Origin of the sequence: Halomonas faecis, from assembly GCF_010993975.1 — a bacterium.
Lineage (GTDB): Bacteria > Pseudomonadota > Gammaproteobacteria > Pseudomonadales > Halomonadaceae > Halomonas > Halomonas faecis.
Window position 1 is genome coordinate 343884 of sequence record NZ_JAACZO010000011.1, and the last position, 56026, is coordinate 399909.

Here is a 56026-nt window from a genome sequence, read left to right on the forward strand (position 1 = left end):
CTATTCGAACTCGACATGCAAGAGATCTTCGAGAAGGAGTGGCTATTCGCTGGCATGACCTGCGAGATACCCGCCAAGGGCAACTTCATGACGCTCGATGTCGGCAGCAACCCAATCGTCATCGTGCGTGGTAACGAGGGGCAGGTGCATGCCTTCCACAACGTCTGTCGCCATCGCGGTTCGAGGCTGTGCATGAAGGACAAGGGCAAGGTGGCCAAGCTGGTCTGCCCCTACCACCAGTGGACCTACGAGCTGGACGGCCGCCTGCTGTTCGCGGGCAGCGACATGGGCGAGAGCTTCGACCTCGCCGCCTACGGCCTCAAGCCGGTCCATGTGAAGTGTGCCGGGGGCTTCGTTTTCATCAACCTGAGCGAAACCCCACCGGCCGTCGACGACTTCCTGGACACGCTGGAGCACTACCTGGAACCCTACGACATGTCCAACGTCAAGGTGGCCGTAGAGTCCTCCATTGTCGAACAAGCCAACTGGAAGCTGGTCATCGAAAACAACCGCGAGTGCTATCACTGCAACGGCGCCCACCCTGAGCTGCTCAATTCGCTGCAGGAATTCGACGACACCAACGACCCGCGTGCCACCCCGGCCTACAAGGCACTCGTTGCACGCAAGCAGGCCGAGTGGGATGCCCAGCAGGTGCCTTGGCAGCTCAAGCGTTTCGGCAAGCGCAACCGCCTGACCCGTACCCCAATGCTCAACGGCACCGTGTCCATGACCCTGGACGGCAAGCCGGCGTGTCAGAAGCTAATGGGACGCCTCTCGAACCCCGACATGGGGTCGCTGCGCATCCTGCATCTGCCCAACTCCTGGAACCACTTCATGGGCGACCATGCCGTGGTGTTCCGCGTCATGCCGCTGGGCCCGCAGCAGACGGTGGTCACCACCAAGTGGCTGGTACACAAGGATGCCGTGGAGGGCGTGGACTACCATCCCGAGCGGATGCGCCACGTGTGGGATGCCACCAACGATCAGGACCGCCGCCTCGCCGAAGAGAACCAGCGCGGCATCAACTCCAAGGCCTATGAGCCCGGTCCCTACTCCGAGACCTACGAGTTCGGCGTGATCGACTTCATCGACTGGTACTGCGAGCGGCTACAGGAGAACCTCGGTCACGCCTACCCGCAGTTGCAGGTGGCGCAGGGCTGAGCGCAGGCCCCGCCGCCATCGCGGCGTGGCTGCCTTCCTTCACCCGCGCCCGGTCACGGCACGCAGGTCCAGGTCCGGATAGTCAGGGGCGACGAACAGTCGCCCAGTGATGTCCTCGCAGCGCGCGGCACGCCGAATCGCCGGCTGGGCAGCCAGCTCTTCCAGCAAGGCCTCCAGGCGCGGCAGCCGCTCCCAGGGTAGCTCACGACAGGGATCGTCGAGCGGATAGAGCTGCAGCCAGCGCATCAGGCATGCCAGGTAGGGGTCGAGCACGCTCTCGCCCTCGGGCAGTAGCCAGGGTCCCCGGCCGTGGTCGGCCTGGGCCTCGAGCAGCGCCAGGTGCTTCAACAGCCGCGAGTGCACCTGGGCACGCAGCGCCCGGGCCGCGTCCGGTTCGGGCGCAAAGCGCGCGGTGTAGAAGTACAGTCGCAGTTCGGCATGCAGGGTGTTGGAGAGAAAGAACAGCCACGCCAGCAGCGCACTGCGCGCGGCCGGCGTGGACAGGTGCTCGGGGTGGCAACGCTCGCCGAGCGTCAGCAGGATCGCCCCGGTCTCGAACAGCGCGGTGCCCTGGCGCTCGTCCACCAGCACCGGCAACAGGCCCTGGGGGTTGAGCCGGCGGAACGCCGGCTCGTCGAGTCCACCGCCGGCGCGATCGACCCGCACGTCCCGATAGCCTAGCCCGGCACGCTCCAACACCATGCGCACCGGCAGGTTGGCGCTGTCCGGTGAGCCGTAGAGCCGATAGGCGACATCCGCGGCGAACGGCGTCACCGCTTCGCGCCCCCCGCCAGCGCCGGCACCAAGATCTGCTCCAGGGCGTTGCGCACCGAGGGCAGCATCACCTCGCGCCGTGCCTCGAGCTCGGCCACCAGCGCCGCCAGCCCCTCGACCCCTACCTGCTCGTGCATCAGCCGCGCCATGCGCGCGCAGGTCTCGGGGCAGGCGCCGTCGGGAATGCGCACCCCCAGCGCCACCAGCCGCTGGCGAAAGTCGTCACCGTCGATCAGGTCCGCGATCATCATGCCCTTCCCTCCCTCTACCGTTGTTCGCCAGCCTCGCTCAGCTCGGCGGTCGCTGCCCTCGACAACCGTGCCGCCGCGTACTTGAATTCGGGAATCTTGCCGAAAGGGTCCAACGCCGGGTTGGTGAGGACGTTGGCGGCCGCCTCGGCGTAGCAGAACGGCACGAACACCATCCCTTCCGGCATGGCCGGGTCGACGCGCGCCGCCAGGGTGATGCTGCCGCGCCGGGTGGTGATGGTGATCGGCTCGCCGGGTGCCACGTCCAGGTGGCGTGCTTCCGCCGGGGCAAGGCTCGCCACCGCCGCCGGCTCGAGGTCGTCGAGCACGCGGGCGCGGCGCGTCATGGAGCCGGTATGCCAATGCTCCAACTGGCGACCGGTGGTCAGCACCACCGGGTAGTCGGCGTCGACCGGCTCGTCCGGCGGCAGCGGCAGGGTCGGCGAGAACTTCGCCCGGCCGGTGGACGTGTGGAAGGCGTCGCTGAACACGATGTCCTCCCCCGGGGCGTCGTCGGCCGGACAGGGATAGGTCACCGAGTGCTCGCGCTCGAGGCGCTCCCAGGTGATGTGGTCGAGCGAGGGCATGCCGCGCTCCATCTCGGCGAACACCTCGCGGGGGTGCGCATAGCGCCAGTCGAGACCGAAGCGACGGGCGATCTCCTGGATGATCCACCAATCGGGCCGGGCCTGGCCGGGCAGCGGCACGGCGGCCCGACCGAGCTGCACCTGACGATTGGTGTTGGTGACGGTACCCTCCTTCTCCGACCAGCTGGAGGCCGGCAGGATGACGTCGGCAAACTGGGCCGTCTCGGTGACGAAGAGGTCCTGCACCACCAAGTGCTCGAGCTTGCCCAGCGCCGCCCGGGCGTGGTCCAGGTCGGGATCTGACATCGCCGGGTTCTCGCCGAGGATGACCATGCCGCGGATGGTGCCCTCGTGGATGGCATGCACGATCTCCACCACGGTCAAGCCCGGCTGCGCGTCCAGCGGGGCGTTCCACAGCTCCTCGAAGGCGGCGCGCAGCTGGGCGTCGCCCACCGGTTGGTAGTCCGGCAGCACCATGGGGATCAGACCGGCGTCGGAGGCCCCCTGCACGTTGTTCTGGCCGCGCAGCGGGTGCAGCCCGGTGCCGGGCCGACCGGTGTGGCCGCAGGCCAGCGCCAGAGAGATCAAGCAGCGCGCGTTGTCGGTGCCGTGAACATGCTGGGAGATCCCCATGCCCCAGAAGATCATCGCCCGCTCGGCCGTGGCGTAGAGGCGCGCCACTTCGCGGATGGTGGCCGGATCGACGCCGCAGGCCGGCGCCATCGACTCGGGGGTCATCTCGGCCACGTGCGCCTTGAGCGCCTCGAAGCCCTCGGTGTGCTCGGCGATGTAATCCTCGTCGTAGAGCCCCTCGCTAACGATGACGTTGAGCAGCGCGTTGAGCAGCGAGACGTCCGCTCCCGGCGTGAAGCGCACACTGAGATGGGCATAGGCGTCCAGAGCCTGGCCGCGCGGGTCGAGCACGATGAACTTGGTGCCGCGCTTGGCGGCCTGCTTGAAGAAGGTGGCCGCCACCGGGTGGTTCACCGCCGGGTTGCAGCCGGTGAGGATCACCACGTCGGCGTTGGCCGCCTGCATGAACGACGCGGTCACCGCACCGGAGCCGATGCACTCCATGAGCGCCGCCACCGAGCTGGCATGGCACAGCCGCGTGCAGTGATCGACGTTGTTGGAGCCGAAGCCCGTGCGCACCAGCTTCTGGAACAACCAGGCCTCCTCGTTGGAGCACTTGGCGCTGCCGAAGCCGGCCAGCGCCTTGGGCCCATGGGCGGCCTTGAGGTCGACGAGCCCTTGGGCAGCCAGATCCAGCGCCTCGTCCCAGCTCGCCTCGCGGAAGTGGGTCAGCGGCTGGGCCGGATCGAAGTCCGGGTCGAGCCCCTTGGCCACGCCCTCGCGGCGAATCAGCGGGGTGGTCAGGCGCGCCGCATGATTGGGGTAGTCGAAGCCGAAGCGCCCCTTGACGCACAGTCGCCCCTGGTTGGACGGGCCGTCCTTGCCCTCGACGAACAATATGCGGTCGTCTTTCACGTGGTAGGTGAGCTGGCAGCCCACGCCGCAGTAGGGGCAGACGGAGTCGACCTGGCGATCCGCCACGGCGGAATCGCCGTAGCCCTGCGCGTCGACCAGGGTCGCCGGCATCAGCGCCCCGGTGGGACAGGCCTGGACGCACTCGCCGCAGGCCACGCAGGTGCTGTCGCCCATGGGATCGTCGAAGTCGAAGACGACCTTGGACGCCGAGCCGCGATGGGCCAGGCCGATCACGTCGTTGACCTGCACCTCGCGGCAGGCGCGCACGCAGAGGTTGCACTCGATGCAGGCGTCGAGGTTGACGCGCATCGCCGAGTGGCTGCTGTCATGCCCCTGGGCATGGCTCAGGGCACCGTCACGCGCAGCGGCATGGTGCACGGTGGGCGCCCCGCGCTCGCCCTCGCGCGGCAGCCACTCGCGCACCGCCGCGGCATCCACGGCGAGCTGGTCGGCCATGGCCCAGAAGTGGCTCGAGCGATCGGGGCTCACCTCGCGCTCCGGCTGATCGACAGCGAGCAGTTCCAGCACGCCCTCGCGGGCCACCCGGGCACGCTCGGAAGAGTGGCTCTTGACCACCATGTCAGGGCGTGCCTCGCGGATGCAGCTCGCCGCCAGCACCCGCTCGCCCTCGATCTCGACCATGCAGGCACGGCAATTGCCGTCGGCGCGATAGCCGGGGGCGTCCTTGAAGCACAGGTGAGGGATGGTCTCGCCGGCGCGCTTGGCCACCTGCCACAGCGTCTCGCCGGGGCGGGCGCTGACCTCGATGCCGTCGAGGGACAGGGTGAAGCTCGTGTCGCTCATTGTCTCACCCCTTGATGATCAGGTTCTGGGCGGCGAGTTCGCCGCGGAAGTCCTTGAGCAGTCCCCGCACCGGGTTGGGCGCCGCCTGCCCCAGTCCGCAGATGGAGGCATCCATCATCACCTGGGCGAGGCGCTCGAGCGCACCGGCATCCCAGGTATCGCGCTCGAGGAGCGTGAGCATCTTCTCGCTGCCGACCCGGCACGGCGTGCACTGCCCGCACGATTCGTCAGCGAAGAAGGCCAGCAGGTTGGTGGCCACGCCGCGCAGATCGTCCTGGTCCGAGAGAACGATAAGTGCCGCCGAGCCGATGAAGCAGCCTTCCGCCTGCAGGGTGTCGAAGTCCAGCGGCACGTCCGCCTTGCTCTCCGGCAGGATGCCGCCGGAGGCGCCCCCCGGCAGGTAGCCGGCGAGGCGATGGCCCTCGGCCATGCCGCCACAGTATTCTTCGATCAGCTCGTTCAGGGTGATCCCCGCCGGCGCCAGGTGTACGCCAGGGTGCTTCACCCGCCCGGAGACCGAGAAGCTGCGCAGGCCGCTGCGCCCGTGCCGCCCCTGGTCGGCGAACCAGGCCGCGCCGCGCTCGTGGATCACCGGGATCCAGTAGACGGTCTCCACGTTGTTGACCAGCGTCGGACGGTCGAAGAGCCCCTTCTGGGCGACGAACGGCGGACGATGGCGCGGTTTGCCGGGTTTGCCCTCTAGCGACTCGATCAGCGCCGACTCTTCGCCGCAGATGTAGGCGCCGGCACCGCGGCGCAGCACCACGTGCTCCGGCTCGATCAGACCGGCCGCCTCCAGTTCGGCGATCGCTTCGGCGAGCACCCGGTGCAGGCCGGGGTACTCGTCGCGCAGGTAGATGTAGAGCGCCTCGGCCTCCACCGCCCAGGCGCTCACCAGCGCGCCCTCGAGGAAGCGGTGCGGCTCGCGCTCGAGGTAATAGCGATCCTTGAAGGTGCCGGGTTCGCCCTCGTCGGCGTTGATCACGCAGTAGCGAGGCCCCGGCTCCTGGCGCACGAAGGTCCACTTCTTGAAGGTCGGGAAGCCGGCTCCCCCGAGGCCACGCAGGTTGGCCGCCTCCAGCTCGGCCATCAGCGTTTCCACCGTGACGCGCCCGGCGCGGCAAGCGTTCAGCAGCGCGTAGCCGCCGGCAGCGCGATAGGCATCCAAGCGCGGCCAGTCGATCGGCTCGGGATGCAGATCGCCAGCGTCGATCGCCGCTTCGACCGCCAGTGAGGTGGCATGGCCAAGGTGGCGATGGCCCACCTCCACCACCGGTGCCGTCTCGCAGCGTCCCATGCAGGGGGCACGTACCACGCGCACCTCCGACGGGTCGAAGCCGGCTTCGAGCTCGGCCTTGAGGGCGGCCGCGCCGGCCAGCTGGCAGGAGAGCGAATCGCAAACGCGCACGGTGACCGCCGGCGGTGCGGTCTGATCGTCGTGGACCACATCGAAGTGGGCGTAGAAGGTTGCCGTCTCGTAGACCGCCGCCATGGGCAGGCTCATGTAGGCGGCCAGGGCGCGCAGAGCCGCCAGTGGCAGGTGGCCGCGGGCGTCCTGAATGGCGTGGAGGTGTTCGATCAACAGATCGCGCCGGCGCAGCGTCGGCTGCTCGCGCTCGTCGCCGAGCAGCCGACGCAGGGCGTCGAGCTCACCGAGGTCGAGTTCGCGACCACGGGGCTTGCCGCGCAGGCGACGCTTGGGGTTCACGGTCTGGACGGTCATGATGGACTCGTTATCATTGGCTGGCGCCTCGATATCATGTTGGCACCCACCACCTACGGGGACAATGTTCGGTAGACCTCAGGCCGGGCCAGAGATATCCCGATGTCGCTCTGGGAACAGCCCCGGTCGCGACCGGAGCTGTTCAGGGGCATGGGCGGGCGCTGATCGCCGCCCCGATACCTCAGGCAGCGACACTGCCGTGGGGGTCGATGACGAATTTCTTGGCCGCACCGCCGTCGAAGTCGGCGTAGCCCTGCGGGGCGTCATCCAGGGTGATCATCTGCACGTTGACCGCATCGGCGATATTGACCTTGTCGAACAGGATCGCCTGCATCAGCGGGCGATGGTACGCCATTACCGGACACTGGCCGGTGTGGAAGGAGTGGGACTTGGCCCAGCCGAGGCCGAAGCGCATGCTCAGCGCCCCCTGCTTGGCCGCCTCATCCGCTGCACCCGGGTCTTCGGTCACGTACAGGCCCGGGATGCCGATCTGACCGCCGGCGCGGGTCAGCGACATCGCCGAGTTGAGTACGGTGGCCGGCGCTTCCTTGCCGTGGTTGCAACCGCAGGCATGGGCTTCGAAACCGACGCAGTCGACGAAGGCGTCGACTTCTCGCTCGCCGAGGATCGCCTCTATCCTGTCGGCCATGTCGCCGTCCTGGGTCAGGTCGAGGGTTTCGCAACCGAAGCTGCGGGCTTGGGCCAGACGCTCCTCGATCATGTCACCGACGATCACGCACGCCGCCCCCAGCAGATGGGCGGAAACGGCGGCGGCCAGACCCACGGGGCCGGCACCGGCGATATAGACGGTGCTGCCCGGCCCGACGCCGGCGGTGACACAGCCGTGAAAGCCAGTGGGGAAGATATCGGATAGCAGGGTCAGGTCGCGGATCTTCTCCATGGCCTGGTCGGCATCGGGAAATTTCAGCAGGTTGAAGTCGGCATAGGGCACCATGACGTACTCGGTCTGGCCGCCGACCCAGCCGCCCATGTCCACGTAGCCGTAGGCCGCGCCCGGTCGCGCCGGATTGACGTTGAGGCAGATGCCCGTCTTGCCTTCCTTGCAGTTGCGGCAACGGCCGCAGGCGATATTGAACGGCACCGAAACCAAGTCGCCCGGCTGGATGAATTCGACGTCGCGCCCGGCTTCGATGACGAGGCCGGTGATCTCGTGACCCAGCACCAGGCCGGACGGCGCGGTGGTGCGGCCACGCACCATGTGCTGGTCGCTGCCACAGATGTTGGTGGTGACCACCTTCAGGATCACGCCGTGGTCGCACTTGCGATTGCCGAGGGCGAGTTCCGGATAAGGGATGGACTCGACGGCGACTTGACCGGGTCCCTTGTAGACGACTCCGCGGTTGGCTGCACTCATGGCTGGCTTCCTTACGTCTTGTTGTGGGGAGGTGGCGTAGATGCCACCTACAGACCTTAGCGGTACCGCTTCGCGTAACTGTGCCTCCATGAGTCATCGCGATGCCTGATCGCGACATCGCTGCGTCGGATTGGGTCGTCTCCGGGATCTTCAGGCCACGTGACGGGCCCCGATCCGTGACCGGGGCCTTTTCGTCGTGCGAAGCGGCATGCTCGCCTAACGCAGCACGCCCTCGTCCTTGAGAAGCTTGAAAATCGCCGCAGCGCCCTGCTCAGGGGTAACGTCTTCGAGTACCTGACCGCCGCCACCCTCGGCCTTGGCTGCCGCGGCCTTGAAACGGTCGCGGGCCGACGCGGCCTTGACGATCTTGAGTCGCTTGGGGCGCTTACGAGCCCGCTGCACCTGCCAGCCTGCCCAGTCATCGTCGAGGCTGACCGCCCCAGGGACGAACGCCAGCTGGCCACGTCTTGCCGGGCCATAGGCGCTCTGGCGCGGCGCCGGGGCGGCGCCGTCGACGCTGACGATGGCCGGCAGACGCACCTCGAGGCGCCGCCGCTGCCCCCGCGGCAGGGCCTGCAACAGGGTGGCGACGCCCGCCGCGATGCCCTCCACCGCCACCACGCCGCTGACCGTCGGCCAGCCCAGCCGCTCGGCCAGCAGGTAGGGCAGCAAGCCCGACCCCTCGCCGCGTTCGGCGCATTCGCCGGTAATCACCAGTTGGGGAGATGCCTCATCCAGAGTCTCGGCCAGCGCCGGCAGGATGTCGGCGCCCTCGGGCTGCTCGAGCAGGGTCAGTGCATCGAAGCCCATGCCCAAATAGCCACGCAAGGCGGTCTCGCTACCCTCGTTCAGGGTCCCGGCATGCAGCAGTTGAACCTCGGCCTCCGGCAACCCCCGGGCCAGCTCGACGCCCCGAGCGTCCTGGTCGGCACGACGTCCCCGGCCGGTCAGCGGATGGCGCCCCACGGAGACCAGCACGGTAACCTCCAGTGACGGGGTATCGCGGATTTCAGGCCGCATGACGCTTCTCCTCTCGCTCTTGCTCCACCAGCGCGACCAGCGCCTCGAGCACTTGGGCCGAGTCGCCGATCACCGCCAGGTCGGCACGCTTGATCATGTCGCATCCGGAATCCATGTTGATCGCCACCACCTTGTCGCAGCTCTGGATCCCCTGGAGGTGCTGGATGGCGCCACTGATACCCACGGCCACGTAGACCCGGGCGGTGACCCAGATGCCGGTAGCGCCCACCTGGCGGTCCCGCGGCATGAAACCGTCGTCGACCGCCACCCGGGATGCCCCCTCGGTGGCCCCCAGCATCTTGGCGGCCCGATGGAAACCGTCCCAGTCGCGTACGCCATTACCGGCAGAGAGGATGAATTCGGCCTCGGCCAGCGCCACGCCCGCGGGATCCACGGCCACTGGGCCCAGATCCTCGATGCGCGAGAGCTGCGCCGGCAGCGGTTGCGCCAACACCAGTGGTTGGGCGGCATGGCGGGTCTCGCTGACCGGCTCGGCGCACTCGGCGAGCGCCAACACCACCCGCGGTAGGGGCCGCTGGATGTCCAGGGTGTTCGCCGCACCCCGCGCCGTGCAGCGCCAACCGCTACCACCTTCGCCCCGGGCGTCGGCCTCGATCTGCCAGACGCCGGTGGCCGGCCGCTCGCCCAGGCGCACCGCCAGCCGCCGCCCCAGGTCGGCGCCGCCGAGCTTGGAGTCGGGCAGCAGCCAGTGGCGCGGCTCCCAGGCCTCCTCCACCGCCACCAGAGCGCCGACTCGAGCCTCCGGCGCATAGCCGTCCAGTTCCGGCGACTCGAGGTGCAGCAAGCGATCGACGCCGGCATCCGCATAACTGTCCTCCTTGTGGGCGCCGACAACCACGGCCATCACTGCCCCCCGCCGCTCGGGATCGGCGTCGGCCAGTTGGCGGGCCAGGCCCAGCAGGTCGCGATCGTGACTCGAGAGGCGCCCACCGCTCAGGTCCGGCACCACCGCGACCAGGAAGGCCGGGGCCTCGATCTCGACCAGCGGCTTGCTCTGGGCGGTCGACTTGGCGGCCCCGCCGCCGCCGGCGCCCTGCTGGACGCCGCTGCGGTCGATGCGCTTGATACCGTTAGGGCCCATGAAGCCCACGGCGTGCGGGTTACGGCGGACGATGCCCGCGGACCCCATCCACTCGCTGGCCACGCCCTGGCCGAGCTCGGCCAGGACTTCCAGGTGCTGCGGATGCAGGCGGTTACGGGCGATCCACTCCGTGCGGGGATCGCGACGCTTGATCTCGCTCATCACACCACCTCCACGGCCAGGGGCCGCTGTGACTGTGTCTCACCGTCGGCGGGCGTCTCCACCAGGGCGTCGGCGACCAGCTCGGCGATATCGCGCACCTCGGCGGGGCCGTCCACCACGCCCTCGAGCATGGCGGTGCACTGCGGGCAGCCCACGGCCACCAGCTCGGCGCCGGTTTCCTTGACGTCGTTCATGCGCATATCGGGAATCCGCCGCTCGCCGGGAATATCGGTGATCGGCGCCCCGCCACCGCCGCCGCAGCAGCGCGAGCGGAAGCCGGAGCGCGCCATCTCCTTGACCTCGATACCCAGCGCCTTGAGCACGTTGCGCGGTGCGTCGTATTCGCCGTTGTAGCGGCCGAGATAACAGGGATCGTGATAGGTGACGTTGCCGCCCTTCCAGGGTGCGAAGGCCAGCCGGCCGGCATCATACAGTTCGGCGATGAAAGTGCTGTGATGGCACACGTCATACGCGCCACCCAGCTCGCCGTACTCGTTGCCGAGCACGTGGAAGCTGTGCGGGTCGCAGGTGACAATGCGCTGGAAGCGGTACTGGGACAGGGTGGCGATATTGCGCTTGGCCAGCGACTGGAAGGTGGCCTCGTCACCCAAGCGGCGTGCCACGTCGCCGCTGTCGCGCTCCTCGTTGCCGAGCACCGCGAAGTCCACCTCTGCGGCGCGCAGCACCTTGACGAAGGCACGCAGCGTGCGCTGATTGCGCATGTCGAAGGCGCCGTCGCCCAGCCACAGCAGCACGTCGGTCTGCTTGACGTCGGCCATCAGCGGCAGGTTCAGGTCCGCCGCCCAGTGCAGCCGCGAGCCGGGGTCGAAGCCGCCGGGATTGTCGGTGGCGATCAGGTTGTCGAGCACCTCGGCCCCCTTGCCCGGCGTGTTGCCGTGCTCGAGGGTCAGGAAGCGGCGCATGTCGACGATAGCATCGACGTGTTCGATCATCATCGGACACTCTTCCACGCAGGCCCGGCAGGTGGTGCAGGACCACAGGGTGTCGGCGTCTACGAGGGCCTTGCCATCGCGGGCCACGATGGGCCCATGGGGGGTGCCGTGGTGCTCGCCCACTGGCTTGCCCCCAAGCCCTTGTGAAGGGTGGGGCGAGCCGGCATAGCCCGCATCGCTGCCCCCGGCCAGGCCCACCACCATGTCCTGAATCAGCTTCTTGGGGTTGAGCGGCTGGCCGGCGGCGAAGGCCGGGCAGACCGCCTCGCAGCGCCCGCACTGCACGCAGGCGTCGAAACCGAGCAACTGGTTCCAGGTGAAGTCGCTGGGCGTCTCGACGCCGAGCGGGGCCTTGGGGTTGTCCAGGTCCAGCGCCTTGAGGCCGGTGGAACGGTTGCCCTCACCGAAGCGCTCGGGGCGGCGATGGAAGGCCAGGTGCAGGGCGCCGGCGAAGGCGTGCTTCATGGGCCCGCCCCAGGTCATGCCGAAGACCATCTCGCCCAAGCCCCACACCAGCACCGCAACCAGCGCCACGGCCACGACCCAGCTACCGAAATCTTCCGGCAGCAGGCCCACGGCAGGCAGGGTGATGGCGAAAACGCTCAACGAAAACGCCATCAGGCTCTTGGGCAGCCGCATCCACGGCCCCTTGGAAAGCCGCGCCGATGGATTGCGCCGCCTTCTGGCGACGAACAGACTGCCCACGAACATGGCAGCACTGGCCGCCAGCAGCAACCAGCCCAGGACGCCCTCGGCAAGGCCCAGACCATGGACGACGATCGCCAGCCCCATGGCGGCGACGAAGCCGCCCGCAGTGGCCACGTGGGTATTGGACATGACCTTGTCGCGCGCCACCACGTGGTGCAGATCCACCAGGTAGCGGCGCGGCATGGCGGCCAAGCCACGCAGGATGGCAACCTTCGACGGCCGCCCTTGTCGCCACAGGCGAACACGCCGCCAGGCGCCGATCGCCGCCAGGCCCAGGGCGGCGAAGATAAGTATCGGCAGTAAGGTATCGAGCATGGTGGCAACCTCAGTATGCGGGCTTCGAGCTACGGGCCTCGAGCGGCACTCTTGCTCGCGACTCGTGGCCCGCAGCTCGTAGCTGACGCGAAGCGTCTTCAGAAGTCCTTGCAGATCCGCAGAGCGTCATAGATGGCCGCATGCGTATTGCGCGGCGCCGTGCAGTCGCCCAGGCGGAACAGCAGGAAGCCCTCGCCCGCCTCGCTCAGGCAGGGTTGCGGCTTGGCGGCGTAAAGCGCCTCCAGGTCCACTTGCCCGTTGTTGCGCGACTGCGCCTTGAGCGCGTAGTAGAGCGCCTCGTCGGGACGCACGCCGTTTTCCACCACCACCTGGTCGACCACCCGCTCCTCCAGGGCACCGGTGTACTCGTTTTCGAGCACCGCCACCAGACCGCTGCCCTCGCGGTAGACCTTGTGCAGCATCAGGTCGGAGGTCATGATCACCTCCTTCTCGTAGAGGCTGCGGTAGTAGGTGGGGAAGGTGGTGCCACCCACCGCCGCGCCCGGCTTGATGTCGTCGGTGACGATCTCGACCTTGGCGCCCTTGTCGGCCAGGTAGTCCGCCGCCGAGACGCCGGAAAATTCGCAGATGGCATCGTAGATCAATACGTTCTTGCCCGGCGCGACCTTGCCGGAGAGCACGTCCCAGGTACTGACCACCAGGCTCTCCTCGGGATTCTCCGAGTAGCCCCACTCCGGGAACTGGCTGAGGAAGGGCTGGCCGCCGGTGGCCAGCACCACGACGTCCGGGCGCAGGTCGAGCAGGGTCGCCTCGTCGGCGCGGGTTCCCAGGCGCAGGTCGACGTTCAAGCGCGCCAGCTCCAATTGGTACCAGCGGGTGATACCGGCGATCTGATCGCGCTGCGGGGCCTGGGCGGCGATGGTGATCTGCCCGCCCAGGGCCTCGGCGGCCTCGAACAGGGTCACGTCGTGCCCGCGTTCGGCCGCCACCTTGGCCGCCTCCATGCCGCCGGGGCCACCGCCCACCACGACTACCTTGCGCGTGGGCCCTTCGCTCTTCTCGATGAGGTGCGGCAGGCCCAGGTATTCACGCGAGGTGGCGGCGTTCTGGATGCACAGCACGTCCAGGCCCTGGTACTGGCGGTCGATGCAGTAGTTGGCGCCCACGCACTGCTTGATCTGGTCGACCTGGCCCATCTTGATCTTGGCGATCAGGTGCGGGTCGGCGATGTGCGCGCGGGTCATGCCCACCAGGTCGACGTAGCCGCCCTCGAGGATGCGGCTTGCCTGGTTGGGGTCCTTGATGTTCTGGGCATGGATCACCGGGGCGGAGACCACTTCCTTGATGCCCGCCGCCAGGTGCAGGAAGGGCTCCGGCGGGTAGGACATGTTGGGAATGACGTTGGCTAGGGTGTCATGAGTGTCGCAACCCGAGCCGACCACGCCGAAGAAGTCCACCTTGCCGGTAGCGTCGTAGTAGCCGGCAATCTGCTTCATGTCGTCGTGGGAGAGCCCATCCGGATGGAACTCGTCGCCGCAGATGCGCATGCCCACCACAAAGTCGTCGCCGACCTCGGCGCGAACCGCCTTGAGTACCTCCAGGCCAAATTTCATGCGGCCTTCGAAGCTGCCGCCCCACTGGTCAGTACGCTTGTTGACCCGCGGGCTCCAGAACTGGTCGATCAGGTGCTGGTGGACCGCGGACAGCTCGACCCCGTCGAGACCGCCCTCCTTGGCCCGGCGCGCCGCCTGGGCAAAGTCGCCGACGATCCGCCAGATCTCCTCCTCCTCGATGGTCTTGCAAGTGGAGCGGTGCACCGGCTCGCGGATGCCCGACGGCGACAGCAGGGTCGGCCAGTCGAAGCCGTCCCACCGCGAGCGGCGCCCCATGTGGGTGATCTGGATCATGATCTTGCCGCCGTGCTGGTGCACGGCATCGGCGAGATTCTGGAAGTGCGGAATGATCCGGTCGGTAGAGAGGTTCACCGAGCTCCACCAGGCCTGGGGGCTGTCGATGGAGACCACCGAGGAGCCGCCGCAGATGCACAGGCCGCAGCCACCCTTGGCCTTCTCCTCGTAATACTTGACGTAGCGCTCGGTGGTCATGCCGCCGTCGGTGGCGTGCACCTCGGCGTGGGCGGTGCTGACCACGCGATTACGGATGGTCAGCTTGCCGATTTCGATCGGCTGGAAGATCGCGTCGAATGCCATGGTGATTCCCCCCTCAGCCCTGCACGGCACCGCGCAGTGGCTCGACTTCGAAAATGCCCACGTCGCAGCCGGTCTCGGCGGCGCTCTGGGTCTGTGCGGCGACGGTGCGCATCGCGCTTCCACGCGCGGCGAGGATCTGGTCCATGGCGCCGGCGAACCAGCCGGTGAACATGTACTCCACCTTGCGGCCCACCTTGCCCATCTGATAGACGAAAGCGCTGTGCTCCAGACGTACCCGACAGGTGCCGGCGTCGAGGTCGATGGCATCAATGATGAAGTGACCCCAGCCGCGCTGGGAGAGGCGCTTCATGTAGTGCTCGAAGACATTGACGCCGTCGAGACCGTGCAGCTCGGCCTCCTTCTCGCACCAGTGCCAGGCACTCTTGTAGCCGGCGTCGTAGAGGATCTCAGCGTACGTCTCGGCACCCAGCGCCTCTTCCACGGCCACATGGTTGTTGATGAAGAAGTGCCGCGGCACGTAGAGCATCGGCAAGGCGTCGGTGGTCCAGACGCCAGTCTCGACGTCCACTTCGATGGGCAGTTCGGGGGCCATCTTGGTCACAGTCGGATTCCTCGAATCTTGATGATTGTTATTTCTCAGCGGCAAGACCATTGCCTTTGGCGGCACCGCTCGGAGCTGGTCCGGCGACAAGCCTGCGAGGAGGCGCTGTAAATACTTCCCTGTACGCTACCGATTCCCTCCCTGGAATCGGACCTCCTCTTCGGCTTGTCCCCGGCGCTCCTCGCCAAGGAGTCGCCTCAGCCGCCATCGTCAGGCGCCCCAGACATCCTTCAGGACACGCACCCAGTTCTCGCCCATGATCTTGCGCACCTGTGGCTCGCTGAAGCCACGACGCAGCAGGGCTTCGGTCAGGTTGGGAAACTCGCCGATGGTGCGGATGCCCTCGGGATTGATGATCTCGCCGAAGCGGGTCAGGCGGCGGGCGTAGCCCTTGTCATGGGTCAGCCACTCGAAGAAGTCCTGGCCATGGCCCTGGGTGAAGTCGGTGCCGATGCCGATGGCGTCCTCGCCGACGATGTTCATCACGTACTCGATGGCCTCGACGTAGTCGTCGACGGTGGCATCGACGCCGGCGCGCAGGAAGGGGGTGAACATGGTCACGCCGACGAAGCCGCCGTGGTCGGCGATGAACTTCAGCTCCGCGTCGGACTTGTTGCGGGGGTGCTCCTTGAGCCCGGACGGCAGGCAGTGGGAGTAGCAGACCGGCTTTTTCGATTCGAGGATCACCTCCTCGGAGGTGTTGGCGCCGACGTGGGAGAGGTCGCACATGATGCCCACGCGGTTCATCTCGGCGACGATCTCGCGGCCGAAGCCGGAGAGCCCGCCGTCGCGCTCGTAGCAGCCGGTGCCCACCAGGTTCTGGGTGTTGTAGCACAGCTGCACGATGCCCACGCCGAGCTGTTTGAAGATCTCCACGTAGCCGATCTGGTCCTCGAAGGCATGGGCGTTCTGGAAACCGTAGATGATGCCGGTCTTGCCCTCTTCTTTGGCGCGTGTGATGTCAGCGGTGGTGCGCACCGGGCGAACCAGGTCGCTGCACTCGGCCATCAGCTGGTTGGACTTGACGATATTGTCGACGGTGGCCTGGAACCCCTCCCACACCGACACGGTGCAGTTGGCCGCCGTGAGGCCACCGCGGCGCATATCCTCGAGCAGCTCGCGGTTCCATTTGGCGATGATCAATCCATCGATGACGATGGCGTCCTGGTGCAGCTGGTGAGAGGTCATGGCAGGGTCTCCGTAATGGTCGTTGCCTGGCGGCAGCATAGCGCCGGGCCACCGGGAGGACGCCCGCTGGAAACGACGGCGAGGATTCCAAAAACGTCATCGGCTGAGTCGATGCGACGGAGTGAGCGGCCATGCCAGCGTCATGGCAGGCCAGGTGAGAAAAGGAAGAGGCCGCAATTGCGGCCTCGGTGGGAAGTCAGATTGGAATGGGACGCAGCGTTCAGGGTCTCACCGCCACGCTGGCGTAGGTGGGTTCGCCACGCGCCTGGTCGAGGGCCACGATGGCGCTGGAAACCGGCTCCTCGGGCACGGCCTGGAAGGCAGCCTGACGGAACAGTGCCTCGGCTTCCCTTTGCTCGAGCCGCACCGGCGGGTTGAGATGGCCGATGCGCTCGTCGCGCGGCGGGATACCGAAAAACTCCCGATAGCACTTGGAGAAGTGCGGCGTGGAGACGAAGCCGCAAGCCGAGGCGACCTCGATGATCGACATCGCCGTCTGCTTGAGCAGTTGGCGGGCGCGAGTCAAGCGCAGCTTGAGGTAGTAGCGCGACGGCGAGCAGTGCAGATTCTTCTGGAACAGTCGCTCGAGCTGACGCCGCGAGACACCGACGTAGCTGGCCAGTTCATCGAGGCCGATGGGCTCTTCGAGGTTGGACTCCATCAGCGCCACGATCTCCAGCAGTTTGGGTTGGTTGGTGCCCAGTACATGGCGCAGAGGGATGCGCTGCAGATCCTGATCACTGCGCACGCGTTCGCAAATGAACATCTCGGAGATGCCTGCCGCAAGCTCGCGACCATGATCACACTTGATCAACGTGAGCATCATATCGAGCGGCGCCGTACCACCGGAGCAGGTCGCCCTGTCACGGTCGATCGAAAACACACGCGTGGTCAGCCCGACGCGCGGAAACGCCTCGCGCATCGCCGCCATGCACTCCCAGTGCGTGCTCACCTCGTAGTCGTCGAGTAGGCCCGCTTTGGCCAGTGCCCAACTGCCGGTGCAGATGGCGCCGAGGCGGCGTGATAAGCGCGCCTGGCCCTGCAGCCAAGTGACGTGCTCGCGCTGCACGCTGCGGTGGGGACCCACGCCACCACACACGATGACCATGTCGAGACTGAGCGGCGTACGGACCGACACATCGGGCGTCACCCTCAGGCCATCGCTGGCGCTGACCGGCTCGCCATCCACCGTGAGCGTGTACCAGCGATACAGTTCGCTGCCGGCGAGCTGGTTGGCCATGCGCAGTGGTTCGATGGCCGACGCCAGCGAGATCAGGGTGAAATTTTCCAGCAACAGGAAGCCTATGCTCAATGCCTTCTTGGCAGGAACCGGAGCGCCGGACGGGGTTGCGTGCGATGACATCGACATGATCTTTCTCTCCCACATGCACATGGCCAGGCCCGTCAGGGTGGGCCGCAGCCGCCATTGTTCTTGTCTGCCTTCGGTGACCGTCGATCGTGCAATCACGACAGGCGTGTCGCTTTCAGGCATGCGCGAGCGCAGAATATCGGATGTGGACGTAGCGAGCTTATCGTTTTTTTCTTCGCCGATAGTCAGTTCCAATTACCTTTGACAATCGCCGAGCTGACGTCCGCCCGCCACTGAATAGCTGTCGACATGCGCATGAAACGCTATCATGGCCTGTCGTATTGGACCGGAAGTCGCCATGCCCGCCACCCTGCCCTTGCCGTTGTCGACCCCCAGCCGCAACCTGGTTCGCCTGACCATCGTACGCGGCATCACCTGGACCGGGTTCCTGGTCGCCATCATCATCGGCATCGAACTGCTCCACTTCGACCTTCAGGTGGAAGCGGTGATCGGCGTGGTCGTCGCCATGGGGTTGATCAACCTCCTGACCTGGTGGCGGCTGGGACGCCACTGGGCCGTCACCCACCCGGAAAATCTTCTCCACCTGCTGGCCGACCTGGTCGGACTGACTCTGCTGTTCTACTTCACGGGCGGTTCCACCAACCCTTTCATCACCTACTACCTGGTCCCGGTGACCATCGCCGCTGCCACCCTGCCCTGGCACTGCGCCTGGATCATTGCCGCCGTGGCATTGCTCGCCTACACCCTGCTGCTGTTCGCCTATCACCCAGTACCGCAGCTCACTCAGCACTACGGTGGAGAAACGCTCAACCTGCACGTACTGGGGATGTGGCTGAACTTCGCGCTGTCGGCCGGCCTGGTCTCCTTCTTCATCTACAAGATGGCACATGCCCTACGACACCGAGACCAGGCCCTCTCGCACACCCGCGAAGCGGCGCTGCGCAGCGAGCAGGTGCTCGCGGTCGCCACCCAGGCAGCCGGCACGGCCCATGAGTTGGGCACGCCGCTATCGACCATGGCGGTGCTGTTGAGCGACATGCGCAAGGATGCCGAAGCCAACGAGCCGCTGCGTCAGGACATCGACCTGCTACGCCAGCAGGTCGAGCTGTGCAAGTCGCGGCTCCGCCATCTGGTGGAGAGTGCCGATAGGCGCCGAATGGCAGTGCCCGAGCACCGCGACGCTCGCGACTGGCTGACCGGCGTGGTACAGCGCTGGCTGGTGCTGCGCCCCGACGTGAGCCACCGTCTGGCCATCGCCGACCAGCGCGGCACGCCCTGGCTGACCGTCGACGCCACTCTCGACCAGGCGCTTACCAACCTGCTCAACAATGCCGCCGATGCCAGTCCCGACGACATTCACATCTCGCTGGAGTGGACTGCCGACGACGTGGTGATCGACATACGCGACCGTGGTCCCGGGGTGGCCATGGACATCGCCGATCAACTCGGCGAAACCTTCGTATCGACCAAGAGCAAGGGCCTGGGCATCGGTCTGTTCTTGACTCATGCCACCATCAATCGCTTCGGCGGCGGTGTAAGCCTGTACAATCATCCTGAGGGGGGCACGCTGACCGAAGTGATCCTGCCTCGTAGCCACGCCTGAACCACCCACACGACGAGGACGCCATGCAAGACACCGACTCCCGCCTGCTGATCATCGATGACGACGAGATGTTCTGCCACGTGCTGTCACGCGCCCTGACGCGACGCGGTTTCGAGGTGTTGGTGGCGCACGATGCCGACCAGGCACTGAGCTTCGCGAGGCAGCACCAGCCCCAAATCGCCACCCTGGATCTCAAGCTCGAACACAGTTCCGGCCTCAAACTGCTGCCGGAGTTGCTCGACATCGTACCCAACTGCCGCGTCGTGGTACTGACGGGCTATTCCAGCATCGCCACAGCCGTGGAGGCCATCAAACTCGGCGCGGTGAACTACCTGTGCAAACCCGCCGATGCCGATGAGATCCTCACCGCCCTGGACCGGGAGACGGGCGATCCGGATGCCGAGGTGGCCGACAGCCCACCCTCCATCAACCGGGTCGCCTGGGAGCACATCCAGAAGGTGCTGCAGGAGCACGACGGCAACATCTCCGCCACCGCACGGGCTCTGGGCATGCACCGGCGCACCCTGCAGCGCAAGCTGCAGAAGCGGCCGGTGAGGCGCTGACGCCCTCTATTGCGCCGTCCACCCCAGGTCGATGTTCCAGCTCGACCCGGTCACTGCGCCAGCGGCATCGGAGGCGAGATAGGCGACCATCTGCGCCACCTCGGAGGGTTCGATCAAGCGCTTGATGGCGGCATTCTTGAGCATTACCTGCTCGACCACCGCCTGCTCGTCCATGCCGTGCAGCTTGGCCTGATCGGCGATCTGGTTGTCCACCAGCGGGGTCTTGACGTAGGCGGGACAGATGGCATTCGCCGTGATGCCCTGGCTACCGCCCTCGAGGGCCGCTGTCTTAGTGAGTCCGATCAGGCCGTGCTTGGCGCTGATGTAAGCCGCCTTGCCGGGAGACGCCACCTGGGCGTGCACCGAGGCGATGTTGACGATCCGCCCCCAGCCGTTGTCGCGCATGGATGGCCAGCAGGCCTGGCTGAGCAGAAAGGGTGCCGTGAGCATCAGGTCGACGATCTGGCGCCACTTCGTCTCGGGAAAGTCCTCGATGGAGGAGACGTGCTGAATGCCGGCATTGTTGACCAGAATGTCCACCCGCCCGAAGCGCTTGATGGCCTCATCCACGGCCGCCCGGCAAGCGTCGCCATCGGTCAGGTCGGCCTGGAAGAATACCGCTCCCACCGCTTCGGCCTTCTCGGCTGCCTGCGCATTGAAATCCACGGCGAGAACCTGATGCCCGAGCTCTCTAAAGTGGTCGACAACGGCTTCGCCGATACCGCTGGCGGTACCGGTGACCAGGGCCACGCGCGGGGTAGTCGTCGCTTGCGTCATGGGAGAAGCTCCTCTCGGTGAATCGAAGGGTCGTGGGAATGCGGCAGCGCAAAACACCCAGCATAAGCATCCCGCCGCGTTGACGCCAGCCTCACGCTTCGGGCGTCATCACACGCTCCATCAGTCGCTGGGCCAGGCGGCTGGCCTCCTCGGCCGCATCCAGGTCGGAAAGATCGTCGAGCAGTTCGCAGCGCCACAACCAGGTACCATCGGAGAGGCATTCCGCGGTGAACGGATAACGTCCCGACGGAAAGCGAAAGGCCTGCCGCTGTCCCGGTTGCGGGGCAGCAGTCGCTGACTCGGCCGCTACCAGCACCAACGACAGCGAGAGCGGAGTGATCAGAGCCCCGGCGAGATAGGCCTCCTCGGGCCCCTGCTCCGGCCAGGGGGCGAACGCCTGAAAGCACAGCGTATCGACCGACAGGCGCGGATTGGCATGCGCTGCCGTGGCCAATTCCTCTTGCCTGTCCTGCTCCCAGGTCGCCGCCAGTCGGCGCAGCCGTTCATACTGATCGAGGCTCAAGCTCTGCATGGCATCTCCTTCATCGGCCAAGTCCACGTTCGGCATGCAACGATACGCCTGCTATTCTGGCAGCTCACCCTGCCACGAGGAACGACAATGCGTCCGCAACAGCGCCTCGAGCTGGCCGAAACCATCGCCCGGGAGGCGGGCGAACGTATCATCGATGCCCGCCGGGAGCATCGTTTCAGCCATCACTACAAAGACGGCCATGAACTGGTCACCGATGTCGATGTGGCCATCGACACCCTGATCAGCGAGCGTCTGGCCGCCAAGTTACCCGACGACGAGCGCCTCAGCGAGGAGCTGGCTCCGGAGCGCGACCGGCTCGGCGAAGCCGACGCCCTATGGGTGGTGGACCCGATCGACGGCACGGTGAATTTCGCACACGGCCTGCATCATGTCGCCGTTTCCATTGCCTGGGCAAGCCGAGGCGAAGTGTGCCTGGGCGTGGTCCATGCCCCATTCCTGGGCGAGACCTTCACCGCACTGAAAGGCCAGGGTGCCTTGTGCAACGGCAAGCCGATTCGCACCAGTCACGTCATCGACCTCGACCGTTGCCTGGTAGGCACGGGCTTCCCCTACCGTCGCGACGGCCGCCCCCCTCTCATGCGCCGATTGCAAGCCGTGCTCACCCACTGCCGAGACGTTCGGCGCAACGGCTCCGCGGCACTCGACCTGTGCGACGTAGCGTGCGGGCGGCTCGACGCCTATTACGAGAGCGTCTCCCCTTGGGATTTCGCCGCCGGGCGTTTGATTGCCCGCGAAGCCGGTGCCCGCACCGGCCACCTGTACCCCTGCCCCGAAGGCATTCCCCGGGACCTCTACGGCGAAAACCTGCTGGTAGCGAGCCCCGAAGTTCACGAGGAGCTCGCCGAACTGCTTCGCGCCGCGGACGACGAGCGACTCGACTGACAGGCCCGATAGCAGCCGGCAATGACATGGCTAGTGGCGCACTATTGGCGACGAGCGCGATGCTCCGGCAGAATGGCGTCGACCAACGAGGAGGTTGAATATGTTCGTCGTCATTTACGGTCGTCCCGGCTGCCCCTTTTGCACTCGCGCCCAGGCACTGGCCGAGCGGCTCGAAGCCGCCGGAACCCTTCAGGGACAGCGCTACGTGAACATCTGGGCCGAGGGCATCAGCAAGGCCGACCTCGCCGAGCGCATCGGCAAGCCGGTCCACACCGTACCGCAGATCTTCGTCGACCAACGGCATGTCGGCGGATTCACCGAGTTCGATCAGTTCGTCCGTGAACACGGCCTACTGGCGCCCAGCCAGAGCGCCTGAGCCGGAGTGACGCCGCGTCGGCCTGCGTGCTTATCCCGTTGAAAGCTCATCGTTGCCCACGACCTATACTGACGTCGTTTGACGGCGCATCAGGACAGAGGGAACGGCGCGATGCAACGGGAAGAATTCGTCCAGCAGCTTTGGCTCGACTACATCCACCGACATCCAGACATCGGTGCTCTGCGCCTGTGGCCAACCGACGCTCCAGCCGAATACCTGACTCTGCTGACGCTCAACCACGGCCCCTTTGCCGCCCGCGAGCTCACGCCCTCGCTGGCGCGACTGGGCTACAGGCCCATGCAACGCTATGCCATGGCCGACCGTGGTCTGCTGGTAACGCTTCTGGCTCCGGCAGACGACGGCGCCTGGCTGGTACTGGCCGAACTCCAGCTGGGCACGCTGTCGCGCGCTCCACGCGATAGCCTGACCCAACTCATCGAACACGCCCATCCGCGAGACTCCCGCGGTCAGGATCTGCTCTGTCGTGGGCGCCCCTGGCCCATGCCCGACTGGCAAACCTACCGGATGCTGCACGGCGCCCACCCGTTGGCTGGTTGGTTGGCCGTGATGGGCCCGAGCATGCATCATGCAGGCTATGACTGCGAGCGTCTGGACAGCGACATGGTCACGCTGAACGCCGCCATGGAGCAGGCCGGCCTATCCGGCAGCGCAGACCGTCACCATGGGGTCCTCCCCATTTCGCCGCTGCTCGAATACCGCTTCTATCCCACCGGCTCACGGCGCCTGGCCTTCGCCGATGGCGATGAGCATCGCATCGACCCGGGCGGCCTGGCGCTGGTCCAAAAATGCCTCAGCGACGATCATGAGCGTGCCGTGGAGCTGCTACTCCCCCACCACACGCGGTGCGAAGTCAGTTGATCGTCCGTTATCCACAAAAACTGTGGATAACGCTGTGCAAGGCGAACGACACCCAAGCGCCGATCAGCATGGCCATGGCATCTGGCTCGATGTGGTCAGATTTTCGACAAAGGCCCGAGCCGGTCGGCTCGGGCCTTCGTTGGGCTCGGCGTCACGTCGCGCCTCAAGCGTCGAACGTCATCTCCGGCACGTGATCCGGCACGCTCAGCTTGCCTGCCGTCTTCTCGACGATTTCCTCGACACTCACCCCCGGCGCACGCTCCTTGAGTACGAAGGTGCCATTCTCGATCTCCAGATAGGCCAGGTCGGTCAGCACACGATTGATGCAGCCGGCACCGGTCAACGGCAGAGTGCACTTCTCGAGCAGTTTGGACTCGCCGTGCTTGGAAGCATGGGTCATGGTGCAGATGATGTTCTCGGCCCCGGCCACTAGGTCCATGGCACCGCCCATGCCCTTGATCAGCTTGCCCGGAATCATCCAGGAAGCGATGTTGCCCTCCTGATCGACTTCGAAGGCCCCGAGAACGGTCAGATCGACATGACCGCCGCGGATCATGCCGAAGGACTCCGCCGAGTCGAAGATCGCTGCGCCCGGGCGGGCCGTCACGGTCTGCTTACCGGCATTGATCATGTCCGGGTCGACCTCTTCCTCGGTGGGAAAGCGCCCCATGCCGAGCAACCCATTTTCCGAGTGCAGCATCACGTCGATACCCTCGGGCACGTAGTTGGCCACCAGAGTGGGAATGCCAATCCCCAGGTTGACGTAGAAGCCATCCTTCAGTTCCTGCGCCACGCGCTGCGCCATCTGTTCACGAGTCAGTGCCATGGTATTTGCCTCTTGTGTTCGGTAGAGAAGCGTGTGGCCAGTCTCGTCGGCCACCTGCCGTAAAACGTGCGACCGCGATCAGCCCTCGCGCACGGTGCGCTTCTCGATGCGCTTCTCGAAGGTGCCCTGAATGATGCGGTCGACGTAGATCCCCGGCGTATGGATCTGATCCGGCTTGAGCTCGCCCGGCTCGACGACTTCCTCGACCTCGACCACGGTGACCTTGCCGCAGGTGGCCGCCAGCGGATTGAAATTCTGGGCCGTGTCGCGATACATGACGTTGCCGTAGCGGTCGGCCTTCCAGCCCTTGACGATGGCGAAGTCGGCGTGAAACGCCTCCTCGAGAATGTAGTGGCGGCCGTTGAACTCGCGCACCTCCTTGCCCTCGCCGATCGGGGTGCCGTAACCGGTTGCGGTGTAGAAGGCCGGAATGCCCGCGCCGCCGGCGCGCATCTTCTCGGCCAGAGTGCCCTGGGGCGTCAACACGACCTCGATCTCATCGTTGAGCATCTGCTGCTCGAACATGGCGTTCTCGCCCACGTAGGAGGCAAAGATCTTCTTGATCTGCTTGTCCTCGAGCAGCAATCCCAGGCCGAAACCATCGACCCCGCAGTTGTTGGAGAGCACGGTGAGGTCCTTGACGCCACGACGTTTGACCTCGGCGATCAGGTTTTCGGGGATGCCGCACAGGCCGAAGCCCCCGGCCGCTACGGTCATGCCGCTCTCGATACCTTCCATTGCCTCTTCGAAGGAGTACACGCGCTTGTCGAATCCGGCCATCGCGAAGCCTCGTCTTGTTGTGGGGTGAGTGAAAAACGGTACTCGATCAGTGTTGACTCGGCCAATATATTTGTTAAGTTTGTTTTTTTTATGGATTAATCCATTTAATAAATAAAACGATGACCATGACCGTCAAGCAGCTTCGCGCCTTCCAGGCAGTGGCCCAGACCCTGAGCTTCACCCAGGCCTGCGAACACCTACACCTGTCGCAGCCGGCATTGAGCCTGGCCATCAAGGGGCTGGAGGAAACCCTGGGCGGCCCGCTGCTGATTCGCAGCACGCGCAGCGTGCGTCTCACACCGGAAGGCGAGACGCTGCTTCCGCTGGCCAAGCGCATGCTCGCCGACTGGGACAACACCGAAGAACTACTGCGCCAGCGCTTTACCCTGCAGCTCGGCCGAGTGGCCGTGGCGGCCATGCCCTCCTTCGCCTGCAACCGCCTGCCACCGGCACTGCGGGTCTTTCGCGAACGCTTTCCCCGCGTCAACGTCACCGTGCACGACGTCATCAACGAGCAGGTGATCGACATGGTCCATCAGCGGCAGGTCGAGCTTGGCGTCGCCTTCGAGCCTCAGTCCCACGAGGGAATCGATTTCCTGCCCCTCTTCGAGGACGCCTTCGTTGCCGTGGTGCCTCCCGACTCACCGCTGGCCGATGCCGAACGCATCGACTGGAATGCGCTGCTGACCCACGACTTCATCACTCTGCAGCGACCATCGATGGTGCGCATCCTGCTCGAGCGCACGCTGGCTCGCCGGGGCACCGAGCTGCCGGTGGCCTTCGAAAGCCATCAACTGGCCACCGTGGGACGCATGGTGGCCAGCGGGCTCGGAGTGAGTGCCGTCCCGGCTCTGTGCCAGGAGCAGATGCAGGAGCTCGGGGCGTGCTGCCGTCCGCTTCACGACCCGCCCATCCAACGCACCGTCGGCATCGTGGTCAGCGCCGGCCAGGAGCTGTCGGTGGCGGCCCGGGCACTTTGCGAGGTGCTGCAAAAGACCCTGGCCATTGCTACCCCACGAACGTGAGTCGCGTCACTGGGCAGCCCATAGCCGATCCATTAGCATGTGCAGCTATCGTCATCACCTGCAAGGAGCGTGGCATGTCGACCCTCAAGGGGCTGGTCAGCGTGCTGCTACTGGTCATCACCACACTGGGCTGGGGCGTTCCGCTCGTTCTCCTCACGGCCATCAAGCTGATCACCCCGGGGCGACCTCTGCGGCGCCTGGTGGTCCGAGGGCTGAGCGGCGTTGCCCTCAACTGGGTAGGCTGCAACCTGTGGTGGATGCGCCACTGGCTGAAACCTCAACTGAGCATGGAACTACCCGACGGGCTGTCCTCGGAGCGCTGGTGGCTGGTCCTCTCCAATCATCGCTGCTGGACGGATATCTTCCTGCTCTTCTTCGCGCTTCACCGCCGCCTGCCGATGCCGCACTTCTTCGTCAAACGCCAACTGATCTGGGTACCCATCGTCGGCCTGGCCTTCTGGGCACTGGAATTTCCCATGCTACGGCGTCTGACACGCGAACAGCGCGAGCGCCACCCTCACTTGGCACGCCGCGACCGCGAAGCCACCGAACGCATGTGCCGTCATGCTCGAGAACGCCCCATCGCCATTTACAACTTCGTCGAAGGCACCCGATTCACCCCCGCCAAGCAGGCTGCCCAAGCTTCGCCATACCGCCACCTGCTACGCCCGCGAGCCGGCGGCATCGCCCAGGTCGTCAGCCTGCTCGGAGACCGCTTGGGCGGTATCCTCGATGTCACGCTCCGCTACGCCAACCCCAACCCCACTTTCTGGGGGTTTCTGTGCGGTCGCGAAGGACCGGTAACGCTCAGCGCCCAACGATTGGCGGTGCCCACTTGGATGGCTCAGGGCAGCTATCATGACGACCCGGATTACAAGGAACGCTTCCATTCATGGCTGAATGCCCTGTGGCAGGAAAAGGACGCGGCACTCGACTCGCGATAGCGCTGTTGGCAATGCTGCTGCTCGGCGCCTGTGCCGGGCGAGGCGGTGACGTTCAGCGAGCCGGCGACCCCGGCATCGCCGGACGTTGGGTCACCGTTCAGCGCGGCGACACGCTGGGCGCCATCGCACGACGCGCCGACGTTCCCCTCGAGCGGCTAACCCGATTCAACCCCGGGGTGGATGCCCGGCACCTGGCCGTGGGTCAGCGGTTGCTGGTTCCCACCCAGCGCGAAAGGGCACCGTCCGGAGGACCTTACCGCTATCAGATTCGCCCGGGAGACACTTATGCCGGCATCGCCCGACGCTTCGGGACCACGCCCGGGCGCATTCAGAATGCCAACCCGGGCACCGACCCGCGCGGCTTGCGCATCGGGCAAATCGTCCAGGTACCGCTCGCCGGGGGTGCCGCACCCAAGACCGCCGCCTCGAACCAGGCGGCCTCGCAGCGCGCCAGCAGCAAGAAGAGCACGACCAGCACCGCTGCCAAGCCAAGCGGATCGCTGCCCGCCTCGGCCAGCGGCTGGCCCTGGCCACTCGATGACTACCGCATCGTCCGTCGCTACGGCACCGACAGTCACGGCACCCTGCAACCCATGCTGCTCGCCACGCAGCGAGGCGCCAAAGCCAAGGCAGTTGCCGATGGCGACGTTCGATTTTCCGGTAGCATGCGCCAGCTCGGCCGGGTCGTCATCGTCCACCATGACGGCAATCTGCAGAGCGTGTATGCCCTGTGCGATAGCCTGAGCGTGGAGGAAGGCACCCGGGTTTCGCAAGGCACTCCAGTTTGCGAAGTGGGTTACAGCAATGCCACCGAACGCCACGACTTGCTGTTCGACCTGCGCCATGGCGGCAAGCCCATCGACCCGCAGCGCGTGCTACGCTGACGCCATGCCTCACGCCACTGTCAGGAATACGACACGACTTCTCGAGTCGCCGCCACTGGTGCGCTACGACGGCCTGCTGGGAGAGACCGCGGCAAGCGTGGCACTCGAGCGTCTCGACCGTGAGCTGGCCTGGCAGCGGCCGCAGCTTCGCCTCTACGGCAAGCTGCACTCGATACCTCGACAGCAGGTATGGATGGGAGACGCCGATGCCCGCTATCGCTACTCCGGCAGCGATTTCGCCCCCGAGCCATGGCACCCCCTGGTCGCCGAGATTCGCGAGTCCGTGACGGCTCGTCTCGCCGAGGCAGGCGTGCCGGCAGCCTTCAACAGCGTACTGCTCAACCGCTACGCCGGCGGCGAGGAGCGCATGGGCTGGCACAGCGACGACGAGTCGGAGCTGGGCAGCGACCCACTGATCGCCGCGGTGTCGCTGGGCGCCGAACGCCCGCTGCGCTTCCGCTGGCGACACGGAGAAGGCACGCCCTTCAACGTCTGGCTACCCCACGACAGCCTGCTGTTGATGGGCAGCGGCGTGCAACGTCGGCTCCAGCACGCGCTGCTTCCCCGCAAACGCCTCGGGCGGCGCATCAGCCTGACCTTTCGCTGGATTCACAGCGATCCTCACTCCTGACGCAACGACGCCTCGTCCCGGCCGGGACGAGGCGTCGTTGAGGTCACCCTGATAGATAACGGTATAAAATCAGCCGCGATAGTAACCGGGCGTGACGAACGGCATCTTGGTCACGGTCATCGGCAAGCGTTTGCCGCGCACTTCAGCGTAGACGGTGGTCTCCGGAGCAGCCTGGTCGATGGCGACATAACCCATGGCGACGGGCTTGCCGACACTGGGCCCGAAGCCGCCGGAGGTCACGTGGCCGATATGGTGATCGTCCGCATCGTAGAGATCGGCGCCCTCGCGTACCGGAGCGCGCCCCTCGCCCAACAGCCCGACGCGCTTGCGCTGATGGTCCTTGGCATCGACCTGGTGCAATATCAGGTCGGCCCCGGGAAAGCCGCCGGGACGCTCGCCGCCGCGGCGGCGCGGTTTGCCGATCGCCCAGATCAGCCCGGCCTCCACCGGTGTGGTCTGGGTATCGATGTCGTGGCCGTAGAGGCACAGGCCCGCTTCGAGCCGCAGCGAGTCACGCGCACCAAGGCCGATCGGCTCCACTTCCGGTTCGGCCAGCAAACACCTGGCCAGCGCTTCGCTCTGCTCGGCCGGCACCGAGATCTCGAAGCCATCCTCGCCGGTGTAGCCGCTGCGGCTGATCCACACCGGAATGCCTTCGATGGCAAAGTGGCCGTGCTGCATGAACACCATCTCGCAGGCCTCGGGACACAGCCGCTGCATGACCTTGGCGGCATCAGGCCCTTGCAGCGCCAGCAGGCCCCGATCCAGCACTTCCACGCGGTGCGCATCGTCCAGGCCGGTCTGCAACAAGGCGATGTCCTGATCCTTGCACGCCGCGTTGACCACCAGATACAGATGATCGCCGGCATTGACCACCATCAGGTCGTCGAGAATGCCGCCATCCTGGGACGTGAACAGCGCATAGCGCTGCATGCCCTCGACCAGCCCCACGAGGTCCGCCGGCACCAGCGTTTCCAGCGCTTCGGCCGGGCGCGGCCCACGCAACGACACCTGCCCCATGTGCGATACATCGAAGAGACCGCAAGCCGTGCGGGTATGTTCATGCTCCTTCTTCACGCCCAACGGGTACTGCACCGGCATGGCATAACCCGCGAAAGGCACCATCTTTCCTCCCAGCTCCTCGTGGAGGCCATGAAGCGGGGTACGTTTGAGTTCGCTCATCGGGAAATCCTCTGCGAAAGCGGGGTGATTCAGGCCCATACGCAAGGAGGTGCCGCTCGGGGCACCTCCCAGGCCTGACGAAATGGCTAGGCATGCACCATCAGGACTTGTCGTGGTCCAGCTCTTCGCCCGGCAGCACGTCCTTGCCGTCGAAGTAGTCCTTGGTGACTTTGAAGACCACCGGCGACAGCAGCGCCAGAGCGATCAGGTTGGGAATCGCCATCATGGCGTTGAACGTATCGGCCATCAGCCAGATGAAGCCCAGGTTGGCCATGGCACCCAGCGGAATCGCCAACACGAACAGCACGCGATAGAGCATGATCGAGCGAGTACCGAACAGGAACTGGAAGCACTTCTCGCCGTAGAAGGACCAGCCGAGAATGGTAGTGAAGGCGAAGATCGCCAGCGCCAGCGAAACCACCTGGTTGCCGACCCCCGGCAGGGCCGAGTCGAAGGAGAGCGCGGTCAGGGAAGCCCCCGCCTCGCCGGTCTCCCATACCGTAGCGGTGAGAATGACCAGTGCGGTGATGGTGCACACGACGATGGTGTCGATAAAGGTGCCCAGCATGGCGATCAGCCCCTGCCGAACGGGGTTCTTGGTCTTGGCCGCAGCATGGGCGATGGGTGCGCTGCCCAGGCCGGCTTCGTTGGAGAAGATACCGCGTGCCACACCGAAACGAATGGCCGCCATTACCGCCGCACCTGCGAAACCGCCAACGGCGGCATGGGGGTTGAAGGCGTAGTAGAAGATCATGCTCAAGGCTTCGCCGAGCTGGCTGGCGTTCACGGCGAGCACGATGACACCCGCTACGACATAGGCAATGCCCATGATCGGCACCAGCTTACCCGCCACTTTGGCGATACGTTTGATGCCGCCCAGAATCACCGCCGCGGCCAGCACCATGATGACCACGCCGGTCACCCAGTGCGGCAGCCCGAAGGTGGAGTCGAGCGCATCGGCCACGGAGTTGGACTGCACGGTATTGCCGATACCGAATGCCGCCACGGCACCGAAGAACGCAAAGGCGCCCCCCAGCCACAGCCACTTACGCCCCAGGCCGTTCTTGATGTAGAACATGGGCCCGCCGACGTGATAGCCGGTGCTGTCGGTTTCACGGAAACGCACCGCCAACACGGCCTCGGCGAACTTGGTTGCCATGCCCACCAGCGCGGTGATCCACATCCAGAACACGGCACCCGGCCCCCCCAGGGCGATGGCCGTCGCCACACCAGCGATGTTGCCGGTGCCGATGGTGGCGGAAAGGGCCGTCATCAGGGCATTGAACGGCGAAATCTCACCGTCGTCTTCACCTTTGGTTTCGCCTTCGGGGGTACGCTTGTCATCACGCCCCTGCCACATGAGTTTGAAGCCCATGCCCAACTTGCGAATGGGCATCAGCTTCAGGCCGAGCTGCAGATAGATCCCGACCCCGAGCAGCAGGATCAGCATCAACGGCCCCCAGACCACGCCGTTGATGGCAGTGAAGATGGAGTTCAAGGTTTCCACGGAACGTCTCCCTTTAGAGTTGTTGCACTTATTGTCGAGCCGCCACCGGACATGGCGGACCATCTTAATGCTGGAATGCCTCGGTCGAACGCATTCGACATGGCTAACCGGCGTACGATAGCGGAATCTGTCGACATTATGCCACCCTGACGAAAACTGGCCTGGCGTCTCGGATGGCAGAGCGAGCGTACCGCGGGTTTCGTATCGGAAACAATGATTCCTGGTGCGACAATGCCCGCTCGCGCCACCGGCCCACCGGAGCCACGAACCCACACTCAGCCTAGTGAGCGGCCCCACCGCTGTCGAGCCGTACGCCACGCCCGACTACCTCGGCACGGCACGGACTGGACGGCGACGATCGTTCAGGCCACCCTGAAGGAGTCGAGCGGGTGACCGCAACGCCACCGCCCCGCGACGTCAGGCTCGCCAAAAGCCGCCAATGGCGTTAGCATTCACCCCATCAGAAAACCTTTTTCGTATAGGAAAACAGCATGAGCACGATTCCTGCCAACCTGCGCTACAACGACAGCCATGAGTGGGTGCTGGATAATGGCGACGGCACCGCCACCATCGGCATCACCGACCACGCTCAGGAAGCCTTGGGTGACGTGGTGTTCGTGGAACTACCCGACGTGGGACGAACGCTGGCGAAGGGCGACGAGTTCGGGGTGGTCGAATCGGTGAAAGCGGCGTCCGATCTCTACGCCCCGGTGGCCGGCGATATCGTCGAGGTGAACGAAGCGCTGGAAGACGCACCGGAGACCGTCAACGAAACTCCCTACGAGGACGGCTGGATCATGAAGGTGCGCCTGGCCGATGCCAGCGACATCGATGCGCTACTCGACGCCGACGCCTACCAGGCGCTGGTCGACGCCGAGGGCTGAGACCGACTCCGTCGCGGCCCCCACCCAGGGGGCCTGCCCGTCACAGCCGACATGCCCCCATTCGTTAGCCGCCAACTGCCTACAGGTTGCTTCATGGTTCATGACACCCGCCGCCTGGCCGACCTGGCCGATCACGATGCCTTCATCCGCCGTCACAACGGCCCCGACGCCGACGACGTGGCCGCCATGCTGGCAACACTGGACATCGACAGTCTCGACGCGTTAATGGCGCGCACGGTACCCGACGACATCCGTTTGGAACGGGAACTCCATCTCGATCCACCGCGCACCGAGCCCGAAGCGCTCGATTACCTGCAGCGCCTGGCGCGCCAGAACAAGGTCTTCAAGACCTACATCGGCCAGGGGTATCACGACACGCACGTGCCGGCGGTCATCCAGCGCAACGTGCTGGAGAACCCCGGCTGGTACACGGCCTACACGCCCTACCAGCCGGAGATCGCCCAGGGCCGTCTCGAGGGGCTGCTCAATTTCCAGCAGATGGTCATGGACCTGACCGGCATGCAGCTGGCCAATGCGTCACTGCTGGACGAGGCCACCGCCGCCGCGGAGGCCATGGCGCTGTGCAAACGGGCCAACAAGAAGGCCAAGAGCAACGCCTTCTTCGTCGCCGATGACGTACTGCCGCAGACCCTGGACGTAGTGCGCACCCGCGCCCACTACTTCGACTACGAGCTGATCGTCGCACCGGCCGATGAAATCGGCGCACATGACGTCTTCGGTGCCCTGCTGCAGTATCCGGGCCAGAGCGGCGAAGTCCGCGACCTGACCCCGCTACTGGCCAGCGCCCGCGAAAAAGGCATCATGACCTGCGTGGCCGCCGACATCATGAGCCTGGTGCTGCTCGCCGAGCCGGGGGCACTGGGTGCCGACATCGTGGTCGGCAACACCCAACGCTTCGGCGTGCCCATGGGGTTCGGCGGCCCCCATGCCGCTTATTTCGCCACCACTGACAAGCTCAAGCGATCGATTCCGGGGCGCATCATCGGCGTCTCCCAGGACAGCCGCGGCCACACCGCCCTGCGCATGGCCATGCAGACTCGCGAGCAACACATTCGCCGCGAGAAAGCCACTTCCAACATCTGTACCGCCCAGGCGCTACTGGCCAACATTGCCGGTTTCTATGCCGTCTACCACGGCGCCGAGGGGCTGACCACCATCGCCACGCGCATCCACCGGCTGACCACCATCCTCGCCGAGGGGCTCACCCGTAACGGCGTGCGCCTGGCCCACGACACCTGGTTCGATACCCTGCGCCTGACCGGCGTGGATGCCAGCAAGATCCATGGCCGGGCGATGACCCACGAGATCAACCTGCGCTATTTCGCAGGCGGCGACATCGGCGTCTCCCTCGACGAGACCACCACCGCCCACGACCTGGATGCGCTCTTCGACGTGCTGCTCGGCGAAGAGCACGACCTGTCGGTCGCCGCGCTGGACGAAGCGGTAGTGAGCGCCGGCAAGAGCGGGATTCCCGCGGGCTGCGAGCGCAAGTCGCCCTTCCTCCAGCACCCCACCTTCCAGCACTATCGCAGCGAGACGGAAATGCTGCGCTACCTGAAGCGGCTCGAGAACCGTGACCTGTCGCTCACCCACGCCATGATCCCGCTGGGCTCGTGCACCATGAAGCTCAACGCCACCAGCGAGATGGTCCCCATCACCTGGCCGGAATTCGCACGCATTCACCCCTTCGCTCCCAAGGAGCAGGTGGCCGGCTACCGGCAGATGATCAATGAGCTGGCCGCTTTCCTGGTGGAGGTGACCGGCTACGATCACATCTCCATGCAGCCCAACTCCGGCGCCCAGGGCGAATACGCCGGGCTGGTGGCCATTCGCCGCTACCAGGCGGCCCAGGGTGAGGAACAGCGCGACGTCTGCCTGATCCCCAGCTCTGCCCACGGCACCAACCCCGCCTCCGCCGCCATGGCCCACATGAAGGTCGTGGTCGTGGAGTGCGATAGCGACGGCAACATCGATCTCGCCGATCTGCGTGACAAGGCCGAGCAGCATAGCGAACGTCTCTCGGCGATCATGCTCACCTATCCCTCCACCCACGGGGTCTTCGAAGCGGGCGTGCGCGAGGCGTGCCGTATCGTCCACGACCACGGCGGCCAGGTCTACATCGACGGCGCCAACATGAATGCCCAGGTCGGCCTGACCCGCCCCGGCGATTTCGGCGGCGACGTCAGCCACCTCAACCTGCACAAGACGTTCTGCATTCCCCACGGCGGCGGCGGCCCCGGCATGGGACCCATCGGCGTCAAGGCGCACTTGGCACCCTTTGTGCCCAACCACGTGGTGACGCCCCTCGACGGGGTCAACGCCGAATGCGGTGCCGTCTCGGCAGCGGCCTTCGGCAGCGCCTCGATCCTTCCCATCTCCTGGGCCTACATCAAGATGATGGGCGCGCGCGGACTACGCCAGGCCACCGAGCTGGCCATCCTCAACGCCAACTACATCGCCAAGCGGCTCGAAACGCACTACCCGATACTCTACCGCGGCAACGGCGGCACCGTAGCCCACGAGTGCATCGTCGACGTCCGCCCCCTGAAGGCGGCTTCCGGCATCACCGAGGAGGACATTGCCAAGCGCCTGATGGACTACGGCTTCCACGCCCCCACCATGTCCTTCCCGGTACCGGGCACGCTGATGGTGGAGCCTACCGAGTCGGAATCGCGCTTCGAGATGGACCGCTTCGGCGATGCCATGATCGCCATCCGCGAGGAGATCGCGAAGGTGGAAAATGGCGAGTGGCCGGCCGACGACAACCCACTGGTCCGCGCTCCGCATACCATGGCCGACCTGATGGATGAAGCCTGGCAGCGCCCCTACTCCCGTGAGCTGGGCGCGTTTCCGTCCGCCGCGGTCAAGGCTGCCAAAGTGTGGCCGGCCGTCAACCGCGTCGACAACGTGCTGGGCGACCGCCAACTGATCTGCTCCTGCCCGAGCATCGACGAGTATCGCGACTAGCGAGGGGCAGGCATCCCCTGTCAGGCCAGATCCACCGGCTGTTCGCCGTGGCCGTAGAGCTCCTGCAGACGCTGCTCGCGGAAACCCTCGAGCAGCCGTACGTAGCGACGCGGCATCTGCGTGCCGGCGCGGATCACCAAGTGCAGTGTTTCGTACTCCGGTCGTGACAGCGCCAGCTCCTTGACCTGACGCTGCCACGGCGAGGTTTCCAGCACCAGACGCGACACGACGGTGAAGCCGAGTCCACGGGCCACGGCATCCAGCACCATGCTCACCTCGTTGGTGAAGCCCTGTCGCCGAAACTGGTCCATCGAGCGAAACTCCTCGGGGAAGTTGCTGCGCAGCAGGCTGCGGGCGTGATTGACGCCGTCGGAGTAATTGATGAAACCGATCCCCATCAGCTCGGCGAGGCCGGTGCCGGCGAAGTCGGCCGGCACCACCAGGCACAGGGCCTCCTGGTGCCACGGCACGCAATCCAGATCGGGGTGGCGCACCGGTTCGGTCACGATCCCCAGATCGTAGCGACCGGCGAGCACGTCGCCGACGATTTCATGACTGAAAGCGAAGCTGTAGTTCACCGTGAGCCCGGCATGCATCTGCTGCTGGCCGAGAATGTACGGGTAGAGCATCAGCCCTACGCTTCCCGGTGAAGCGATGCGACATTCACCGCTGTCCAGGGCATCGTCATCCAGCGAATGGCGGAACTGCTCATGCTCGGCGAACAGACGCAACCCGTAGTCATAGGCTCGGCGGCCCGCCTCGGTCAGCGTGAAACGCCGACCCTGGCGATCCAGCAATGACTTGTCGAGGTAGCGCTCCAACTTGCGCACGTGCTGACTGACGCCGGGCTGAGTCATCTCCAGGCGCTGAGCCGTACGGGTGAAGCTGCCGGTCTCGACCAGGGTGACGAAGGTGCGGAAGTATTGAGCATTGAACATGGGGTTCGCAGGACGCCTCGACGGCTGTCGGAAAGCCTCATTCTAGCAGGCCCCATCGGCCTACGCAGCGCTGCGCCCACCCGAGCGGCGTGGTAGCATCGACACACGAACCATTCCCGATTCCGATGCGTGAACCGGCGAGCCATCGCTGCGATATCGAGACGGCTGCCGACCCGCCGCACGCAGTGCGGCCGCCAACGACGCATCGGAACGACGCGCGACAAGGACGCTCCATGCCCGACACTCTCTCCAGCACCGTTTCACCGCTACGCAGCCTCGAGGTGCTATCCCAGCACGAGGTGAATCGCCTGCGCGACACCTCCAAGAAGGGCCTCCATGACCTGCTGCGACGCTGCGCCCTCGCCGTGCTCAGCTCCGGCAACATGACCGATGACAGCCTGGCACTGATGGAGACCTACCGCGATTTCGACATCGAGGTGCTCCAGCAGGACCGTGGCATCCGCCTCAAGCTCAGCAACGCGCCCGCCGAAGCCTTCGTCGACGGCAAGATGATCCGCGGCATTCGCGAGCACCTGTCCTCGGTGCTGCGCGACATCGTCTACGTCTACAACGAAATCCAGACCCACCAACGCTTCGATCTCTCCACCGGCGAGGGCACCACCAACGCGGTCTTCCACATTCTGCGCAAGGCGGCCATTCTCCAGCCCGGTCGCGACCCCAGCATGGTGGTGTGCTGGGGTGGCCATTCGATCTCGCGGGAAGAGTACGACTACACCAAGAACGTGGGCTATCAGCTGGGACTGCGCGACCTCGACATCTGCACCGGCTGCGGCCCGGGCGCCATGAAGGGCCCGATGAAGGGGGCCAACGTCGCTCACGCCAAGCAGCGGCGCAGTGAAGGCCGCTATCTGGGGATTTCGGAGCCCGGCATCATCGCTGCCGAGGCACCCAACCCACTGGTCAACGAGCTGGTAGTGATGCCCGACATCGAGAAGCGTCTGGAAGCCTTCGTCCGCGTGGGACATGGCATGGTGGTATTCCCTGGCGGCGTCGGCACTGCCGAGGAGATTCTCTACCTGCTGGGAATTCTGCTGCATCCCGACAACGTCGACATGGCCATGCCGGTGATCTTCACCGGCCCGGCCAGCGCCGCCGACTACTTCCGCCGCATCGACGAATTCCTCGGCTACACCCTCGGCGACGCCGTGCGCGACAAGTATCGCATCATCGTCGACGATCCCGTCGAAGTGGCTCGTGCGCTGCGCAAGGGTGTCGACGAGGTCACCGACTTTCGCCTCACTCACCAGGATGCTTTCCACTTCAACTGGCGATTGACCATCGCCCGTGACTTCCAGGCACCTTTCGAGCCGACCCACCAGGCGATGGCCAGCCTGGCACTGCACCGCGAACAGCCGGTCCACGAGCTGGCAGCCAATCTGCGCCGTGCCTTTTCGGGCATCGTGGCCGGCAACGTCAAGGAACAGGGCCTGCGAGCGATCGAGGCCCATGGCCCCTTTCAGCTCCATGCCGAGCCCGAGCTGATGCGCCACCTCGACGAGCTGCTGGGCTCGTTCGTCGCCCAGGGCCGCATGAAGTTGCCTGGCAAGGCCTACGAGCCCTGCTATACGCTGAAGTGACAGCGAGTGCTACGCTTTGTCTGAAAACTGCCTGCGCTCGGTCATACGTCGTTAAAAATCGGCTCAAAGTACTCATTTACACCACGTAAACTCCGTCTTTTCACCGATTTTTGCCTTGTCTGTCCATCGCTCGACGACTTTTCGGACAAAGCTTAGACGCTGGAGGCCCTGCCCCACAGCCACAACGCATGCAGCAGCAGCCCCAGCGTCGCGCCGTGAGCCAGCAGCAGTTGCCAGCTGAGCCAATCGCTCATCACGGCGTGCCACAGCGCCATGCCGACCGCACCAGCCACCAGACACAGTCCCAATCGCTTGAGCAGCGCCGGCAGCCGACGGCGCTGCTCCGCTACCAAAAGCCGCCAGTTCAGCGTCGTGACCACGGCTACCACGACCAGTGCCATGAGAATCAGCGACAGCCGGGTGTCATGGCCGCCGGCCAGGTAGCGTGGCACGGTGGCGACCATCAGCACGAGCAGCCCCAGCATGAGGCTGAACCGCTCCGCGGTCGGTTGCGCCATCATCAGGCCACCTTGAGCTGCTGATCCTCTATCCACTCCTCTACCCAGGGCAAGGCAGCGTCATCGGCCATGAAGGTCTCCATGGCATCGACCTCCAGGCGCTCGCCCAGGCGGCTGGCGCCCAAACCGGCGAGCATTTCGTCGAGACGTCGGCCGGCGCCGCAGAACGTCTCGCCATAGGAACTATCGCCCAAAGCGATCAATCCGTAGCGCAGCCAGGTCAGAGAAGGACTCCGCTCGTCGAGCGCGCGGGCAAAGGGCACGAAGTTGCCGGGGAAATCCCCGCTGCCGGTGGTGGAAACGCAAAACAACGCCAGCTCCGGCGAAGTGTCGACCAGATCTTCGAGGGTCGGCTGCTCGAGAATGACGACCTCGTAACCAGCCGCCTCGAACAGCGGGCTGACTTGTTCGGCAACATCGAGGGCGCCGCCATACATGGTTCCAACGAAGATTTTCAGCATCGGCATGTCGTGGGGATACCTGAGTGTTTTTAATCGGAAAATGACGTGACGCGCACCGCTGGCGCATCATCATGCACTCGCAATCAAGTCCGAGTACAATGCTCGGACTTCGTTCACGGGAGGCAGCATGACAGCAACCTTCGAAGCCTGGATCACTCCGATCATGATCGGTGGCTTGATCCTGTTCATGGGCTTCATCATCTGGGATCTGGCAAAACAATCCCAAGCCGGACGCTTCGGCACCCTGATGCTGTTCGTGGTGCTTGGCGCCGGCATGCTGGGCTACATTCTCAAGGTCGTCATCACCTGGCTGATCGAGCGCGGCGGCGGCATATGACAGCCGTCGTCATTGCGGTGCCGGCCCTTCGTAGCCCTCCACCTGACTCTTGAGTTTCTGTCCGGGGCGGAAGGTCACCACCCGCCGCGCAGAAATGGGAATCTCCTCCCCGGTCTTGGGGTTGCGCCCCGGCCGCTCGCGCTTGTCGCGCAGATCGAAGTTACCGAAACCGGACAGCTTGACCTGCTCGTTCTCGCGCAGACAGGCACGGATCTCCTCGAAAAAGGTCTCCACCATCGCCTTGGACTCCCGTTTGGTGAGCCCCAGTTCCGCGTGGAGATGCTCGGCCAACTCAGCCTTGGTCAACGCACCCATGTCGTCTCCCTCATGGTGGGCGGTCCACCCCGTCGCCGGTGCGACGAACAGGGCGCCACCGAAAACGGTCGCGCCCTTGCGTCATCCGCCATGGCGGAACTCGTCAACCGCGTAGTTCGGCACCCAGGTGCTGCTGCGATTCGGCGACGATGGCATCGACCAACTGATTGATTTCCTCGTCATTCAGCGTGCGCGAAGGATGCTGCCAGGTCAAGCCCAAGGCCACGCTCTTGCGGCCCTGGGGTACGCCCTTGCCCCGATAGACATCGAACAGCCGGCTTTCGGTGAGCCACTCACCGGCATGGGTGCGCAGCGTATCCAGCAGCGCCTGGACCGGCAGGCTCTCATCGACCAGGAACGCCAGGTCGCGGCGCACCTCCGGGTAGCGCGACAAGGGGCTGAAGGCGGCAATGCGGCCTTGAGTCAGCGCCTCCTGGCGTACCTCGAACAGCAGCGCATCGCTGCGCAGGCCCAGCCGGGCTCTTACACCAGGGTGCAAGGTACCAATCCAGCCTACCGCCTCGCCGCGATGGAGGATGCGCGCGCTTTGACCGGGGTGCAACGCAGGATGCCCGGCGGGCTCGAAACGCCAGGACTCGGGCTCGCCGCCCAGACCGATCAGGCTCTCCAGGTCGCCCTTGAGGTCGAAGAAATCGACTCTCTCCCGGCCCCCGGCCCAGCCTTCCGGCTCGCGCGGCCCGCTCACCAAGGCTCCCAGCATGGGCGTTTGCTCGAGGGCATCCAGCTCCCCACGAAACACCAGGCCAGCCTCGAAGAGGCGCACCCGATTCTGCTGGCGATTGAGATTGTATTCGAGCGCTCGCACCAGCCCCGGAAACAGGCTCGCGCGCATCACCGACAGGTCGCTGGAAATCGGGTTGGCCAGCCGCGGCGACACGGCATCGGGGAGCAGCACCGCTTGCAGCTCGGGCGCTACGAAGCTGTAGGTCACGGCTTCCTGGTAGCCGCGGGCCACCATCTGTCGACGCAGGCGGGAGAGCGGCACGCGGGCTTCATGGTCGGCGCGCAACCCCAGGCGGGCCTTGGGACGCCGTACCGGCAGGCGATTGTAGCCGTGGATGCGCGCCACCTCCTCGATGAGGTCCTCTTCGATGGCGATGTCGAAACGCCAGCTCGGCACGCGGATTTGCCAGCCATCGGCCGAGGCGGTGACCGCCATGCCCAACCGCTCGAGAATGTCGGCGACCTCCTCCGCCGGCAGCCCCTTGCCGAGAGCCTGCTCGAGGCGTGCCGCACGCAACCGCACCTCACGCTCACCGGGCAGGTGGTCATCGTTGCGCGCCTCCACCAGCGGGCCGGGCTTCCCACCCGCGATATCGACGAGCAACCATGTGGCCCGCTCCACTGCCTCGCTGGTCAACCGAGGGTCGACGCCGCGCTCGAATCGGTGCGAGGCATCGGTGTGCAGGCCGTAGGTACGTGCTTGGCCGGCTACCGCCAAGGCCGAGAAGAACGCCGACTCGAGAAAGATGTCGCTCGTGGCTGCGTTCACGCCGGAATGCTCGCCCCCCATGACCCCAGCAATGGCCAGCGGGCCGCGCTCGTCGGCGATCACCAGGGTGTCATTGCGCAGGGCGACGGTCTGACCGTCGAGCAGCACCAACTGCTCGCCCTCGCGAGCCAGGCGCACGATGACGGTACCCTGGAGGTTGGCACGGTCGAAGGCGTGCAGCGGCTGGCCGAGCTCGAGCATCACGTAGTTGGTGACATCGACCACCGCATCGATCGAGCGCAGACCGCTGCGACGCAGCCGCTCGACCATCCACAACGGCGTTTCGGCGGTCACGTCGACCCCCTTGATCAGCCGGCCGATGTAGCGCGGGCAGCGCTCGGCATCCTCGACGCGCACCGCAAAGGTCTCATCATGGCAAGAGGCCACCGGTTCAGTGCTCGGCCCCTCCACTGCCAGGCGATTGAGCACCCCCACTTCGCGAGCCAAGCCCTTGATGCTCAGGCAATCGCCGCGGTTGGGAGTGAGGTCGACCTCGACGCAGTGATCGTCGAGGCCCATCCAGGCCCGAAAGTCCTCGCCCACCGGCGCATCGGCCGGCAGCTCGAGAATCCCGCTCGACGTCTCCTCGGCCATGCCCAGCTCGGAAGCGGAACAGATCATGCCGCGCGACTCGACGCCGCGCAGCTTGGCCTTCTTGATGGTGAAGTCGCCAGGCAATACGGCGCCGACCCGAGCGAAGGGCACCTTCTGCCCCGCCGCTACGTTGGGCGCCCCGCATACCACCTGCGCCAGCTCGCCGCTGCCGTCCTCGACCTGGCAAAGCGACAGCTTATCGGCATTGGGATGGGGCTCCTTGCTCACCACCTCGCCCACCACAACGCCCGAGAAAAGCGCGGCCGCCGGCTCGATGGCATCGACTTCCAAGCCGGCCATGGTAATCTGGTCGGCCAACCCCTGGACATCCAGCTGCGGCGACACCCACTCGCGCAGCCACTGTTCGGAAAATTTCATGACGAACCCCGTGTACTGTGTAGTGAAGTCGGCTCAGGCGAATTGGCGCAGGAAGCGCAGATCGTTGTCGAAGAACAGGCGCAAGTCGTTCACCCCATACCTCAACATGGCCAGGCGTTCGGCACCCATGCCGAAAGCGAAGCCCTGGTAGCGCTCCGCATCGATGCCCGAATGCCGGAACACTTCGGGATGCACCATGCCGCAGCCCATCACTTCCAACCAGCCGCTGTGACCGCACACCCGGCAGCCATCGCCGGAGCACATCACGCACTGAATATCGACCTCGGCCGAGGGTTCGGTAAAAGGGAAGTAAGAAGGCCGGAAGCGCACCGACAGATCGTCACGCTCGAAGAAGGCGTGCAGGAAATCCTCGATGGTGCCCTTGAGGTCGGCGAAGCTGACGTCTTCATCGACCAGCAGCCCCTCGACCTGGTGGAACATCGGCGTATGGGTCAGGTCGGAATCGCTGCGATAGACTCGCCCCGGACAGACGATGCGGATCGGCGGCGCCTGCTCCTTCATGGTGCGCACCTGAACCGGCGAGGTATGGGTACGCAGCAGGCGGGTGGCATCGAAGTAGAAGGTGTCCGCCATGCCGCGGGCCGGATGGTGAGCGGGGATGTTGAGCGCTTCGAAGTTATGATAGTCGTCTTCGATCTCCGGCCCCACCGCCACATCGTACCCAACACGGGTGAACAGCCCCTCGATGCGCTCCAGGGTCATGGTCACCGGATGCAGCCCACCGCTGGCCTGGCCTCGCCCTGGCAGGGTCACGTCGAGGCGCTCGTCAGCCAGACGCGCCTCGAGTTCGGCCTTCTCCAGCGCCTGGCGACGTACGTCGAGCTCCTCGGCGAGCGCCTGCTTGGCCTGGTTGATGCGTTCCCCCGCCACCGGGCGTTCGGCAGCAGGCAGAGCACCGAGGCCCTTGAGCAGAGCGGTGATCTCACCCTTCTTGCCCAGGTAGTGCACACGTAACTCGTCGAGTGCCGAAATGCTCCCGGCAGCCTGAATCGCCTCGCGGGCCTCGGCAACCAGTGTGGGAAGATGATCCATCCGTTATGCTCCGAATCTGATAAAAAAACAGGGGAAGAGCGGCTGCTCTTCCCCTGTGACGGATCGGCGTCAGTTCGGGTCGGCCAGCGCCGACCCGGCACCCTCGGTCGACACCACTTACTGGGCAGCCTTGGCCTTCTCGACGATGGCGGCAAACGCTGCCTTCTCGTGAACGGCCAGGTCGGCCAGCACCTTGCGGTCGATCTCGATGCCGGCCTTTTTCAAACCGCCCACGAACCGACTGTAGGACAGGCCATGCTGGCGTGCACCGGCATTGATACGCTGGATCCACAGGGCGCGGAACTGACGCTTGCGCTGACGACGGTCGCGATAGGCATACTGGCCGGCCTTGATGACCGCCTGCTTGGCCACGCGAAAGACGCGCGAACGGGCACCATAATAGCCCTTGGCCTGCTTGAGAATCTTCTTGTGACGACGACGAGCGACGACACCACGCTTGACACGAGTCATGTTTCACTCCTGACGTTGAAAGGGTCTACCAAGGTTCAGAGGTTGGGCAGCATGCGCTGAACGAGCTGCTTGTCGGCGTCGTGGATCTGCTTCATACCACGCAGCTGACGCTTCCGCTTGGTGGACTTCTTGGTCAGGATGTGGCTCCGAAACGACTGCTTGTGCTTGAAGCCGTTGGCCGTCTTCTTGAAGCGCTTGGCAGCGCCACTGTTGCTCTTGATTTTCGGCATGAGATGAACTCCGCTCGAGAATTTTTCAGAAAATCCGGGGCCGATGGCCGACGCAAGCGCCGACCACCCGTTTGACGGGCCTTCGGATCACTTCTTCTTGGGGGCAAGAATCATGATCATCTGGCGCCCTTCCATCTTGGGGAAGGATTCCACGGTACCGATCTCTTCGAGATCGGCCGCCACCCGCTCCATCAGCCGACGGCCGATGTCCTGGTGTGCCATTTCACGACCGCGGAAACGCAGCGTGACCTTACCCTTGTCACCACTTTCGAGGAAACGCGTCAGGTTCTTCAGCTTGACCTGATAGTCACCCTCGTCCGTGTTAGGCCGGAATTTGACTTCCTTGACCTGAATCTGCTTGGTCTTCTTCTTTTGAGCCGCCTTCTGCTTCTTCTGCTCGAAGACGAACTTGCCGTAATCCATGATCTTGCAGACGATCGGATCGGCATTGGAAATCTGGACGAGGTCCATACCGGCGGCTTCGGCACGCTCCAGCGCCTCGCTGGTGGGCACGATGCCCAACTGCTCGCCGTCGCTGTCGATCAGGCGAACCTGATCCTCGGTAATGCGCTCGTTCATTGGGGGGCGCTTGTCTTGTACACGCCCTCTAGGGTTGCTTCGCTTGATCGTTCCGTCTCCGTTCCGGTAATTGACGATGCCGTTGCCAACTCTGTCTTTACCAACCTTCGGCACGCAGCCGATCGATGAGACCATCGACGGGCATGGTACCGAGGTTCTCGCCACTGCGTGTCCGCACGGCGACCGAGTCGGCCTCGACCTCCTTATCTCCTACCACCAGGAGATAGGGAACTTTCTGCAACGTATGCTCGCGGATTTTAAAGCCGATCTTCTCGTTCCTCAAGTCCGCCTTGACGCGCAGGCCGATTTTCTGCAGGCGTTGCTCGAGATCCTGGGCATAATCGCGCTGAGCGTCGGTGATGGTCATCACCACCGCCTGCTCGGGCGCCAGCCAAAGCGGCATGGCACCGGCATAATGCTCGATCAGAATGCCGATGAAGCGCTCGAACGACCCCAGGATGGCCCGGTGCAGCATGACCGGCGTCTTGCGTTCGCCGTCCTCGTCGACGTACTGCGCCCCTAAACGCCCCGGCAGATTGAAATCGAGCTGTAGGGTACCACACTGCCAGACACGATTGAGACAGTCGCGCAGGGAAAACTCGATCTTGGGGCCATAGAAGGCGCCCTCCCCCGGCTGCAGCTCCCAATCGAGTCCGGTGGCATTCAGCGCCGCCTCCAACCCGGCTTCCGCACGATCCCAGAGCTCGGGTTCGCCCAGGAAGTCGTCTTCGGGACGCGTCGAGAGCTTGAGCTCGACGTCCTCGAAGCCCAGCTCGCGATACACCTTCAGAGTCAACGCGATGAAGGCCTCGGCCTCGGCCTGTATCTGGCCTTCGGTACAGAAGATGTGAGCGTCATCCTGAGTGAAGGCCCGTACCCGCATCAGACCATGCAGGGAGCCGGAAGGCTCGTTGCGGTGACAGCTGCCGAATTCGGCCAGGCGCAAGGGAAGATCCCGATAGCTCTTCAGCCCCTGGTTGAAGACCTGCACGTGACAGGGACAATTCATCGGCTTGACGGCGTATTCGCGCTTTTCCGACTCGGTGGTGAACATCAGCTCACTGTAGTGGCCCCAATGACCGGATTTCTTCCACAACGAGAGATCCACCACCTGAGGCGTCTTGATCTCCTGATAGCCGTGCTCGATCTGCACGCGGCGCATGTATTGCTCGAGCGCCTGGTAGAGGGTCCAGCCGTTGGGATGCCAGAACACCATGCCCGGCGCCTCTTCCTGGAGATGGAAGAGATTCATGCGCTTGGCCAGTTTGCGGTGGTCGCGCTTCTCCGCCTCTTCGAGGCGCTTTAGGTAGGCCTTGAGCTGCTTCTTGTCGGCCCAGGCCGTGCCGTAGATGCGCGTCAGCATCGGCTTCTCGGCATCGCCGCGCCAGTAGGCGCCAGCCAGCTTGGTCAGCTTGAAGGCCTTGAGGTGGCGCGTATTGGGCACGTGCGGCCCACGGCACATATCGACGTATTCCTCATGGTGGTAGAGACGGATGGTCTCCCCCTCGGGAATCTCGCGCACGATCTCCTGCTTGTAGGGTTCGTCGCGATGCAGGAAGGTCAGCATCGCCTGGTCGCGATCGGCGTACTCGCGCACCACGTCGTACTCGTGGTCGATCAGTGCTTTCATGCGCGTTTCTATCGTCGCCAGGTCGTCAGGCGTGACAGACTGGCCGAAGTCGATGTCGTAATAGAAGCCGTCTTCGATCACCGGTCCGATGGCCATCTTGGCCTCGGGGTAGAGCTGCTTGACGGCATGGCCGATCAGGTGGGCGCAGGAGTGGCGAATGATCTCGAGCCCCTCGGCATCCTTGGCGGTGATGATCGACACCTCGGCATCGTGGTCGATGACATCGGCAGCATCGACCGGCTCACCGTCGATCTTGCCGGCCACGCATGCCTTGGCGAGGCCAGGGCCGATGGACTCGGCCAACTGCATCACGGTCAGGGATTCGGAGAAGGTTTTCTGACTGCCGTCGGGCAGGGTCACGATGGGCATGCAAGCATCCTTTGCGCAGTGGTGATCCATACCAAGGATCACATGTCGCGGTTCATGGCGTGTGAAACGGCGCCAAGGCACACGGCCCACCCACTACTTTGGGCAAAAGAGGGTCGGTTTCCACCGCCCCGCCGCGCGCCGCGCCAAGCGCGTATCTTAGCAGAGCCCCATACTGCCGTGCCACGGCCAAACAGACATCGGGGGTGCCCGAAGGCACCCCCGATTGACGGGCCATTGGTCCGTCTTGGCATCACCTTGGCACGCCTGAACGTGCCTGGGTGTTAGTTGCTGATCTCGACCCGACGGTTCTGGGCGCGACCCGCGTCGGTCTCATTGGTGGCAACCGGACGCTCTTCCCCGTAGCCCATGGTACGCATGCGGCTGGCGTCGATGCCCTGGGAAACCAGGTAGTCCTTGACGGAGTCCGCGCGACGCTGCGAGAGATCGCGGTTGTACTCGGCGCTACCGATGGAGTCGGTATGGCCGGCGATGTTGACGTTGATCTCGGTGTTCTCGTACAGCGTCTCCGCCACCTCATCCAGCGTGACCTCCGCAGCGGGGCGCAACTCGGCCGAATCGAAAGCGAAGTTGACGTCACTGGAGAGCGTGACCGTCTCGAACTCGGGTTCCGGTTCGGGTTCCGGTGCCGGCTCAGGCATGGGTTCCGGTTCGGGTTCCGGCTCCGGGGTACGATCCGCGCAGAGGAGTCCGCCAATGGCGGCAGCCGTGGTAAAGCCGATGGCCGTGCCCGCTTCTTCGTCGGACTCGCCGCTGGTGGCATGGCCGATACCGCCACCCACCAAACCGGCGGCAATGCCGCAAACGACCGGCTGCTGGTACCAGGCGCGCTTGCTGGAGGTATCGCTGGAAGCGCTTGAGGCCCCGCCGTCGATCGTGGTGGCACAGCCCGAAAGGCCGACAACCAGTGCAGACCCCAGCAGCAATCCTGTCGTTGATGTCTTCATTCAAGACTCCTTCTCATCGTCTATCCGTAACGCTCGTCGTGAGCAACGGACGTACAGGGGAAATACGTGACCCGGCGCTTACCAGTCTAGATCTTTCGTCACCAGACAATTACCAGTGTAGAGGTTAAAACGGGTGACTCAAGCCGCTGGCGAAGAGTCGCTCATCCAGGCCGCTCACGATCCATGCGCCTGCAGGCAGGGCATGGGCGAGAGACTGCCGCAGCCTCGGCAGCGATGCAAACGATATTTCGGGCAGTTTACACTTGTGCAACACGCATCTGTCGTCAGTGCAGGCTCGCCGGCCAATCGCGGCGAAAGACCAGCACGGCCTGGGCAGCCTCCAGCACCGGTTCGCGCAGCTCATTCTCCACCGCCAGGCGCTCCTTGTCTTCTCGCATCCGGTCGCGCGGAGCCAGCGCCTGGCGTGCCGAGTGAGTGTGGAGGTGGCTGGTGCGGGCATAGAGCTCGCCGAACACCCGGAAATCGTCCCGCTCGATCAATCGAGGGTCGAGTATTTCCAGCAGTACCTTGCAGCGCCAGGCACCTTCGGTGATGTCGACCTGTTCCTGAAGCAGAGCCGAAGCGACCATTTCCAGGTTTTCCAGGCAATTCTGGTGTGCCTGTCGCTGCTCATCTCGATGAAAGGCCCGGCGGCGGCGAACCTCACGCCATAGCGTTACGGCATAGGCGCCGAGCCCGGCGATGATCGCCAGCCCCAGCGCCAGCAGGATCAGGGCAGTGGTGGTCGTCATGGGATATCCACGCAGTAAGAATGTGGGCGACGCATTGTATCGCATCACGCCGCCACATCAGACCCTGGGAAAACGCTACCCCCAGGCCCACCCGGTCGCATAGTGATCCAGCAACAGCACGCCGAAAACGCCAAGGATGTAACGGATCGAAAACCAGAATGCCGCCAGCGGCGCACGGGGATCCTCCCCCCGCCACACCCGCCAGTTCCAGACCATGAAGCGGGCGTTGAGCGCCATCACGCCCAGCAGGTAGAGCGCGCCGCTCATGCCGATGACGAACGGCAACAGCGTCACTGCCACGGTCAGCCAGCCATACAGCCACACCTGCAGCCGGGTGAACGCTTCGCCATGGGTGACCGGCAGCATGGGCACGCCCGCCCTGGCGTACTCATCGCGCTTGTGAATCGCCAACGCCCAGAAATGGGGCGGCGTCCAGGCGAAGACGATCAACACCAGCAGCAGCGGTTCCGGCCCCAGCTGACCGGACACCGCCGTCCACCCGAGCAGCGGAGGCGCCGCGCCAGCCAGCCCGCCAATGACGATGTTCTGTGGCGTGGCCCGCTTGAGAAAGGTCGTGTAGATCAGCGCATAGCCAAGCAGTGAACCTAGAGTGAGCCAGGCCGTCAGCGCGTTCACCTGCCACAGCAATAACCCGATCCCTGCCACCGACAGCAGCGTTGCCCAAGCCAGCGCCACCGGCGTGGGCATACGTTGGGTAGCCAAGGGGCGCCGCGAGGTACGCAGCATCATGGCATCCAGGCGACGGTCGACCACGTGATTGAATGCCGCCGCACCACCGGCCGACAGAGCGATCCCCACGAGCCCGAACGCCACTGCCTGTGGCGAGGGCAGCGTAGGCGATGCCAGCGCCATGCCCACCAGGGCGCAGACCAGCATCACCACCACCACGCGGGGCTTGCACAAAGTGACCAGGTCGCGCCACGACCAGTTCGTCTGGTCCATGGCGACGAGCGGGCCCTTCAAGATGCCCCGGATGCTTTGGCGCTTGATTGCCGCATTAGCCATGCGTCCACTCCTTGCCCGTTCATTGTTCGTTCATCACGTGGTGCGCCTCGGAAAAGCGCCATCGCCACACGGCCAGCACCAGACCGATCACCAGCGCCACGGCACCGGCCGTGTGCAGCAGCGCCAGCCACAGCGGCAGCCACAGCAGCACATTGGCCACGCCCAGGCCCAATTGGCCCCCATAGACTGCCAGCAACCCACCCAGCCAAGGCCGCATGGCAACCATGCGCCAGTGGCGAACGGCCAGCAGCACGATCACCCCGCCCAGCAGCATGGCCCCGAGCCGGTGCCCGTGATGAATGGCCACCCGGGCCTCGGCATGCAACTGGCCATGCAGGTAGTTGGGCCCCACGGTCTGGGTGAGATGGAACCCTTCGCTCCAATCCATGCTCGGCCACCACTGGCCGTTGCAGGTGGGAAAGCCCTGACAGGCGATGCCCGCGTAGTTGCTGGATACCCAGCCGCCCAACGCCAGTTGCAGGACCAGCAAAGCAATCGCTGCGCCCCACAGCGGCGTCAGGCGGCGCGGCACGGGGACGACGTCGGGACGTCGAGCGAACCGACGCAGGCGAAGATGCAGCCACAGGAAGAGCGTGAGCACCGTCAGCCCGCCCAGCAAGTGCAGGGTGACCACCTGCGGCCATAACTGGAGCGTCACGGTGAAAGCTCCGAACGCCCCCTGCACGAGGATGGCGACCAGCAGCGCCAAGTTGACCCGCCAGGGATAGCCGGGGCGGCGGCGCAGCCCGATGCCGAGAGCCAGCAATGCAATTACCATCAGCCCCAGCAGCGATGCGATATAGCGATGCACCATCTCGACCCAGGCCTTGAAGGACTCGAGCGGGGCATGGGGGGAATGCAGCAGCGCTCGTTCCGCATCCGGCACCACCAACGCACCGTAGCAGCCCGGCCAATCGGGACAGCCCAGCCCCGCATCCACCAAGCGCGTCCAGGCGCCCACCAGAACCACTACGGCCGTAAAAGCCACGCCCGCAAGGCTCAGCACCTTGAGCCAGCGCAAACGCACGGCATCGGGCGATGCCGTCCGCCCTTTCGGCAATCCCTGGGTTAACGAGTCGCTCACCGTGCCTCGCTCCTTGTCAACGTCATCTCCTCACAACGCGCGCCACTACGGCTCGGGGTTCATGCTCAGCAGGCGCTCGACATCGTCGAGCACGTCGCTGGGATCCACCTGTGCCGAATAGCCCAACACCGCACGACCTTGCGGGTCGAGAACCCACAGCCGGCCCGGTGTCTGCCACTGGGGCACCGACGCCCACTGCACGGCACTCTCGCCCGGCAACGGCTCGCCCTCACCGCCGACTCGCAGACGGCTCACCCGCGGCGCTTCGCGGCCCAGCGCCCGATGCAGACGCCACCACTGATCGGCCAAGCGCTCGCAGTCATCGGAGCAGTCGTAGGCCAACAGCCAATCGTCGTCGTCATGGCTCGCTCTCTCGGTCAGCGGCCACTGCGCAAGCGCAGGAATGTCGGGATCCAGCTCCCCGTGAGCGGTGCGCTCTTCGGGAATGCCCACGCGCCACTCCACCATCCCCCACGCCACCACCATCGGTGCTGCGAAGATGGCAATCAACGCCAGCAACTTGAAGCGCTGACGGCGCGGATTCAACGACTGTGCCATGCGCTCTCTCCCTCCTTCTCTGAACCGCGCCCCATCACCTCCGGATCGCGCCGGCGACCGCGGCGTCTGCGCCGGCCGCCCACGACCATCACTACCAGGGCCGCCAAAGCCAGCCCCCACCACTGCACGGCATAGCCGAGGTGGCGGCTGGGGGGCATCACGCTGGGCTGCCACCACTCGGGGTAGGCGCCATCCCCCCGAGTCACGTGCAGCCATCCCTCGTAGGCGAAACTCTCCAGGTCGGGCCACGCGTTCAGGTCGATGCGCTGCACGCGCCGCCCTTCCCGGTTGGGGCCATACACCGGCGCCGACTCTCCCGCCGATTGCCAACGCCCTTCGACGCTGACACGCCCCGACGGCGTCTCCGCCTCCGGCGTTTCACGACTCGGTCCGGTGGCCAGGAAGCCACGCTGCACCAGCCACAGGCGACCGGCGCCGTCGCGCAACGGGGTGAGCACGGCAACGCCCAGCTGCCCGTCTCGAGTCCGGTTGTCGAGGAACAAAGTATGGTCGGCCAGATACTCGCCTTTCAGGGTGACTCGAGCGCCCTCGGGCGGCGTCGACGCAGGCGATTCCAGATGCGGCGCCGAATCCAGGCGCTCGAGGTAGGCACGCTTGTCGGCGGCACGCTCCCACTGCCATAGTCCCAGCAGAAGCCCGAGCACGACCACCAGCAACCAGAACCCGTACCATAGCCACCGGTAGACACCGCCGTGACGGATAACCAACGCCTCCCCCTCCCTCGACCCGCGCATGGAGAATGACATGCTGTTGAAAACCCTGATTGCCGCTGCCTTCATTGCCATCGTCGCCAGCATCGCCGCCGGTGCCGGCTTTCTGCTGACCGACGACACGCGTTCCCGGCGGCTGCTGGTATCGCTCAAGGTGAGAATCGTCCTGACCCTCGTCCTGCTGGCCCTGCTGCTGTATGGCTTTCTGCTCGGCGACCTGGGTTAGAAAACGTAGACGAACAGAAACAAGCCGATCCACACCACATCCACGAAGTGCCAGTACCAGGCGGACGCCTCGAAGCCGAAATGGTGATCGGGCGAAAAGTGCTGGCGATGGATGCGCGCCAGCATCGTCGCCAGAATCACCGTACCGATGATGACGTGCAGGCCGTGGAAGCCGGTGAGAATGAAGAAGGTCGCACCATAGATACCCGCCTCCAGGGTGATGCCGTAGTGGGCATAGGCCTCGTAGTACTCGACCCCCTGAATGACGATGAAGCACAGCCCCAGCAGCACCGTACCCGCGAGCCAGTTGCGGCAGGTCGCGCGATAGCCCTCCTTGAGCGCTTCGTGCGCCACGGTGAGGGTGATGCTGGAAGAAACCAGTATCAGGGTATTGACCAGCGGTAGCTGCCAGGGGCTGAGTACCTCACGCGGGCCGGCAACGTCGCCCGGCGGATTCAGCAACGGCCAATGTGCGGTGAACTCCGGCCATAGCAATGCCGCCACGCCCTTCTCACCCTCGCCGCCCAGCCACGGCACGGCAAAGGTACGCACGTAGAACAGCGCGCCGAAGAAAGCCGCGAAGAACATCACTTCAGAGAAGATGAACCAACCCATGCCCCAGCGGAACGAGCGATCCATCTGGGCGTCGTAGAGCCCTTGGCGGGACTCGCGCACCACGTCGCGAAACCATAGCGCCATGACGGCCAGCACGCCGGCCAGACCGATGGCCATGATGGGACTGCCCGAACCGTGCACCAGTAGCATGCCGGCGCCTACCATCATCACGCCCACCGCCAATGACCCAAGCGCCGGCCACTTGCTGGACGCGGGTACGTAGTAACTGCCACTCATGATTGTTCTCCTTCCAGGCTCTGTGCACTCGCCTGCTGCGGCGCGTCGCGATCCTCCACCGGGTAGAGGGTGTAAACCAGGGTGACGGTGTTGACGTCATCGGGAAGATCACGCGACAGCTGGAACACCAGCGGAATCTCCCGCCGCTCACCGGCCCCTAGCCGCTGCTCCTGGAAGCAGAAGCAGCTGATCTTGCGTAGATGCAGTGAGGCCTTGGAGGGCGACACGCTGGGTACCGCTCGCCCCCAGCTTTCACCGTCACCATGATTGTCGAAGGTGAAGCTCACCTCGGTGGGCTGACCGGGGTGCACCCGTATCTGGCGTGTCTCCACGTCCAACCCCCAGTTCAGCCCCGAACCGCTTCGCGTAATGAACTGCACGGTGACCAAGCGGGACTCGTCCACACCATCGTGCATCACCGCCTGGGCCGTGTTGTTGGTCTTGCCGTTCAGGCCGGTGACCTCGCAAAAGACGTCGTAAAGCGGCACCAGAGCGAAGGCGAAGGCGAACATGCCTGCCAATGCCGCCACGCTACGCCACACCGTACGGCGCACGCCCTCGCGCGGATCGTCAGATGATTGCGGAGTCGTCATGGCTCATCCTCCACGCCCTTTCAATGCGACGAACGCTCGAACTTGGGTGGCGTATCGAAGGTGTGCAAGGGCGCCGGACTGGGCACGCTCCACTCGAGATCCTCGGCGTGCTCCCAGGCCCGTCCCGGCGCCTTACGGCCGCCACGCACGCACAGCACCACCACGGCCACGAAGAGCAGTTGAGACGCGCCGAACATGAAGGCCCCTAGGCTCGCGACCAGATTGAAGTCGGCGAACTGCAGCGCGTAGTCGGGAATGCGACGCGGCATGCCGGCCAGCCCCGAGAAGTGCATGGGGAAGAAGGTCAGGTTGACCCCGATCACCGACAACCAGAAATGCCACTGCGCCAGCCGCTCGTTGGGATAGTGGCCGGTCCACTTGGGCAGCCAGTAGTAGACGCCGGCCATGATGGCGAACACCGCCCCCGGCACCAGCACATAGTGGAAGTGCGCCACCACGAAGTAGGTGTCGTGATACTGGAAATCCGCCGGCGCGATGGCCAGCATCAGCCCCGAGAAACCGCCAATGGTGAACAGCACCACGAAGGCCAGGGCGAAGAGCATCGGCGGCTCGAAGCTGATCGAGCCGCGAAACAGCGTGGTGATCCAGTTGAACACCTTCACCCCGGTGGGCACGGCGATCAGCATGGTGCAGTACATGAAGAACAGCTCGGCGACCAACGGCAGCCCCACCACGAACATGTGGTGCGCCCAGACCAGGAAGGACAGAATGGCGATGGCCGCGGTGGCATACACCATGGAGGCGTAGCCGAACAGGCGCTTGCGGGCGAAGGTGGGAATGATCGCCGACACGATCCCGAATGCCGGCAGGATCATGATGTACACCTCCGGGTGCCCGAAGAACCAGAACAGATGCTGGAAGAGCACCGGATCGCCGCCGCCAGCGGCATCGAAGAAGCTGGTACCGAAGTTGATGTCCATCAGCATCATGGTGATCACCCCCGCCAGCACCGGCATGACGGCGATGAGCAGGAAGGCGGTGATCAGCCAGGTCCACACGAACAGCGGCATGTCCATCATGCGCATGCCCGGTGCGCGCATGTTGAGGATGGTGGCGATGATGTTGATCGCCCCCAGGATCGAACTAATGCCGGCGATATGCAGCGACAGGATGAAGAAGGTAGTGGACGGCGGCCCATAGGTGGTGGAAAGCGGCGCGTAGAAGGTCCAGCCGAAGTTCGGGGCACCGCCCGGCATGAACAGCGTCGACAGCAGCAGCGCGAAGGCCACCGGCAACAGCCAGAAACTGAAGTTGTTGAGCCGCGGCAGCGCCATGTCCGGCGCGCCGATCTGCAGCGGAATCATCCAGTTGGCCAGCCCAGTGAAGGCCGGCATGACGGCTGCGAACACCATGATCAGACCGTGCATGGTGGTCATCTGGTTGAAGAACTCGGGCTGCACCAGTTGCAGGCCCGGCTGGAACAGCTCGGCGCGAACCACCATCGCGAAGATGCCGCCGATGAAAAACATCGTCAGCGAGAAGATCAGGTACAGCGTGCCGATCTCCTTGTGGTTGGTGGTCAACAGCCAACGCATCAGGCCCTTGGGAGGAGCCTCATGGGCATGGCCGTGTCCGGCCGCTGCCGTCGTGCTCTGCTCCAGGGTGGGCTGGGGAGGTACCTTGGGCGCCATCGGGAAACTCCTGATTGTTCTGTCGCGTTAGGGAAACGTGAGGCCCGTGCTCAATCGGACATTAGCTCGGCGATTTCCGACGGTTGCACGGTATCGCCACTATCGTTGCCCCAGGCGTTGCGTTCGTAAGTGATGACGGCAGCGATCTCCACGGGGTTCAGCGTACCGCTGAACGCCGGCATGGCAGCGCCGGAGACCCCATTGACCACGGTATCGATATGCCAGTCGCGGTCGTCGAGCATCGCCTGGTTGCCGGCCAGCGCCGGGAAGGCCGGCTCGTTTCCTCCGCCGTCATCCTGGTGGCAAGACGCGCAGACCGATCCGTAGACCTGTTCGCCGCGCTCCATCAGCTCGTCCATTTCCCACTCGCGGTCGATGCCCATGGCTTCCTGCTCGGCCGCCTCGCGGCGGTCGACGAGCCATGTCTCGAACTCATCCTCTTCCATGGCGTGCACCACGATGGGCATGAAGGCATGGTCGACGCCGCACAACTCGGCGCACTGACCGCGGTAAATGCCGGGCTCTTCGATGCGCACCCAATTCTCGTTGATGAAGCCCGGTATCGTATCTTGCTTGATGGCCAGCTCAGGCACCCACCAGGAGTGGATCACGTCGTCGGAAGTGAATAGGAAACGCACCTTCTGGCCGACCGGAAGCACCAGAGGTTCGTCGACTTCCAGCAGGTAGTTGGCACTCTCATCGATAGGCTCTTCACCACGGATCTGCGTGCGGGGAGTGGCCAGATTGGAGGTCATGGCCACGTCTTCGCCGAGGTATTCGTAGCGCCAGCGCCACTGCTGACCGGTGATCATGACATCGAGATCGGCGTCGGAGGCGTCGTACATCTTCTTCAGGGTCGCCGTGGCGGGCACCGCCATGCCAATGAGGATGAGCAGTGGAATCGCCGTCCACACCACCTCGACCAACGTATGCTCGTGAAAGTTGGCCGCCTTGGCCCCCTTGGAGTGGCGGTAGCGGAAGAGCGAATAGAACATCACCCCGAACACGACCACACCGATCGCCACGCAGATCCAGAAGATGATCATGTGTAGGGAATAGATGTCACCGCTGAGTTCGGTAACACCCACCGGCATGTTCCAGCCGTTGGCCAGAGCCGTCTGGAGTGAGCCGGCAAAGAGTCCTCCCCCTGCCAGCCAGACGAGCAGAGTGCGCATCGACGCCTCCCGATCATGTCATTGTCGTTGTCAGTGGCCCCGAGTGTCAGGGAACGGGGCTTCCCCGAATGTGGGGAAACATTAGCCACTGCTTTATCGAGTATAGAAGGGGAATGCGGACCGGCCGTCAACCCTCGGCACGCTGACCAACGGGCTCATCAACGATCGAGCCCCGGCATGCGGCGGCTCAACGCGCGACCAACGTGGCGACCAGTGCCACCAGCCCAACGAGCAGCGCCGCCATGACCAATCCCACGGCGATGAAAAGCCCCGGCCGCCCCTGCTCGAAATCCTCGCGCCGCTGGCTATCCTTCTGAACGCCGAAAAAGGCGGCCAGCACCGACTTGATCACATCCCACATGGGCCACTGCCCCCTTCACGGTCATACTGCGACAGCATGCCACAGGGAAACCCAAACCACGACACCCCCTCGCCTTTCGTCGCACCCGCACCGTTTCACCGCGGGCACGACAG

At 65.0% G+C, this 56026-nt stretch carries 54 protein-coding genes (1 of these 54 running past the window's edge); 15 read left to right on the forward strand and 39 right to left on the reverse strand.

Annotated elements, in window-relative coordinates; all coding sequences use genetic code 11:
• Nucleotides 1-1161, forward strand: the 3' portion of a protein-coding gene (locus GFD32_RS07055) for an aromatic ring-hydroxylating oxygenase subunit alpha (RefSeq protein WP_163575848.1). It extends 126 nt beyond the left edge of the window; 1161 of the gene's 1287 nt are visible here — the last part of the coding sequence; its start codon lies off the left edge, out of view; it ends in the stop codon at nt 1159-1161.
• A gap of 39 nt (nt 1162-1200) precedes the next feature.
• Here the strand turns inward: GFD32_RS07055 and GFD32_RS07060 are convergent, their stop codons facing one another.
• From GFD32_RS07060 to gbdR, 12 genes are all read right to left on the reverse strand, one after another.
• Nucleotides 1201-1935 (reverse strand): glutathione S-transferase family protein, encoded by a 735-nt coding sequence (locus tag GFD32_RS07060; protein WP_163575849.1) that lies wholly within the window; start codon nt 1933-1935, stop codon nt 1201-1203.
• Complete coding sequence (locus tag GFD32_RS07065) at nt 1932-2186, reverse strand: hypothetical protein (RefSeq protein ID WP_163575850.1); 255 nt, start codon at nt 2184-2186, stop codon at nt 1932-1934. Before GFD32_RS07065 ends, GFD32_RS07060 begins: the two co-directional genes overlap by 4 nt.
• A gap of 14 nt (nt 2187-2200) precedes the next feature.
• Entirely contained in the window at nt 2201-5062 is a 2862-nt protein-coding gene (fdhF, locus tag GFD32_RS07070; protein WP_163575851.1) for a formate dehydrogenase subunit alpha, read from the reverse strand.
• A gap of 4 nt (nt 5063-5066) precedes the next feature.
• Nucleotides 5067-6785 (reverse strand): NADH-ubiquinone oxidoreductase-F iron-sulfur binding region domain-containing protein, encoded by a 1719-nt coding sequence (locus GFD32_RS07075; protein ID WP_163575852.1) that lies wholly within the window; start codon nt 6783-6785, stop codon nt 5067-5069.
• Nucleotides 6786-6966: 181 nt separating this feature from the next.
• On the reverse strand, nt 6967-8160 hold the full coding sequence (fdhA, locus tag GFD32_RS07080; RefSeq protein WP_163575853.1) for a formaldehyde dehydrogenase, glutathione-independent: 1194 nt from the start codon (nt 8158-8160) through the stop codon (nt 6967-6969).
• A 216-nt stretch (nt 8161-8376) separates the two neighbouring features.
• Entirely contained in the window at nt 8377-9180 is an 804-nt protein-coding gene (gene etfB, locus GFD32_RS07085; RefSeq protein ID WP_163575854.1) for an electron transfer flavoprotein subunit beta, read from the reverse strand.
• Nucleotides 9170-10444 (reverse strand): electron transfer flavoprotein subunit alpha, encoded by a 1275-nt coding sequence (gene etfA / locus GFD32_RS07090; RefSeq protein WP_163575855.1) that lies wholly within the window; start codon nt 10442-10444, stop codon nt 9170-9172. The genes etfB and etfA overlap by 11 nt, the downstream gene beginning before the upstream one ends.
• Nucleotides 10444-12420 carry a (Fe-S)-binding protein gene (locus tag GFD32_RS07095; RefSeq protein ID WP_163575856.1) on the reverse strand — a complete coding sequence of 659 codons (1977 nt, stop codon included), beginning with the start codon at nt 12418-12420 and terminating at the stop codon, nt 10444-10446. The genes etfA and GFD32_RS07095 overlap by 1 nt, the downstream gene beginning before the upstream one ends.
• Nucleotides 12421-12518: 98 nt before the next feature.
• A complete protein-coding gene (dgcA, locus tag GFD32_RS07100) occupies nt 12519-14591 on the reverse strand; it encodes a dimethylglycine demethylation protein DgcA (RefSeq protein ID WP_163575857.1) in 2073 nt (690 codons plus the stop codon).
• A gap of 13 nt (nt 14592-14604) precedes the next feature.
• Nucleotides 14605-15153: a DUF5943 domain-containing protein gene (locus GFD32_RS07105; protein WP_163575858.1), complete on the reverse strand. Its 549-nt coding sequence runs from the start codon at nt 15151-15153 to the stop codon at nt 14605-14607.
• Nucleotides 15154-15363: 210 nt separating this feature from the next.
• Nucleotides 15364-16341: a dipeptidase gene (locus GFD32_RS07110; protein WP_163575859.1), complete on the reverse strand. Its 978-nt coding sequence runs from the start codon at nt 16339-16341 to the stop codon at nt 15364-15366.
• A 220-nt stretch (nt 16342-16561) separates the two neighbouring features.
• Entirely contained in the window at nt 16562-17704 is a 1143-nt protein-coding gene (gene gbdR / locus GFD32_RS07115) for a choline metabolism transcriptional regulator GbdR (RefSeq protein ID WP_163576069.1), read from the reverse strand.
• A 304-nt stretch (nt 17705-18008) separates the two neighbouring features.
• Here gbdR and GFD32_RS07120 point away from each other — a divergent pair, with 304 nt between their 5' ends.
• Together GFD32_RS07120 and GFD32_RS07125 are read left to right on the forward strand one after the other, a co-directional pair.
• Nucleotides 18009-19274, forward strand: coding sequence for an ATP-binding protein (locus tag GFD32_RS07120; RefSeq protein ID WP_163576070.1), 1266 nt, complete (start codon nt 18009-18011; stop codon nt 19272-19274).
• A 23-nt stretch (nt 19275-19297) separates the two neighbouring features.
• Nucleotides 19298-19837, forward strand: a complete 540-nt coding sequence (locus GFD32_RS07125) for a response regulator transcription factor (protein WP_163575860.1) — start codon at nt 19298-19300, stop codon at nt 19835-19837.
• Nucleotides 19838-19843: 6 nt separating this feature from the next.
• Here the strand turns inward: GFD32_RS07125 and GFD32_RS07130 are convergent, their stop codons facing one another.
• Together GFD32_RS07130 and hybE are read right to left on the reverse strand one after the other, a co-directional pair.
• Entirely contained in the window at nt 19844-20614 is a 771-nt protein-coding gene (locus tag GFD32_RS07130; RefSeq protein WP_163575861.1) for a 3-hydroxybutyrate dehydrogenase, read from the reverse strand.
• Between the two features lie 91 nt (nt 20615-20705).
• Nucleotides 20706-21146: a [NiFe]-hydrogenase assembly chaperone HybE gene (gene hybE, locus GFD32_RS07135; RefSeq protein ID WP_163575862.1), complete on the reverse strand. Its 441-nt coding sequence runs from the start codon at nt 21144-21146 to the stop codon at nt 20706-20708.
• A gap of 87 nt (nt 21147-21233) precedes the next feature.
• Between hybE and GFD32_RS07140 the strand changes: the two genes are divergently transcribed.
• The 3 genes from GFD32_RS07140 to GFD32_RS07150 all read left to right on the forward strand — a co-directional run bounded on the left by GFD32_RS07140 (nt 21234) and on the right by GFD32_RS07150 (nt 23304).
• Nucleotides 21234-22049: an inositol monophosphatase family protein gene (locus GFD32_RS07140; RefSeq protein ID WP_163575863.1), complete on the forward strand. Its 816-nt coding sequence runs from the start codon at nt 21234-21236 to the stop codon at nt 22047-22049.
• A gap of 100 nt (nt 22050-22149) precedes the next feature.
• Complete coding sequence (locus tag GFD32_RS07145; RefSeq protein WP_163575864.1) at nt 22150-22425, forward strand: GrxA family glutaredoxin; 276 nt, start codon at nt 22150-22152, stop codon at nt 22423-22425.
• A 111-nt stretch (nt 22426-22536) separates the two neighbouring features.
• On the forward strand, nt 22537-23304 hold the full coding sequence (locus GFD32_RS07150) for a VOC family protein (protein WP_163575865.1): 768 nt from the start codon (nt 22537-22539) through the stop codon (nt 23302-23304).
• A gap of 163 nt (nt 23305-23467) precedes the next feature.
• Here GFD32_RS07150 and GFD32_RS07155 read toward each other — a convergent pair whose 3' ends face one another.
• Nucleotides 23468-24130, reverse strand: coding sequence for a CoA transferase subunit B (locus GFD32_RS07155; protein WP_163575866.1), 663 nt, complete (start codon nt 24128-24130; stop codon nt 23468-23470).
• Between the two features lie 78 nt (nt 24131-24208).
• A complete protein-coding gene (locus tag GFD32_RS07160; RefSeq protein WP_163575867.1) occupies nt 24209-24910 on the reverse strand; it encodes a CoA transferase subunit A in 702 nt (233 codons plus the stop codon).
• A 125-nt stretch (nt 24911-25035) separates the two neighbouring features.
• Here GFD32_RS07160 and GFD32_RS07165 point away from each other — a divergent pair, with 125 nt between their 5' ends.
• The 4 genes from GFD32_RS07165 to GFD32_RS07180 all read left to right on the forward strand — a co-directional run bounded on the left by GFD32_RS07165 (nt 25036) and on the right by GFD32_RS07180 (nt 28394).
• The gene (locus tag GFD32_RS07165; protein ID WP_163575868.1) at nt 25036-25935 is read left to right on the forward strand and encodes a LysR family transcriptional regulator; all 900 of its coding nucleotides are present in this window, start codon (nt 25036-25038) and stop codon (nt 25933-25935) included.
• 74 nt (nt 25936-26009) lie between these two features.
• Nucleotides 26010-26879 (forward strand): acyltransferase, encoded by an 870-nt coding sequence (locus tag GFD32_RS07170; RefSeq protein WP_163575869.1) that lies wholly within the window; start codon nt 26010-26012, stop codon nt 26877-26879.
• Nucleotides 26828-27763: a LysM peptidoglycan-binding domain-containing protein gene (locus GFD32_RS07175; protein ID WP_163575870.1), complete on the forward strand. Its 936-nt coding sequence runs from the start codon at nt 26828-26830 to the stop codon at nt 27761-27763. The genes GFD32_RS07170 and GFD32_RS07175 overlap by 52 nt, the downstream gene beginning before the upstream one ends.
• A 4-nt stretch (nt 27764-27767) precedes the next feature.
• Nucleotides 27768-28394 (forward strand): alpha-ketoglutarate-dependent dioxygenase AlkB family protein, encoded by a 627-nt coding sequence (locus GFD32_RS07180; RefSeq protein WP_163575871.1) that lies wholly within the window; start codon nt 27768-27770, stop codon nt 28392-28394.
• Nucleotides 28395-28463: 69 nt separating this feature from the next.
• Here GFD32_RS07180 and gcvT read toward each other — a convergent pair whose 3' ends face one another.
• Both gcvT and GFD32_RS07190 read right to left on the reverse strand, forming a co-directional pair.
• Entirely contained in the window at nt 28464-29576 is a 1113-nt protein-coding gene (gcvT, locus tag GFD32_RS07185; RefSeq protein ID WP_163575872.1) for a glycine cleavage system aminomethyltransferase GcvT, read from the reverse strand.
• Between the two features lie 100 nt (nt 29577-29676).
• Nucleotides 29677-31083 carry an alanine/glycine:cation symporter family protein gene (locus GFD32_RS07190; protein WP_163575873.1) on the reverse strand — a complete coding sequence of 469 codons (1407 nt, stop codon included), beginning with the start codon at nt 31081-31083 and terminating at the stop codon, nt 29677-29679.
• Nucleotides 31084-31574: 491 nt separating this feature from the next.
• Between GFD32_RS07190 and gcvH the strand changes: the two genes are divergently transcribed.
• Both gcvH and gcvP read left to right on the forward strand, forming a co-directional pair.
• Nucleotides 31575-31967, forward strand: coding sequence for a glycine cleavage system protein GcvH (gene gcvH, locus GFD32_RS07195; RefSeq protein ID WP_163575874.1), 393 nt, complete (start codon nt 31575-31577; stop codon nt 31965-31967).
• A 93-nt stretch (nt 31968-32060) separates the two neighbouring features.
• A complete protein-coding gene (gene gcvP, locus GFD32_RS07200; RefSeq protein ID WP_163575875.1) occupies nt 32061-34955 on the forward strand; it encodes an aminomethyl-transferring glycine dehydrogenase in 2895 nt (964 codons plus the stop codon).
• Nucleotides 34956-34975: 20 nt separating this feature from the next.
• Here gcvP and GFD32_RS07205 read toward each other — a convergent pair whose 3' ends face one another.
• On the reverse strand, nt 34976-35893 hold the full coding sequence (locus GFD32_RS07205) for a LysR family transcriptional regulator (protein WP_163575876.1): 918 nt from the start codon (nt 35891-35893) through the stop codon (nt 34976-34978).
• A 233-nt stretch (nt 35894-36126) separates the two neighbouring features.
• Between GFD32_RS07205 and ppnN the strand changes: the two genes are divergently transcribed.
• Nucleotides 36127-37491 carry a nucleotide 5'-monophosphate nucleosidase PpnN gene (gene ppnN, locus GFD32_RS07210; protein WP_163575877.1) on the forward strand — a complete coding sequence of 455 codons (1365 nt, stop codon included), beginning with the start codon at nt 36127-36129 and terminating at the stop codon, nt 37489-37491.
• Between the two features lie 152 nt (nt 37492-37643).
• Here ppnN and GFD32_RS07215 read toward each other — a convergent pair whose 3' ends face one another.
• A complete protein-coding gene (locus GFD32_RS07215; RefSeq protein ID WP_163575878.1) occupies nt 37644-38012 on the reverse strand; it encodes a hypothetical protein in 369 nt (122 codons plus the stop codon).
• Nucleotides 38012-38476 carry a flavodoxin domain-containing protein gene (locus GFD32_RS07220; RefSeq protein WP_163575879.1) on the reverse strand — a complete coding sequence of 155 codons (465 nt, stop codon included), beginning with the start codon at nt 38474-38476 and terminating at the stop codon, nt 38012-38014. Before GFD32_RS07220 ends, GFD32_RS07215 begins: the two co-directional genes overlap by 1 nt.
• Before the next feature lie 121 nt (nt 38477-38597).
• On the opposite strand from GFD32_RS07220, the gene GFD32_RS07225 reads away from it, so the two are divergent.
• Nucleotides 38598-38807: a DUF2788 domain-containing protein gene (locus GFD32_RS07225; RefSeq protein WP_163575880.1), complete on the forward strand. Its 210-nt coding sequence runs from the start codon at nt 38598-38600 to the stop codon at nt 38805-38807.
• A 9-nt stretch (nt 38808-38816) separates the two neighbouring features.
• Here GFD32_RS07225 and ihfA read toward each other — a convergent pair whose 3' ends face one another.
• From ihfA to GFD32_RS07290, 13 genes are all read right to left on the reverse strand, one after another.
• A complete protein-coding gene (gene ihfA / locus GFD32_RS07230; protein WP_163575881.1) occupies nt 38817-39122 on the reverse strand; it encodes an integration host factor subunit alpha in 306 nt (101 codons plus the stop codon).
• 103 nt (nt 39123-39225) lie between these two features.
• Complete coding sequence (gene pheT, locus GFD32_RS07235) at nt 39226-41607, reverse strand: phenylalanine--tRNA ligase subunit beta (RefSeq protein WP_163575882.1); 2382 nt, start codon at nt 41605-41607, stop codon at nt 39226-39228.
• A gap of 33 nt (nt 41608-41640) precedes the next feature.
• The gene (gene pheS, locus GFD32_RS07240) at nt 41641-42660 is read right to left on the reverse strand and encodes a phenylalanine--tRNA ligase subunit alpha (protein ID WP_163575883.1); all 1020 of its coding nucleotides are present in this window, start codon (nt 42658-42660) and stop codon (nt 41641-41643) included.
• A gap of 117 nt (nt 42661-42777) precedes the next feature.
• Nucleotides 42778-43131: a 50S ribosomal protein L20 gene (gene rplT, locus GFD32_RS07245; RefSeq protein ID WP_021817421.1), complete on the reverse strand. Its 354-nt coding sequence runs from the start codon at nt 43129-43131 to the stop codon at nt 42778-42780.
• A 35-nt stretch (nt 43132-43166) separates the two neighbouring features.
• On the reverse strand, nt 43167-43361 hold the full coding sequence (gene rpmI / locus GFD32_RS07250) for a 50S ribosomal protein L35 (protein WP_016854829.1): 195 nt from the start codon (nt 43359-43361) through the stop codon (nt 43167-43169).
• Nucleotides 43362-43448: 87 nt separating this feature from the next.
• Nucleotides 43449-44054: a translation initiation factor IF-3 gene (gene infC, locus GFD32_RS07255; protein ID WP_455429260.1), complete on the reverse strand. Its 606-nt coding sequence runs from the start codon at nt 44052-44054 to the stop codon at nt 43449-43451.
• On the reverse strand, nt 44038-45939 hold the full coding sequence (gene thrS / locus GFD32_RS07260) for a threonine--tRNA ligase (protein WP_163575885.1): 1902 nt from the start codon (nt 45937-45939) through the stop codon (nt 44038-44040). Before thrS ends, infC begins: the two co-directional genes overlap by 17 nt.
• A 281-nt stretch (nt 45940-46220) precedes the next feature.
• Nucleotides 46221-46904, reverse strand: a complete 684-nt coding sequence (locus GFD32_RS07265) for an OmpA family protein (protein WP_163575886.1) — start codon at nt 46902-46904, stop codon at nt 46221-46223.
• 284 nt (nt 46905-47188) lie between these two features.
• Nucleotides 47189-47656 (reverse strand): DUF2489 domain-containing protein, encoded by a 468-nt coding sequence (locus tag GFD32_RS07270; protein WP_163575887.1) that lies wholly within the window; start codon nt 47654-47656, stop codon nt 47189-47191.
• A 75-nt stretch (nt 47657-47731) separates the two neighbouring features.
• Nucleotides 47732-48619 (reverse strand): heme o synthase, encoded by an 888-nt coding sequence (gene cyoE, locus GFD32_RS07275; protein ID WP_240455581.1) that lies wholly within the window; start codon nt 48617-48619, stop codon nt 47732-47734.
• Between the two features lie 82 nt (nt 48620-48701).
• A complete protein-coding gene (locus GFD32_RS07280) occupies nt 48702-49766 on the reverse strand; it encodes a COX15/CtaA family protein (RefSeq protein ID WP_240455565.1) in 1065 nt (354 codons plus the stop codon).
• A 45-nt stretch (nt 49767-49811) separates the two neighbouring features.
• Nucleotides 49812-50324 (reverse strand): hypothetical protein, encoded by a 513-nt coding sequence (locus GFD32_RS07285; protein WP_163575889.1) that lies wholly within the window; start codon nt 50322-50324, stop codon nt 49812-49814.
• Complete coding sequence (locus tag GFD32_RS07290; RefSeq protein WP_240455566.1) at nt 50309-51091, reverse strand: SURF1 family protein; 783 nt, start codon at nt 51089-51091, stop codon at nt 50309-50311. Before GFD32_RS07290 ends, GFD32_RS07285 begins: the two co-directional genes overlap by 16 nt.
• Here GFD32_RS07290 and GFD32_RS07295 point away from each other — a divergent pair.
• On the forward strand, nt 51090-51281 hold the full coding sequence (locus tag GFD32_RS07295) for a DUF2909 family protein (RefSeq protein WP_163575890.1): 192 nt from the start codon (nt 51090-51092) through the stop codon (nt 51279-51281). The two genes, GFD32_RS07290 and GFD32_RS07295, sit on opposite strands and share 2 nt — an antisense overlap.
• Here GFD32_RS07295 and GFD32_RS07300 read toward each other — a convergent pair.
• The 5 genes from GFD32_RS07300 to GFD32_RS07320 all read right to left on the reverse strand — a co-directional run bounded on the left by GFD32_RS07300 (nt 51278) and on the right by GFD32_RS07320 (nt 55913).
• The gene (locus GFD32_RS07300) at nt 51278-52135 is read right to left on the reverse strand and encodes a cytochrome c oxidase subunit 3 (protein ID WP_163576073.1); all 858 of its coding nucleotides are present in this window, start codon (nt 52133-52135) and stop codon (nt 51278-51280) included. The genes GFD32_RS07295 and GFD32_RS07300 overlap by 4 nt on opposite strands.
• The gene (locus tag GFD32_RS07305) at nt 52129-52725 is read right to left on the reverse strand and encodes a cytochrome c oxidase assembly protein (RefSeq protein ID WP_163575891.1); all 597 of its coding nucleotides are present in this window, start codon (nt 52723-52725) and stop codon (nt 52129-52131) included. Before GFD32_RS07305 ends, GFD32_RS07300 begins: the two co-directional genes overlap by 7 nt.
• Nucleotides 52726-52745: 20 nt before the next feature.
• A complete protein-coding gene (gene ctaD, locus GFD32_RS07310; protein ID WP_163575892.1) occupies nt 52746-54377 on the reverse strand; it encodes a cytochrome c oxidase subunit I in 1632 nt (543 codons plus the stop codon).
• A 50-nt stretch (nt 54378-54427) separates the two neighbouring features.
• Complete coding sequence (gene coxB, locus GFD32_RS07315; RefSeq protein ID WP_163575893.1) at nt 54428-55552, reverse strand: cytochrome c oxidase subunit II; 1125 nt, start codon at nt 55550-55552, stop codon at nt 54428-54430.
• 187 nt (nt 55553-55739) lie between these two features.
• Nucleotides 55740-55913 (reverse strand): DUF2970 domain-containing protein, encoded by a 174-nt coding sequence (locus tag GFD32_RS07320; RefSeq protein ID WP_163575894.1) that lies wholly within the window; start codon nt 55911-55913, stop codon nt 55740-55742.
• Nucleotides 55914-56026 lie beyond the last annotated feature (113 nt).

Bases quoted from the DNA above. Each gene is read 5' to 3' on its own strand.
- GFD32_RS07065 (WP_163575850.1), bottom strand. From the start codon at position 2,186: ATGATGATCGCGGACCTGATCGACGGTGACGACTTTCGCCAGCGGCTG.
- fdhF (WP_163575851.1), bottom strand. From the start codon at position 5,062: ATGAGCGACACGAGCTTCACCCTGTCCCTCGACGGCATCGAGGTCAGC.
- GFD32_RS07075 (WP_163575852.1), bottom strand. From the start codon at position 6,785: ATGACCGTCCAGACCGTGAACCCCAAGCGTCGCCTGCGCGGCAAGCCC.
- fdhA (WP_163575853.1), bottom strand. From the start codon at position 8,160: ATGAGTGCAGCCAACCGCGGAGTCGTCTACAAGGGACCCGGTCAAGTC.
- etfB (WP_163575854.1), bottom strand. From the start codon at position 9,180: ATGCGGCCTGAAATCCGCGATACCCCGTCACTGGAGGTTACCGTGCTG.
- etfA (WP_163575855.1), bottom strand. From the start codon at position 10,444: ATGAGCGAGATCAAGCGTCGCGATCCCCGCACGGAGTGGATCGCCCGT.
- GFD32_RS07095 (WP_163575856.1), bottom strand. From the start codon at position 12,420: ATGCTCGATACCTTACTGCCGATACTTATCTTCGCCGCCCTGGGCCTG.
- dgcA (WP_163575857.1), bottom strand. From the start codon at position 14,591: ATGGCATTCGACGCGATCTTCCAGCCGATCGAAATCGGCAAGCTGACC.
- GFD32_RS07110 (WP_163575859.1), bottom strand. From the start codon at position 16,341: ATGACCTCTCACCAGCTGCACCAGGACGCCATCGTCATCGATGGATTG.
- gbdR (WP_163576069.1), bottom strand. From the start codon at position 17,704: ATGTCATCGCACGCAACCCCGTCCGGCGCTCCGGTTCCTGCCAAGAAG.
- GFD32_RS07120 (WP_163576070.1), top strand. From the start codon at position 18,009: ATGCCCGCCACCCTGCCCTTGCCGTTGTCGACCCCCAGCCGCAACCTG.
- GFD32_RS07125 (WP_163575860.1), top strand. From the start codon at position 19,298: ATGCAAGACACCGACTCCCGCCTGCTGATCATCGATGACGACGAGATG.
- GFD32_RS07130 (WP_163575861.1), bottom strand. From the start codon at position 20,614: ATGACGCAAGCGACGACTACCCCGCGCGTGGCCCTGGTCACCGGTACC.
- hybE (WP_163575862.1), bottom strand. From the start codon at position 21,146: ATGCAGAGCTTGAGCCTCGATCAGTATGAACGGCTGCGCCGACTGGCG.
- GFD32_RS07140 (WP_163575863.1), top strand. From the start codon at position 21,234: ATGCGTCCGCAACAGCGCCTCGAGCTGGCCGAAACCATCGCCCGGGAG.
- GFD32_RS07145 (WP_163575864.1), top strand. From the start codon at position 22,150: ATGTTCGTCGTCATTTACGGTCGTCCCGGCTGCCCCTTTTGCACTCGC.
- GFD32_RS07150 (WP_163575865.1), top strand. From the start codon at position 22,537: ATGCAACGGGAAGAATTCGTCCAGCAGCTTTGGCTCGACTACATCCAC.
- GFD32_RS07155 (WP_163575866.1), bottom strand. From the start codon at position 24,130: ATGGCACTGACTCGTGAACAGATGGCGCAGCGCGTGGCGCAGGAACTG.
- GFD32_RS07160 (WP_163575867.1), bottom strand. From the start codon at position 24,910: ATGGCCGGATTCGACAAGCGCGTGTACTCCTTCGAAGAGGCAATGGAA.
- GFD32_RS07165 (WP_163575868.1), top strand. From the start codon at position 25,036: ATGACCGTCAAGCAGCTTCGCGCCTTCCAGGCAGTGGCCCAGACCCTG.
- GFD32_RS07170 (WP_163575869.1), top strand. From the start codon at position 26,010: ATGTCGACCCTCAAGGGGCTGGTCAGCGTGCTGCTACTGGTCATCACC.
- GFD32_RS07175 (WP_163575870.1), top strand. From the start codon at position 26,828: ATGGCTGAATGCCCTGTGGCAGGAAAAGGACGCGGCACTCGACTCGCG.
- GFD32_RS07180 (WP_163575871.1), top strand. From the start codon at position 27,768: ATGCCTCACGCCACTGTCAGGAATACGACACGACTTCTCGAGTCGCCG.
- gcvT (WP_163575872.1), bottom strand. From the start codon at position 29,576: ATGAGCGAACTCAAACGTACCCCGCTTCATGGCCTCCACGAGGAGCTG.
- gcvH (WP_163575874.1), top strand. From the start codon at position 31,575: ATGAGCACGATTCCTGCCAACCTGCGCTACAACGACAGCCATGAGTGG.
- gcvP (WP_163575875.1), top strand. From the start codon at position 32,061: ATGGTTCATGACACCCGCCGCCTGGCCGACCTGGCCGATCACGATGCC.
- GFD32_RS07205 (WP_163575876.1), bottom strand. From the start codon at position 35,893: ATGTTCAATGCTCAATACTTCCGCACCTTCGTCACCCTGGTCGAGACC.
- ppnN (WP_163575877.1), top strand. From the start codon at position 36,127: ATGCCCGACACTCTCTCCAGCACCGTTTCACCGCTACGCAGCCTCGAG.
- GFD32_RS07215 (WP_163575878.1), bottom strand. From the start codon at position 38,012: ATGATGGCGCAACCGACCGCGGAGCGGTTCAGCCTCATGCTGGGGCTG.
- GFD32_RS07220 (WP_163575879.1), bottom strand. From the start codon at position 38,476: ATGCCGATGCTGAAAATCTTCGTTGGAACCATGTATGGCGGCGCCCTC.
- GFD32_RS07225 (WP_163575880.1), top strand. From the start codon at position 38,598: ATGACAGCAACCTTCGAAGCCTGGATCACTCCGATCATGATCGGTGGC.
- ihfA (WP_163575881.1), bottom strand. From the start codon at position 39,122: ATGGGTGCGTTGACCAAGGCTGAGTTGGCCGAGCATCTCCACGCGGAA.
- pheT (WP_163575882.1), bottom strand. From the start codon at position 41,607: ATGAAATTTTCCGAACAGTGGCTGCGCGAGTGGGTGTCGCCGCAGCTG.
- pheS (WP_163575883.1), bottom strand. From the start codon at position 42,660: ATGGATCATCTTCCCACACTGGTTGCCGAGGCCCGCGAGGCGATTCAG.
- rplT (WP_021817421.1), bottom strand. From the start codon at position 43,131: ATGACTCGTGTCAAGCGTGGTGTCGTCGCTCGTCGTCGTCACAAGAAG.
- rpmI (WP_016854829.1), bottom strand. From the start codon at position 43,361: ATGCCGAAAATCAAGAGCAACAGTGGCGCTGCCAAGCGCTTCAAGAAG.
- thrS (WP_163575885.1), bottom strand. From the start codon at position 45,939: ATGCCCATCGTGACCCTGCCCGACGGCAGTCAGAAAACCTTCTCCGAA.
- GFD32_RS07265 (WP_163575886.1), bottom strand. From the start codon at position 46,904: ATGAAGACATCAACGACAGGATTGCTGCTGGGGTCTGCACTGGTTGTC.
- GFD32_RS07270 (WP_163575887.1), bottom strand. From the start codon at position 47,656: ATGACGACCACCACTGCCCTGATCCTGCTGGCGCTGGGGCTGGCGATC.
- cyoE (WP_240455581.1), bottom strand. From the start codon at position 48,619: ATGGACCAGACGAACTGGTCGTGGCGCGACCTGGTCACTTTGTGCAAG.
- GFD32_RS07285 (WP_163575889.1), bottom strand. From the start codon at position 50,324: ATGGCACAGTCGTTGAATCCGCGCCGTCAGCGCTTCAAGTTGCTGGCG.
- GFD32_RS07295 (WP_163575890.1), top strand. From the start codon at position 51,090: ATGCTGTTGAAAACCCTGATTGCCGCTGCCTTCATTGCCATCGTCGCC.
- GFD32_RS07290 (WP_240455566.1), bottom strand. From the start codon at position 51,091: ATGTCATTCTCCATGCGCGGGTCGAGGGAGGGGGAGGCGTTGGTTATC.
- GFD32_RS07305 (WP_163575891.1), bottom strand. From the start codon at position 52,725: ATGACGACTCCGCAATCATCTGACGATCCGCGCGAGGGCGTGCGCCGT.
- ctaD (WP_163575892.1), bottom strand. From the start codon at position 54,377: ATGGCGCCCAAGGTACCTCCCCAGCCCACCCTGGAGCAGAGCACGACG.
- coxB (WP_163575893.1), bottom strand. From the start codon at position 55,552: ATGCGCACTCTGCTCGTCTGGCTGGCAGGGGGAGGACTCTTTGCCGGC.
- GFD32_RS07320 (WP_163575894.1), bottom strand. From the start codon at position 55,913: ATGTGGGATGTGATCAAGTCGGTGCTGGCCGCCTTTTTCGGCGTTCAG.